This is a genomic window from Hymenobacter aranciens, assembly GCF_030580865.1.
GTDB lineage: Bacteria > Bacteroidota > Bacteroidia > Cytophagales > Hymenobacteraceae > Hymenobacter > Hymenobacter aranciens.
On sequence record NZ_JAUQSY010000003.1, the window covers coordinates 1 to 55,670 of the forward strand.

At 59.4% G+C, this 55,670-nt stretch carries 53 protein-coding genes and 3 tRNA genes (1 of these 56 running past the window's edge); 31 read left to right on the top strand and 25 right to left on the bottom strand.

From position 1 onward, the window contains the following. Window positions 1-130: 130 nt before the first annotated feature. Window positions 131-5,698: an alpha-2-macroglobulin family protein gene (locus Q5H93_RS04535; RefSeq protein ID WP_305005310.1), complete on the bottom strand. Its 5,568-nt coding sequence runs from the start codon at window positions 5,696-5,698 to the stop codon at window positions 131-133. A gap of 137 nt (window positions 5,699-5,835) precedes the next feature. On the opposite strand from Q5H93_RS04535, the gene Q5H93_RS04540 reads away from it, so the two are divergent. Continuing rightward, on the top strand, window positions 5,836-6,702 hold the full coding sequence (locus Q5H93_RS04540) for a M28 family peptidase (protein ID WP_305005311.1): 867 nt from the start codon (window positions 5,836-5,838) through the stop codon (window positions 6,700-6,702). On the opposite strand, the gene Q5H93_RS04545 is transcribed toward Q5H93_RS04540, so the two are convergent. Beyond that, window positions 6,703-6,975, bottom strand: a complete 273-nt coding sequence (locus tag Q5H93_RS04545; protein WP_305005312.1) for a DUF167 domain-containing protein — start codon at window positions 6,973-6,975, stop codon at window positions 6,703-6,705. It lies immediately after the preceding gene. Window positions 6,976-7,037: 62 nt separating this feature from the next. Continuing rightward, window positions 7,038-9,077, bottom strand: a complete 2,040-nt coding sequence (gene metG, locus Q5H93_RS04550) for a methionine--tRNA ligase (RefSeq protein ID WP_305005313.1) — start codon at window positions 9,075-9,077, stop codon at window positions 7,038-7,040. Window positions 9,078-9,304: 227 nt separating this feature from the next. Here metG and Q5H93_RS04555 point away from each other — a divergent pair, with 227 nt between their 5' ends. Further along, complete coding sequence (locus Q5H93_RS04555; RefSeq protein WP_305005314.1) at window positions 9,305-9,916, top strand: hypothetical protein; 612 nt, start codon at window positions 9,305-9,307, stop codon at window positions 9,914-9,916. A 94-nt stretch (window positions 9,917-10,010) separates the two neighbouring features. On the opposite strand, the gene Q5H93_RS04560 is transcribed toward Q5H93_RS04555, so the two are convergent. The 3 genes from Q5H93_RS04560 to msrB form a co-directional block, all read right to left on the bottom strand. Further along, window positions 10,011-10,361 carry a hypothetical protein gene (locus tag Q5H93_RS04560; RefSeq protein ID WP_305005315.1) on the bottom strand — a complete coding sequence of 117 codons (351 nt, stop codon included), beginning with the start codon at window positions 10,359-10,361 and terminating at the stop codon, window positions 10,011-10,013. A gap of 73 nt (window positions 10,362-10,434) precedes the next feature. Then, the gene (locus Q5H93_RS04565) at window positions 10,435-11,229 is read right to left on the bottom strand and encodes a DUF3050 domain-containing protein (RefSeq protein ID WP_305005316.1); all 795 of its coding nucleotides are present in this window, start codon (window positions 11,227-11,229) and stop codon (window positions 10,435-10,437) included. 155 nt (window positions 11,230-11,384) lie between these two features. Beyond that, window positions 11,385-11,936 carry a peptide-methionine (R)-S-oxide reductase MsrB gene (msrB, locus tag Q5H93_RS04570; RefSeq protein WP_305005317.1) on the bottom strand — a complete coding sequence of 184 codons (552 nt, stop codon included), beginning with the start codon at window positions 11,934-11,936 and terminating at the stop codon, window positions 11,385-11,387. A 241-nt stretch (window positions 11,937-12,177) separates the two neighbouring features. On the opposite strand from msrB, the gene typA reads away from it, so the two are divergent. Together typA and Q5H93_RS04580 are read left to right on the top strand one after the other, a co-directional pair. Next, window positions 12,178-13,989: a translational GTPase TypA gene (gene typA / locus Q5H93_RS04575; protein ID WP_305005318.1), complete on the top strand. Its 1,812-nt coding sequence runs from the start codon at window positions 12,178-12,180 to the stop codon at window positions 13,987-13,989. 103 nt (window positions 13,990-14,092) lie between these two features. Continuing rightward, complete coding sequence (locus tag Q5H93_RS04580; RefSeq protein ID WP_305005319.1) at window positions 14,093-14,362, top strand: hypothetical protein; 270 nt, start codon at window positions 14,093-14,095, stop codon at window positions 14,360-14,362. A 118-nt stretch (window positions 14,363-14,480) separates the two neighbouring features. On the opposite strand, the gene Q5H93_RS04585 is transcribed toward Q5H93_RS04580, so the two are convergent. The 3 genes from Q5H93_RS04585 to Q5H93_RS04595 form a co-directional block, all read right to left on the bottom strand. Beyond that, window positions 14,481-14,756, bottom strand: a complete 276-nt coding sequence (locus tag Q5H93_RS04585) for an acylphosphatase (RefSeq protein ID WP_305005320.1) — start codon at window positions 14,754-14,756, stop codon at window positions 14,481-14,483. 21 nt (window positions 14,757-14,777) lie between these two features. Then, the gene (locus Q5H93_RS04590; RefSeq protein ID WP_305005321.1) at window positions 14,778-15,632 is read right to left on the bottom strand and encodes a hypothetical protein; all 855 of its coding nucleotides are present in this window, start codon (window positions 15,630-15,632) and stop codon (window positions 14,778-14,780) included. A gap of 71 nt (window positions 15,633-15,703) precedes the next feature. Further along, window positions 15,704-16,531, bottom strand: coding sequence for a TrmH family RNA methyltransferase (locus Q5H93_RS04595; protein ID WP_305005322.1), 828 nt, complete (start codon window positions 16,529-16,531; stop codon window positions 15,704-15,706). A gap of 82 nt (window positions 16,532-16,613) precedes the next feature. On the opposite strand from Q5H93_RS04595, the gene Q5H93_RS04600 reads away from it, so the two are divergent. The 8 genes from Q5H93_RS04600 (at window position 16,614) to Q5H93_RS04635 (ending at window position 22,538) form a co-directional block, all read left to right on the top strand. Next, entirely contained in the window at window positions 16,614-18,107 is a 1,494-nt protein-coding gene (locus Q5H93_RS04600) for a sensor histidine kinase (protein WP_305005323.1), read from the top strand. A gap of 5 nt (window positions 18,108-18,112) precedes the next feature. Beyond that, window positions 18,113-18,523, top strand: coding sequence for a response regulator (locus tag Q5H93_RS04605; protein WP_305005324.1), 411 nt, complete (start codon window positions 18,113-18,115; stop codon window positions 18,521-18,523). 45 nt (window positions 18,524-18,568) lie between these two features. After that, window positions 18,569-18,691 carry a hypothetical protein gene (locus Q5H93_RS04610; protein ID WP_305005325.1) on the top strand — a complete coding sequence of 41 codons (123 nt, stop codon included), beginning with the start codon at window positions 18,569-18,571 and terminating at the stop codon, window positions 18,689-18,691. A 492-nt stretch (window positions 18,692-19,183) separates the two neighbouring features. Next, window positions 19,184-19,462 (top strand): hypothetical protein, encoded by a 279-nt coding sequence (locus Q5H93_RS04615; protein WP_305005326.1) that lies wholly within the window; start codon window positions 19,184-19,186, stop codon window positions 19,460-19,462. After that, window positions 19,459-19,833, top strand: a complete 375-nt coding sequence (locus Q5H93_RS04620; RefSeq protein WP_305005327.1) for a hypothetical protein — start codon at window positions 19,459-19,461, stop codon at window positions 19,831-19,833. The genes Q5H93_RS04615 and Q5H93_RS04620 overlap by 4 nt, the downstream gene beginning before the upstream one ends. Before the next feature lie 266 nt (window positions 19,834-20,099). Then, window positions 20,100-20,666 carry a hypothetical protein gene (locus tag Q5H93_RS04625; RefSeq protein ID WP_305005328.1) on the top strand — a complete coding sequence of 189 codons (567 nt, stop codon included), beginning with the start codon at window positions 20,100-20,102 and terminating at the stop codon, window positions 20,664-20,666. Window positions 20,667-20,729: 63 nt separating this feature from the next. Further along, complete coding sequence (locus Q5H93_RS04630) at window positions 20,730-21,674, top strand: hypothetical protein (RefSeq protein ID WP_305005329.1); 945 nt, start codon at window positions 20,730-20,732, stop codon at window positions 21,672-21,674. Between the two features lie 135 nt (window positions 21,675-21,809). Continuing rightward, the gene (locus Q5H93_RS04635) at window positions 21,810-22,538 is read left to right on the top strand and encodes an endonuclease III domain-containing protein (protein ID WP_305005330.1); all 729 of its coding nucleotides are present in this window, start codon (window positions 21,810-21,812) and stop codon (window positions 22,536-22,538) included. Between the two features lie 188 nt (window positions 22,539-22,726). Here Q5H93_RS04635 and pth read toward each other — a convergent pair whose 3' ends face one another. The 3 genes from pth to Q5H93_RS04650 all read right to left on the bottom strand — a co-directional run bounded on the left by pth (window position 22,727) and on the right by Q5H93_RS04650 (window position 25,345). After that, window positions 22,727-23,293: an aminoacyl-tRNA hydrolase gene (gene pth / locus Q5H93_RS04640; protein WP_305005331.1), complete on the bottom strand. Its 567-nt coding sequence runs from the start codon at window positions 23,291-23,293 to the stop codon at window positions 22,727-22,729. A gap of 153 nt (window positions 23,294-23,446) precedes the next feature. Then, window positions 23,447-24,025 (bottom strand): 50S ribosomal protein L25/general stress protein Ctc, encoded by a 579-nt coding sequence (locus Q5H93_RS04645; RefSeq protein ID WP_305005332.1) that lies wholly within the window; start codon window positions 24,023-24,025, stop codon window positions 23,447-23,449. A 390-nt stretch (window positions 24,026-24,415) separates the two neighbouring features. After that, a complete protein-coding gene (locus Q5H93_RS04650) occupies window positions 24,416-25,345 on the bottom strand; it encodes a ribose-phosphate pyrophosphokinase (RefSeq protein WP_305005333.1) in 930 nt (309 codons plus the stop codon). Between the two features lie 296 nt (window positions 25,346-25,641). On the opposite strand from Q5H93_RS04650, the gene Q5H93_RS04655 reads away from it, so the two are divergent. Continuing rightward, entirely contained in the window at window positions 25,642-25,803 is a 162-nt protein-coding gene (locus tag Q5H93_RS04655; RefSeq protein ID WP_305005334.1) for a hypothetical protein, read from the top strand. Window positions 25,804-25,873: 70 nt separating this feature from the next. Continuing rightward, window positions 25,874-26,113 carry a hypothetical protein gene (locus Q5H93_RS04660; protein WP_305005335.1) on the top strand — a complete coding sequence of 80 codons (240 nt, stop codon included), beginning with the start codon at window positions 25,874-25,876 and terminating at the stop codon, window positions 26,111-26,113. Between the two features lie 118 nt (window positions 26,114-26,231). Here Q5H93_RS04660 and Q5H93_RS04665 read toward each other — a convergent pair whose 3' ends face one another. Further along, window positions 26,232-26,615, bottom strand: coding sequence for a hypothetical protein (locus tag Q5H93_RS04665; RefSeq protein WP_305005336.1), 384 nt, complete (start codon window positions 26,613-26,615; stop codon window positions 26,232-26,234). A 148-nt stretch (window positions 26,616-26,763) separates the two neighbouring features. Here Q5H93_RS04665 and Q5H93_RS04670 point away from each other — a divergent pair, with 148 nt between their 5' ends. Next, complete coding sequence (locus Q5H93_RS04670; protein WP_305005337.1) at window positions 26,764-27,105, top strand: hypothetical protein; 342 nt, start codon at window positions 26,764-26,766, stop codon at window positions 27,103-27,105. A 178-nt stretch (window positions 27,106-27,283) separates the two neighbouring features. On the opposite strand, the gene Q5H93_RS04675 is transcribed toward Q5H93_RS04670, so the two are convergent. Next, window positions 27,284-27,356 (bottom strand) — tRNA-Gln (locus tag Q5H93_RS04675). A gap of 287 nt (window positions 27,357-27,643) precedes the next feature. On the opposite strand from Q5H93_RS04675, the gene atpD reads away from it, so the two are divergent. From atpD to Q5H93_RS04695, 4 genes are all read left to right on the top strand, one after another. Next, the gene (gene atpD / locus Q5H93_RS04680; protein ID WP_305005338.1) at window positions 27,644-29,149 is read left to right on the top strand and encodes a F0F1 ATP synthase subunit beta; all 1,506 of its coding nucleotides are present in this window, start codon (window positions 27,644-27,646) and stop codon (window positions 29,147-29,149) included. Window positions 29,150-29,225: 76 nt separating this feature from the next. Further along, window positions 29,226-29,471 carry an ATP synthase F1 subunit epsilon gene (gene atpC / locus Q5H93_RS04685; protein ID WP_305005339.1) on the top strand — a complete coding sequence of 82 codons (246 nt, stop codon included), beginning with the start codon at window positions 29,226-29,228 and terminating at the stop codon, window positions 29,469-29,471. Between the two features lie 124 nt (window positions 29,472-29,595). Further along, window positions 29,596-30,711, top strand: a complete 1,116-nt coding sequence (locus tag Q5H93_RS04690) for an AI-2E family transporter (protein ID WP_305005340.1) — start codon at window positions 29,596-29,598, stop codon at window positions 30,709-30,711. 27 nt (window positions 30,712-30,738) lie between these two features. Then, entirely contained in the window at window positions 30,739-31,887 is a 1,149-nt protein-coding gene (locus Q5H93_RS04695; RefSeq protein ID WP_305005341.1) for a trans-sulfuration enzyme family protein, read from the top strand. A 36-nt stretch (window positions 31,888-31,923) separates the two neighbouring features. On the opposite strand, the gene Q5H93_RS04700 is transcribed toward Q5H93_RS04695, so the two are convergent. The 6 genes from Q5H93_RS04700 to mltG all read right to left on the bottom strand — a co-directional run bounded on the left by Q5H93_RS04700 (window position 31,924) and on the right by mltG (window position 35,991). Next, window positions 31,924-32,787, bottom strand: a complete 864-nt coding sequence (locus Q5H93_RS04700) for a mechanosensitive ion channel family protein (protein ID WP_305005342.1) — start codon at window positions 32,785-32,787, stop codon at window positions 31,924-31,926. A gap of 107 nt (window positions 32,788-32,894) precedes the next feature. Then, window positions 32,895-32,979 (bottom strand) — tRNA-Ser (locus tag Q5H93_RS04705). 76 nt (window positions 32,980-33,055) lie between these two features. Next, window positions 33,056-33,142 (bottom strand) — tRNA-Ser (locus Q5H93_RS04710). Window positions 33,143-33,266: 124 nt separating this feature from the next. Further along, on the bottom strand, window positions 33,267-34,217 hold the full coding sequence (locus Q5H93_RS04715) for a YihY/virulence factor BrkB family protein (protein ID WP_305005343.1): 951 nt from the start codon (window positions 34,215-34,217) through the stop codon (window positions 33,267-33,269). A gap of 109 nt (window positions 34,218-34,326) precedes the next feature. Next, a complete protein-coding gene (locus Q5H93_RS04720) occupies window positions 34,327-34,818 on the bottom strand; it encodes an acyl-CoA thioesterase (RefSeq protein ID WP_305005344.1) in 492 nt (163 codons plus the stop codon). A gap of 93 nt (window positions 34,819-34,911) precedes the next feature. Then, on the bottom strand, window positions 34,912-35,991 hold the full coding sequence (gene mltG / locus Q5H93_RS04725; protein ID WP_305005345.1) for an endolytic transglycosylase MltG: 1,080 nt from the start codon (window positions 35,989-35,991) through the stop codon (window positions 34,912-34,914). 278 nt (window positions 35,992-36,269) lie between these two features. Between mltG and Q5H93_RS04730 the strand changes: the two genes are divergently transcribed. Next, complete coding sequence (locus Q5H93_RS04730; RefSeq protein ID WP_305005346.1) at window positions 36,270-36,902, top strand: L-threonylcarbamoyladenylate synthase; 633 nt, start codon at window positions 36,270-36,272, stop codon at window positions 36,900-36,902. Between the two features lie 84 nt (window positions 36,903-36,986). On the opposite strand, the gene Q5H93_RS04735 is transcribed toward Q5H93_RS04730, so the two are convergent. Together Q5H93_RS04735 and Q5H93_RS04740 are read right to left on the bottom strand one after the other, a co-directional pair. Further along, a complete protein-coding gene (locus Q5H93_RS04735) occupies window positions 36,987-37,844 on the bottom strand; it encodes a lysophospholipid acyltransferase family protein (RefSeq protein ID WP_305005347.1) in 858 nt (285 codons plus the stop codon). 74 nt (window positions 37,845-37,918) lie between these two features. After that, window positions 37,919-38,779, bottom strand: a complete 861-nt coding sequence (locus tag Q5H93_RS04740; RefSeq protein ID WP_305005348.1) for a hypothetical protein — start codon at window positions 38,777-38,779, stop codon at window positions 37,919-37,921. A 259-nt stretch (window positions 38,780-39,038) separates the two neighbouring features. Here Q5H93_RS04740 and Q5H93_RS04745 point away from each other — a divergent pair, with 259 nt between their 5' ends. The 6 genes from Q5H93_RS04745 to Q5H93_RS04770 all read left to right on the top strand — a co-directional run bounded on the left by Q5H93_RS04745 (window position 39,039) and on the right by Q5H93_RS04770 (window position 46,449). Continuing rightward, window positions 39,039-39,701, top strand: a complete 663-nt coding sequence (locus tag Q5H93_RS04745) for a WbqC family protein (protein ID WP_305005349.1) — start codon at window positions 39,039-39,041, stop codon at window positions 39,699-39,701. A gap of 166 nt (window positions 39,702-39,867) precedes the next feature. Then, window positions 39,868-42,480, top strand: coding sequence for an ATP-dependent Clp protease ATP-binding subunit (locus Q5H93_RS04750; protein ID WP_305005351.1), 2,613 nt, complete (start codon window positions 39,868-39,870; stop codon window positions 42,478-42,480). A 172-nt stretch (window positions 42,481-42,652) separates the two neighbouring features. Next, window positions 42,653-44,221, top strand: coding sequence for an acyl-CoA carboxylase subunit beta (locus Q5H93_RS04755; RefSeq protein WP_305005352.1), 1,569 nt, complete (start codon window positions 42,653-42,655; stop codon window positions 44,219-44,221). 6 nt (window positions 44,222-44,227) lie between these two features. After that, entirely contained in the window at window positions 44,228-44,500 is a 273-nt protein-coding gene (locus Q5H93_RS04760; protein ID WP_305005353.1) for a hypothetical protein, read from the top strand. A gap of 15 nt (window positions 44,501-44,515) precedes the next feature. Beyond that, window positions 44,516-45,586: a M42 family metallopeptidase gene (locus Q5H93_RS04765; RefSeq protein ID WP_305005354.1), complete on the top strand. Its 1,071-nt coding sequence runs from the start codon at window positions 44,516-44,518 to the stop codon at window positions 45,584-45,586. Window positions 45,587-45,642: 56 nt separating this feature from the next. Continuing rightward, entirely contained in the window at window positions 45,643-46,449 is an 807-nt protein-coding gene (locus tag Q5H93_RS04770; protein WP_305005355.1) for a helical backbone metal receptor, read from the top strand. On the opposite strand, the gene Q5H93_RS04775 is transcribed toward Q5H93_RS04770, so the two are convergent. Both Q5H93_RS04775 and aroB read right to left on the bottom strand, forming a co-directional pair. Further along, window positions 46,428-47,702 (bottom strand): 3-phosphoshikimate 1-carboxyvinyltransferase, encoded by a 1,275-nt coding sequence (locus Q5H93_RS04775; RefSeq protein WP_305005356.1) that lies wholly within the window; start codon window positions 47,700-47,702, stop codon window positions 46,428-46,430. The genes Q5H93_RS04770 and Q5H93_RS04775 overlap by 22 nt on opposite strands. Before the next feature lie 5 nt (window positions 47,703-47,707). Further along, window positions 47,708-48,754 carry a 3-dehydroquinate synthase gene (aroB, locus tag Q5H93_RS04780; RefSeq protein WP_305005357.1) on the bottom strand — a complete coding sequence of 349 codons (1,047 nt, stop codon included), beginning with the start codon at window positions 48,752-48,754 and terminating at the stop codon, window positions 47,708-47,710. Between the two features lie 130 nt (window positions 48,755-48,884). On the opposite strand from aroB, the gene Q5H93_RS04785 reads away from it, so the two are divergent. Beyond that, window positions 48,885-49,307, top strand: a complete 423-nt coding sequence (locus tag Q5H93_RS04785; protein ID WP_305005358.1) for a hypothetical protein — start codon at window positions 48,885-48,887, stop codon at window positions 49,305-49,307. Here the strand turns inward: Q5H93_RS04785 and Q5H93_RS04790 are convergent. After that, window positions 49,304-50,401: a chorismate mutase gene (locus Q5H93_RS04790; RefSeq protein WP_305005359.1), complete on the bottom strand. Its 1,098-nt coding sequence runs from the start codon at window positions 50,399-50,401 to the stop codon at window positions 49,304-49,306. The two genes, Q5H93_RS04785 and Q5H93_RS04790, sit on opposite strands and share 4 nt — an antisense overlap. A 151-nt stretch (window positions 50,402-50,552) precedes the next feature. Here Q5H93_RS04790 and Q5H93_RS04795 point away from each other — a divergent pair, with 151 nt between their 5' ends. The 4 genes from Q5H93_RS04795 to Q5H93_RS04810 form a co-directional block, all read left to right on the top strand. After that, the gene (locus Q5H93_RS04795; protein ID WP_305005360.1) at window positions 50,553-51,755 is read left to right on the top strand and encodes a proline dehydrogenase family protein; all 1,203 of its coding nucleotides are present in this window, start codon (window positions 50,553-50,555) and stop codon (window positions 51,753-51,755) included. Window positions 51,756-51,841: 86 nt separating this feature from the next. Beyond that, a complete protein-coding gene (locus Q5H93_RS04800; RefSeq protein WP_305005361.1) occupies window positions 51,842-52,228 on the top strand; it encodes a hypothetical protein in 387 nt (128 codons plus the stop codon). Between the two features lie 177 nt (window positions 52,229-52,405). Further along, window positions 52,406-53,209 carry a hypothetical protein gene (locus tag Q5H93_RS24135; protein WP_369810983.1) on the top strand — a complete coding sequence of 268 codons (804 nt, stop codon included), beginning with the start codon at window positions 52,406-52,408 and terminating at the stop codon, window positions 53,207-53,209. Between the two features lie 284 nt (window positions 53,210-53,493). Further along, window positions 53,494-55,670, top strand: the 5' portion of a protein-coding gene (locus Q5H93_RS04810; protein ID WP_305005362.1) for a carboxy terminal-processing peptidase. It continues 22 nt past the right edge of the window; the window shows 2,177 of its 2,199 coding nt (coding positions 1-2,177); it begins with the start codon at window positions 53,494-53,496; its stop codon lies beyond the right edge, outside the window.

Below are 55,670 nucleotides of genomic sequence, written 5' to 3' on the forward strand. Positions count from 1 at the left end.
CCGCCCCCCCTCACCCTCAACAGGCCCCCTTCCCCCCCCCTCCAGACCCCCCCCCCCCCCCCCCCCCCGGACCCCCCCCCCCCCCCCCCGCCCCCCAAAAAAAATATTCCGGCCCGGGCCAAAATACTTACTACCGCACCCGCACCACGCCCGCCCCATTGTAGGAGTGGTACTCGGCGTTGTACATGGCATCGGCGCTCACCGGGCCCAGCTTGAAGGTGCCCTTGCTCACGGCCCGCGCCAGGTAGTAGAACGACTTGGGCGAGGTGGTGGCAGTAGTGAAAAGGTTGATGCGGTCGTCGCGCACGTCCAGGTAGTCGGGCTGGGCGGCGTCCTTGGCCCAGTCGAGCTCGCGCAGGGCGCCGAGGCGCGGGTTTTCGATTTCGAGGCCCGCCGGCAGCAGGTCGGTGATGGCGACGTTTTTCACGGTGCCCGCCGCGTCGCCGGCTTCGAGGGTGATTTTAACCACCACAAGGTCATTCTGGCTGAAGGTGGGCACGTCCACCGGCTGGCCGGTGCGGGTGAGGAAGCTGCGGCGCACCTTGAGGTAGCTGTCTTCCTCGCGTACTTGGCCGCCGGCCGAAATGCCCTCCACTTCCCAGAAGTAGTAGAGGCTGCCCTTGCCCTTGGTGCTGAGGGTGAGGTTGCGGTTTTGCACGTTCGGCACCTTGAGGTCTTTACCGGAGAAGGTGCCGAGGGGCTTGCCGTCGGCCAGCACGGTGGCGGTGGCGGTGCTGCCGGCGTTGCGGCGGGCCACCTTGCCCAGGGCCAGCAGGGCGAAGGCGCGCTCCTGGGTGTTGAGCCAGCGGGCGTCCTTCATCTGGCGGCTGAGCTGGCGGGCCAGCACCGGGATTTGCGGGTTGTTGGGGTCGGTTTCGAGCAGGGCATTCAGCACGAGGCCCTCGTCGCGGATGGGCGAGTAGAACGAGCCGTCGAGGGCGCGGTCGGCGGCGCGCTCGCCGCCGAAGCGGCCCGGCAGCAGGGCCCGGAACTGGCGCTGGTTGCCGAGCAGGCCCTGGGTGCAGGCCAGCAGGAATTTCGAGTCTTCGGCCAGCAGCTGGCGGTTGGCCTTGTAGTAGTTCATGGCCACGGCATCCTGGCGGCCGGCCAGGGCCAGCACGTAGAGCGAGTAGGCAATTTCCTTGCTGGCGATGGTGCGCTCGCGGGCAATTCCGCCCGTGTCGAAGTAGCGGTAGGGTTCGGTTTCGCGCTTCTTGAGGCGGAATTGCAGGTAGCGCAGCACCTTGTCGAGCGTCGCGGTATTGACGGCGAAACCGGCGCGCTGGGCCTCCTGCAGGAAGTGGGCGGCGTAGGCCGTGGCCCACCAGTTGTCGTAGTCGCCGCCCGGCCAGTAGCTCAGGCTGCCGTTGTAGAGCTGCATACTCTCAATCTTGCGGATGGCCTCCTGCACGTGGTAGTTGGGGTTGTAGCGCTGGGCCTTGGCGGCCTTGCCGGTTTGCTGCTGCAGGGTGCCGGCCAAATCGCCGTAGTACAGCTGCGGGAAGGCGGCCGAAGTGGTTTGCTCCAGGCAGCCGTAGGGGTATTGCAGCAGGTAGCGCAAATCCTTGCTGAACTCGGCCAGCGGCGAGCGGCTCACCACCAGCCAGCTGGTCAGCGAGCCCGGCAGGAAGTCGGTTTTTAGGTCGAGCGGGGCCCTCCCCGACCACGAATACCAGCTATCCCCGCCGACCACTACGCCGCTGCCGGTGCGCTTTTCGAGCGGCGCGGCCGGGCGGATGGGCAGATTAATTTCCTCAGAGAAGGTTTCTGAGGCAGCCGCCCCTGCACTTTTAGCCGTTGCTATAACTGCCAAGCTGGCTTCTCCAATACCATCACCTACCTTCAAATGGAAGGTAAAACGGCCTTCTGACTTAGGAGCCACTGATAAGGTGAAGACCCTTGGCGTGACTACCCGGGAGCTGAGGGTATCTCTGACTGGTGCTGCCGCCAGTTTGAGAAGCTTGCTAAGCTCCAGGTTGGTTGTTATAACCATTTTCTTACTGGTGGTATTCGTGAAAGTCACCGGCACGGTAAGACTGTCGCCCGGGCTAGCAAACCGTGGCAGCGCCGTACTGATAACCACCGGGTCGGCCACCTTCATCTCGTGCTCGGCCGAGCCGAAGGCATCGTCCTTATATGCCACGGCCATGAGGCGCAGCGCCCCCGAAAACTGCGGCACCCGCAGCTTGTAGCGCACTTTGCCGTCGGCATCGGCGGTGAGCACGCCGCTCCACTTGGCCACCAGCTTCACCCGGCGGTTGGGCACGGGCGTGGTGCGGCGGCCGTACTCGGAGGCGTCGCCTCCCGTGCTACTGCTGCCCAGCTCCGGCAGCAGGAAGGGGTACACATCGTAGGCCGATACTTCCAGGGCGCGCTTCTGGTAGAAGTAGCCGTAGGGGTCGGGCGTGCGGTAGTTCTTGATTTGCAGGATGCCCTCGTCCACGATGGCCAGCGTCACCTGGGCGCGGGGGGCGGTGCTCACCTCCACCGTCTGCCACACCTGCGAGCGGCTGGCGGCCGGCGCCTTGATGGCCACGGCCAGCCTGGCCTCCGGCTTGGCCACCGTCAGCGGCACGAAACCGCGGGCCACGGTCAGCGGCAGGCGGTTGTCGGTAATGGCCCGGATGGCGGTGGCCGTCACGTACACGTTGGGCACGTGCTCGGCCTTGATGTCGATTTTGACCTCGGCCGATTTCTGGTCGGTGTTCACGTAGAAGTGTTGCAGCAATTTGCCGCGCTCCACCGTCACCAGGATGCGCCCGGCAAACGGCGATTTCAGCAGCAGCTTGGCCGTTTCGCCCGGCTCGTAGCTGGCCTTGTCGGGCTCGATGCTCACCTCGCCCTCGTTGTTCACCTCAAACGAATTCGCCTGCGTGTCGCCGTAGCCGTAGGCGTAGAAACTCTGCGCCACGTAGCTGGCCGCGCCCGGCCGGCTCACCCGCACCTCGTACTCGCCCGAATACATCGGCGTGAAGCTGAAGCTCGAATTGGCGCCCACGTTCATCGGCTTATTCAGAATGACTTGCTCGCGCTGCTGCGAATTGTACACGTAGCGCCCGCCCTGGCGCTCCAGCACCGTTTCCCACAGCAGCCGCACCACCCGCACCTGCGCCGGGGCCGCCGTGGGCGCGCCCTTGGGCGTGAGGGCCACCAGCCGCACCGGCACCGCCTGCCGCGTGCTCACCAGGTCGCTCACCCGCCCGATGCCGAACATCGTGCTCTGCGTCTGCACCTCGAAGGTCGCCAGCCGGTTCACCGGCCGCCCGGTTTCGTCAAACACCGTGGCGAAGGCCGTGCCCTCCAGCGTGCCGAGGTCGGGGTAGTCGGGTACCGTATAAGTGGCCATGCCCTGGCCGTTGGCGTCGGTTTCGCCCTCGCGCACGGTCTTCTCGAAGCGCGACACCGGCGAGGGGATTTCCTCGTAGCGGTTGCGCCGCCGCTCGCCGGTGTTGATGGCGAAGTCGAAGTTCTCGTATTTCTTGGGGGCAAAAACTTTCTCTTTCAGCGAAAACTCTACCTCGTATTTCCGGTCCGAAGCCGGCGGGCCGAAGAGGTTGGTGGCCGTCAGGCGGGCCGTCACGTCCTGCCCGGGCTTGAGCACGGTGGGGGAAGCCGTCACCACCAGCTTCAGCCGGTCGGGGATGAATTCCTCCACGCTGATTTGCCGCGAGGTCAGCAGCACGTCGTTGCCGGTCAGCACTTCCAGGGTGTAGAGGCCGGTCATGATGCTCGGCGGCAGGATGAAGCGGCTCTCGAACGAGCCCGCCGCCGTGAGCTTGGGCCGCAGGGCGGCGTATTCCTTGCCGGTGGGCAGCAGCAGGCGGATTTTCATGGGCAGCCCGGCGGGGGGCGTCTGCCAGTCCTCGGTCCGCACGATGGTGTTGGTGCGCACCGTGTCGCCGGGCCGGTACAAGTCCCGGTCGCCGTACAAGAAAGCCTGGTAGCGCGCCGCGTTCGATTGCAGCCCGCCCACCTCGAAGCGCGAGGTTTCCACCCGGCTGCGGCTCATGTCCAGAAAGGTAAAGTCGGCGTCCTTCACCGCCGTAATCATGCCCAGCTTGAAGCGGTGCTGCAAGGTCACGGAGTCAAATTCGGCCACGCCGGCCGCGCTGGTCGTGGTCGTGCCTACAATCTGGTTGTTGGTACTCACCAGGTTCACGGTCAGCCCGCTCAGCGGCTCGGCCGCCCGCAGCGAGTTGGCAAATACGGTGATGCCGCTGGCACTCTCCTTCACGATGAGGCCCACGTCGGTCACGGCCACCAGCTTGCTCACCTGCAGCCATTGCCGCTCGGTGTCCTGCACCCGCACCACGTACAGCCCCTTCATCGGCCCTTGAAACTCCAGGTCTTTCAAGCTCAGGTTCAGCAGCCGCAGCCCCGCCTGCTTCGGCAACGCATCCACCGACACGGTGCGCTCGGACAGGATGTCGCCGAGGTTTTCGGTTTCGTAGTAGCGGTAGCTGTGGTCCACGTAGCCGCCCTCGCCGTCTTCCTCATCACCGCCTTCGTACTCGCTGCCGCCTTCCTCGTCGTAATTGTAGCCGTACTGCTCGCCGCTCCGCAGCAGCGCCTGAATGTTGTTGGCGTACACCTTGGCGATGGTCACCTTTACCTTGGCCACCTCGTTGATGCGCAAGCCCAGGTTGCGGTTGCCATTCGCCCCCAGGTACATGGCCTTCTCGCCATTGGTAAAGCTGATGCTCGGCCGCTCCGCGCCAAACGAAACCGCCTGGCTGTAGGCACTAGTCAGCACGCCGCCCAGCAGGCCGCGCGTGCCCGCCGCCAGTCCAATCTGATAAGTCTTGCCCACCTCGAAGCCGCCCTTGAGCGTGAAGCCGCTCTCCAGCGCCTCCACCGCAAAAGCCACCGCCGGCGTCACCGTCAATTGATTCTGAATGTCGGCCACCGCCACCGGCTGGCTGGTGAGCACCGTCACCACCGGCTCGGCGTTGAGCAGCGCGCCCGTCAGCTCGCGCACTTCCAGCGCCGACTGGTCGGGCACCTGCACCTGGGCCGTGAGCGGCTTCTCGGTAGCCGTGGAGCCGGCCGCCGGCTTCAGCCCCGGCGCCACCTCCACTTCTACCGGCGAGCCGGTGCGCACCTCCTGCATAAACGTTACCGCCACCATCTTATCCGGCTCCGCCGAGCTGATTTCTACTGCTACCGGCTTGCCGTCCTGGGTCACTTTCAGGCGCGAGCGCAGGTCGGCCGGCCGCACGGGGTAGTTGAATACCAAGTTGGCCCGCAGCTCGGCCGTACCCGTGGCGCGAGCCGAGCGGCCGTAAAACGCCTGCGGGTCGCCCATCTGCAGGTAGGGCGTGTGGAATTTCGCGCGGTTGAGCGCCAGCTTCTGCTTGCCGCTGGGCATGGCCTGTGGGCGCAGCGCGGCGTTAAAAACCGTGCTGGGCCGGAAGGGTTCCAGCGGCGAAAACGTCAGCTCCCGGTCGCCGGTCCACTTGAATTTGCCGCGCACGTTGGGCGAAAACGTGACGTAGCGCGTGGTGTCCCAGCGGTTCAATTGCGCGTCGTCGACCACCTTTTCATCGAAGGTGAACACGAGATTGGAGTATGGGTCGATTTCCTCGCCGTCGCCCTTAGCGGTTTCGGCGGCCTGCTCCTCGGCCGTCTTTTTGGAGCACGAAAAGGTGGCCGTCAGCAACATCAGCAGCAACGGCAAAAAGCGGTAACGCACCAGCATAGGGGAAGGGGGTGAGAATTTGGCCGGAAGGTAAGGCACCAGCCGCGGTTTAGCATTAAGCCCGCGTTAAATTAGGATTTGCCAAGCTCAATTCCGGCCGTAGAGTAGTAGATTGGCGGCTCACTTACGAGAATACCATGCCTGCCGACCATAACCGCCTCTACGCCGATGTTGCTTTTCTTACCGCCTTGCAGCCGGCCCGCAACTGCTACAACCTGGAGTCGCTCAACCGCGCCGCCGATTACCTGAAAGCCGCGTTCGAAGAGCTGCGATGTAACGTCACGGAGCAGCAGTTTGAGGCTGACGGCCGGCAGTACCGTAATATCATCGCCTCCTTTGGGCCGCCCGCTGCCGACCGCATTGTGGTGGGCGCGCACTACGATGTGTGCGGCGACCAACCAGGCGCCGACGACAACGCCAGCGCCGTGGCGGGCCTGCTCGAAACGGCGCGTCTGCTGAATGAGCATCAGCCTGCGTTGGGATACCGGGTTGATTTTGTGGCTTATCCCAACGAGGAGCCACCTTATTTCGCTACCGATTACATGGGTAGTGCCGTGCACGCGGCAGCCCTGCACCAAGCCGGGGTGGCGGTGCGCGCCATGCTCTGCTATGAGATGATTGGCTATTTCAGCAACGAGCCAAACTCCCAGCTTTTCCCGAATGAAGCCCTCGCCAGCCAGTTTCCCAGCATTGGTAATTTTATCATCGTGGTGGGCAAAACCGGTCAGGAAAGCTTCACCCAGCGCGTGCAGCAACTGATGCAGGCTCAGGCAGCCATCGACGTACAGCACGTCAATCTGCCGGAAGAACTGGCACTGTCTAAACTATCCGACCACCGCAATTACTGGCGCTACGGCTACGATGCCGTCATGATTAACGACACTTCCTTTCTACGCAATCCACACTATCACCAGCCCACCGACACCATCGATACATTGGATTTTAATCGAATGGCCGAAGTAGTGAACGGCACCTACGGTGCCCTGCTGGGCCTGATGGAATAGCTAGTGAGCGTGGGCCAATACCTGCTGCAGACGTGCCTGACCCTCCGCTTCATCTAGGTCGATGCCCACTTTCTTGAACGGCGCCGTGTGCCCGCTCAGCAATTCCACTTGGCTTTTACTCACCCCAAACACCTGCGCCAGATACGCCAGCAGGCAGGCGTTGGCCTTGCCATCCTGCGCGGGCGCTTTCAGGCGCACTACCAGCGAGCCGTCGGCCGCCCGCAGCAGCACATTGGCCGAGGCATTGGGTTTGGCGCGGAGGTGGATGTGCATGGGATGAGGTTTGGTTAAAAAGAACTGTCATGCTGAACGCAGTGAAGCATGACAGCCGAGACTTAATTAATTCCGCTGCCATTGCGCACCGGCTGCCCCGGCTGCATCAGCGCCAGCGAGCCATCAGCATTCTCCGCCAGCAGCAGCATGCCCTGACTCTGAATGCCTTTAATCTCACGCGGGGCTAGGTTCAGCAGCACCTGCACCTGTTGCCCAATCAGCGCTTCGGGAATAAAATATTCCGCGATGCCGCTCACAATGGTGCGCTGGTCGAGGCCGGTGTCCACGGTCAGCTTCAGCAGCTTCTTGGTTTTGGCTACTTTCTCGGCGGCGATAATCGTCCCCACGCGCAAATCAATGTGCTGAAACTGCTCGAAGGAAATATTTTCCTTGGCCGCTACCACCGGCGCATTGGCCAGTTGGTTGGCCTTTTTGGTATCGAGCAGTTTCTGCACCTGCGCTTCCACTGTGGCATCTTCAATTTTGCCAAATAGCAGTGCGGGCTCCTGCAGTTGCAGCCCGGCCGTCAGCGCATTTAGCTGCGCCGCGCTGTCCCACTTGCCCAGCGGAATATTCAGCATGTTGCTCAGCTTGTGGGCTGATTCGGGCAGGAAGGGCTCCAGCAGCGGCGCCAGCGCGGCCGCAATTTGCAGCGCTACGTGCAGCACCGTGCCCGTGCGCCCGGCATCGGTTTTAATTAAATGCCAGGGCTGCGTATCGGCCAGATATTTATTTCCCAGGCGCGCCAAATTCAGTACTTCCGCCAGCGCATCGCGGAAACGGTAATTCTCAATCAGCTCACCGATTTTCGCCGGAAATTCTGCCGCTTGTTTCAGCGTCTCCTGGTCCGAATCAGTTAATTCGCCCTGCGCCGGCACTTTGCCTTCGAAAAACTTGTGCGTCAGCACGGCGGCGCGGTTCACAAAATTGCCCAGCGTAGCGACCAGTTCGTTATTATTCCGCGCCTGAAAATCCTTCCAGGTGAAGTCGTTGTCTTTCGTCTCGGGCGCGTTGGCGCACAATACGTAACGTAGTACGTCGGCCTGCCCAGGGAAATCGGCCAAGTACTCGTGTAGCCACACAGCCCAGTTGCGCGAGGTACTGATTTTGTCGCCCTCCAGGTTCAGGAATTCATTCGCCGGCACATTGTCCGGCAAAATGTAGTCGCCGTACGCCTTCAGCATCGTGGGGAAAATGATGCAGTGAAATACAATATTGTCCTTGCCGATGAAATGCACCAATTTGCTTTCCGGGTCCTTCCAGTAAGTTTCCCATTCTTCGGGGAAGGCTTCCTTGGTGGCCGAGATGTAGCCGATGGGCGCATCAAACCACACGTACAGGACTTTGCCCTCGCCGCCGGGCACCGGCACGGGCACACCCCAGTCGAGGTCGCGCGTCACGGCGCGAGGGTGCAGGCCCTGGTCAATCCACGATTTGCACTGGCCGTACACGTTGGTTTTCCAATCACTTTTGTGGCCTTCCACAATCCATTCGCGCAGCCAGGGCTCGTACTGGTCGAGGGGCAAAAACCAGTGCTTGGTATCGCGCAGCACGGGCGGCGCGCCGCTCAGCATCGAGCGCGGGCTAATTAATTCCGTGGGGCTGAGAGAGGTGCCGCAACGCTCACACTGGTCACCGTAGGCGTTTTCATTGCCGCAATTCGGACAAGTACCCACGATGTAGCGGTCGGCCAGAAATTGCTGAGCCTTTTCGTCGTAGTACTGCTGTGTGGTTTGCTCGATGAATTTGCCTTCCTCGTACAGCTTTTTGAAAAAGCCGCTCGAAACTTCGGCGTGCGTTTTCGACGAAGTGCGCGAATACACATCAAAGGAAACGTGGAAATCCTGGAACGAGTCGCGAATCAGGGCGTGATATTTATCAACCACTTGCTGCGGCGTCACGCCTTCTTTCTGGGCCCGGATGGTAATGGGCACGCCGTGCTCATCGGAGCCGCAAATAAATTTTACGTCGCGGCCCACCGAGCGCAGGTAGCGGGTATAAATATCGGCTGGTAAATACACACCGGCCAGGTGGCCAATATGCACGGGACCATTAGCATACGGCAGGGCAGCGGTGACAGTGTAACGTTTGGGTAAAGCCATTTTTAGGGAAGAAACAGGTTTGCTTTTGGCTGCAATTGCCAGTTGGAAGCGTCTGTTTTTAATTAAATCAGAATTAATTTCTTGAGCTGCTGAAAAATAAATTAACAAAAAACGCTATTCAGTCGTTTGATGCCTGTTCAGCGGCTTGTTATTCGGTTATTTGCAGTCGAATGTGAGTCAGCCGAAATATTACCCCCGTCTTAACCCTTATCAACCATTCTTTACGCATGAAAAAACCTGCTCAAGCGGCTCCGGAAAAGGAGAAGCGCGCCAAGCGCACACCGGAAGAAAAAGCGGCCCGCAAATCGGAACGCAAATCGGATAAAGTAGCCCGCCGCGCTTCGGCCGACCTCGCGGATGACCGCGCCGCAAACAAAGCCAGCCAGAAAAAATCGCTCAAGTCGGCAGCCAAGCAGCTCCAGAAGGAACTTGACAAGCGCATGAGCGAAGTTGTGACTCGCATCCGCAAAGAAACGAAAGCGAAGCTGAAGGATGTCGTGAAGGAGGCCACCCGCCGCCTCGACCTCGATACCGAACGCATGTTCGAGCAGGCCCTGCACACCATCGTGCAGCACTACGATTCGGTGAGCACCACGCCCACCGCGGCCGAAACCAGCGCCCCCGCCGCCGAAGCCCCGACGAAGCAGCGCCGCCCCCGCCGCACTACTGCTGAGGTGAAAGAAGCCGCCGCTGCCGCTCCCAAACGGCGCGGCCCCAAGCCCGGCACCCCCGCCACCGGCGCCAAGCGCGGCCCCAAGCCCCGCGTGCAACTGGCCCCGGAGGCCAATGACGTAACCAACTCGGCCGACAGCCCGGGCACCGGTGAAGTAAGCGCATAATTGCGTCATGAGTTAAAAATCAGGAGTTATGAGTTGGGAGACAAAAGCGGTGCTCTCAACTCATAACTCCTGATTTTTAACTCATAACCCAACTCTAGCGTCGCATCGTGTCTGGTAGCGGCGAGCTGTAATCGAGGCGCCGGAGACGGGTTTCGGGCGTGGTATTGTTGGCGTCGTTGGTGTTCACATTTTCGACGCGCTTACGGCGGTTGATATCGGCGGCCTGCTCGCCGAGGCGCATGCGGTTGGGCGTAGCGTCGGGTACGGCGGGGGCCACGCCGTTGTTGTTATAGATGGCGCGGCGGTCGGCGTCGGTGCGCACTTCGGTAGGGATGCCGGTGCTGGGCGCGGCCGTTTCGCCCGATTGCTCGGTGGCGGTGCAGGCGGCCAGCAGCGCCAGCGCGGCTACTGGAATAAGACGAGAAAAAACGGGCAGGAAAGTCATAATTAGGAAAAAGGCCGCCCGAATACCGGGCAACCCTCCTGAAACGTATGCCGGGCCGGGCAAGTTCGGGGGACTAGGCCGCCAATGCCGGCTGGGTGTGAGTGGGTTTGATGCCGTCCCAGAGTATCATGCGGGCCTCCATGCAGCGGATGGCTACCTGCTGGCAATCCTGCCAGCACTGCGGGTCGTCGCCGCATAGCTCGCGTACCATCTGCTGCGCCAGGGGAGCATGTACTTCCTCATCCAGCTCAATATGACGGTCAAGGTAGTAAGTAAACGTGTCGAGCCGGCCCGGAAACTTATCGCGCAATTCGCCAACCAGCTGCCGGAACATGGCCGGAATTACATCTTCCCGCCCAAAGGTGAAGGCTGCAGCTACCAGACAACTGCGCCCGGTATTGATGATGGAAAACGTAGTTTCGACGAATTGCCGCACCGAGTTGGGCACTTGCGCCGCCGCCAGCGCCTCGCTCACAGAACGGCCGGCAGCCAGCGCCGCCAGCAGACGGCGGATAGGGCCGGTATCGGCGCCGCACTCGTCCATGGCCCGCAGATATAGTTCGAAGTGGCTGGCTGGCTGGCCGTGCTGGTCCACGTCACTTTCTTCTTCCAGTACAATTTCGTTAATCAGGCGGCGCGTCGCCGGGTTTTTGCTGGGCACCCAGGGTACTTCCACGCAGGTCAGGCCGCGCTGCAACGATTTCAGCAGCGACATAAAATCCCAGACGGCGAACACATGATGCTCCATGAAGCGCTGCAAATCGGGTAAGGTTTGCAGGCGGTAGTACAATCCATTATTCAACAGCACGCGTCGGGTCTGGGCTATTTCTTGTTGCAGAAAATGAATTGGGTCGTGAGAGTTACTCATCGGTAGTAGTAGAGAGAAGTATGATAGTAAGAAGCAAGAGCGCTAAGCAGCCATAAAGGTTGCTGCGCGAAGCGCAAGACTAACGCAGAAGCCCCCCGGCTTGGTTTGCCGGAGGGCCTCGATTTATACATTACCCCCGAAAAGTATCGTCGAGCTTACTTGGGCTCGAATTTCAGCGCGTCGCCGTCCATACAGTAGCGCTGGCCGGTGGGCTCGGGTCCGTCGTTGAATACGTGGCCGAGGTGGCCGCCGCACTTGGCACACACAATTGCGTCGCGGCTCATGCCGTAGCTTTCGTCCGATTTTACTTTCAGGCTGTTATCCGTAGCCGGCGCCCAGAAGCTGGGCCAGCCGGTGCCGGAATCGAATTTGGTGGCCGAGGTGAAGAGCAGGTTGTGGTCGGCGGCACAGTAGAAGTTGCCGGCGCGGTGCTCTTTGTGTAATGGATTGGAAAAAGCGCGCTCCGTACCTTCTTGCCGCAGAATGTAGTACTGTTTGGGAGAGAGCTGGGCTTTCCATTCCGCGTCGGTTTTGCGCACCGGGTATTCATCGGGTTTGCCAGTAACGGGCTTGGGCTGGAAGTATTTTTTTTCCTGCACCGTGGCACCGTGAGGGCCGGTAGCCACTTTGGTGGATTTGGAATTCTGGGAGCAGGCCGAGTTGAGCGTCAGCAGCGACACGAGGGCCAGCAGAAACGGGAATCGCATGGGAAAAGAGGCTTAAGGAATACCGGCACAACGTACGGCGCGGCAGTGCGGTTCGGTCTTGCGCGGCGCGGAAAAAAATGGCGGGGAACCTTCGCTAAGGCTCACGGCTTTAGGGCCAAGCTCTTGTATAATCAGAGCCTTGCCGTTGCGGGTGGCGGCAAAGCCTGGTTGTTAATCCTTGATTACCATAAGGATTTGCGCTAATTTCTCCGTACCTTTGCACCCGCAAAAACAGACCCTCATGGCTCAAAACATTCGTAATATTGCCATCATCGCTCACGTTGACCACGGCAAAACCACTCTCGTAGATAAAATTATCCACGCCTCCAAAATCTTCGACGCTCACCAGCAGTTCGATGACCTCATCCTCGACAACAACGACCTGGAGCGGGAGCGCGGCATTACCATCGTATCCAAAAACGTATCGGTTCGCTACAAAGACGTTAAAATCAACATCATCGACACCCCTGGTCACGCCGACTTCGGCGGCGAGGTGGAGCGGGTGCTGAAAATGGCCGACGGCGTGCTACTGCTGGTCGATGCCTTCGAAGGCGCCATGCCGCAGACGCGCTTCGTACTCGGCAAAGCCATCGATTTGGGCCTGAAACCCATCGTAGTAGTCAACAAAGTTGACAAAGAGAACTGCCGCCCCGACGAGGTGCACGAGCAGGTATTCGACCTCATGTTCAACCTCGGCGCCACCGAGGACCAGCTCGATTTCGTGACCCTCTACGGCTCGTCGAAGCAAGGCTGGATGAGCACCGACTGGAAAGAGAAAACCGACAGCATCGTGCCCCTGCTCGACGCCGTTATTGCCTCCATCCCGCCGGCGCCTTCCAACGAAGGCACGCCGCAAATGCAGGTGACCTCGCTCGACTACTCGTCGTTTGTGGGCCGTATTGCCATCGGCCGCGTGCAACGCGGTACGCTGAAAGAAGGCGCCCAAATGAGCCTCTGCAAAGCTGATGGCAGCATTAAAAAGGTTCGCATCAAGGAGCTGCAGATTTTCGAAGGTCTGGGCCGCGTGAAGGTAGGTGAAGTAGGCAGCGGCGAAATCTGCGCCGTGACCGGCATCGAAGGCTTCGACATCGGCGATACGCTAGCCGATGCCGAAAACCCCGAGCCGCTGGAGCGCATCAGCATCGACGAGCCGACGATGAACATGCTCTTCACCATCAACAACTCGCCGTTCTTCGGCAAGGAAGGTAAGTTCGTGACTTCGCGCCACCTGCGCGACCGTCTGTTCAAGGAAACCGAGAAAAACCTGGCCCTGCGCGTGCACGAAACCGACCGCGAGGACACCTTCCTGGTGTATGGCCGCGGCATTCTACACTTGTCGGTACTCATCGAAACGATGCGCCGCGAGGGCTACGAGCTGCAGCTCGGCCAGCCGCAGGTGCTCTATAAAGAGGACGACAACGGCAACCGCCTGGAGCCCGTGGAGCACTTGGTAGTGGACGTGCCCGAGGAAACCGCTGGTAAGGTTATCGAATTGGTGACCATGCGCAAAGGCGAGCTGACAATCATGGAGCCAAAGGGCGACCTGCAGCACCTGGAGTTCAATATTCCGAGCCGCGGCCTCATCGGCCTGCGCAACAACGTGCTGACCGCCACCGCTGGTGAGGCCATCATGAACCACCGCTTCGCCAGCTACGAGCCCTTCAAGGGCCAGATTCCGGGCCGCATCTCGGGCTCGCTGATTTCGCTGGAAAGCGGCCCCGGCACCGCCTACACCATCGACAAGATGCAGGACCGCGGCGTGTTCTTCATCGACCCGGGTGAGGAAGTGTACGGCGGCCAGGTAATCGGCGAGCACACCCGCCCGAACGACCTGACCATCAACATTCAAAAAGGTAAGAAGCTGACCAACATGCGCGCCAGCGGCACCGACGACAACGTGAAAATCGCGCCCAAGCGCCAGTTCTCGCTCGAAGATGCTATGGAGTACATTCAGAAGGATGAGTACCTGGAAGTGACGCCGAAATCGGTGCGCATGCGCAAGATTTTCCTCGATGAAAACGAGCGTCTGCGCTACGCTAAGTCTTCGGACTAAATAGCCTTAGGCAATTAAACAAAAAAAGGTGCGGCCGTTGGTCGCACCTTTTTTTGTCTAGCTTTCGTTACTACCTTGCGGGTATATTTTACTTTTTAATCTCATGGATGCCAACGGACGCAGCAAACGCGACTTACCCGAAGTAGTAGCTGAGATTCTCATTGAGCAGCATGCTATGCGCGAAGAAATAGGTGGTATGCGTCAAGAGATGCGTGAAGGGCAGGCAAGGATGGAACAGTTGTTCAACAACATGACCACGGCCATTCTGGAAGCTATGGACCGGCAAACTGCCCACTGTGGTGAGGTCAAAACTGACGTTGACGACCTGAAAACCCGCGTCACGAAATTGGAAAACCCCGGTGCGGCTGCCTAAGTGGTCGTGCGTTGCCACACGGCCTCAGCCATGCTCATATTGAGCGACTCGATGCGGTCTATCATTGGGATGATAATATTTTTGTAGCCAGCCTATTAGCAATAGGTTCATTGCTCGTTCAGCTGCGCCGCACTTCAAATGCTGTGTACTGCTGCATTTCGCCGCGCTGCACCTCTATTTTATCGACTCGCGCGACGGGTGGCCCATGCCGGCACCATTGCTCCAAGTGGTCGAGGGCCTCGGGCGAGCCTTCGGCCTCGATGGTGACGGTGCCATCCGCGTTGTTGCGGGCAAAGCCACAAAGGCCGAGCTTTTCGGCCAGCTTCCGGGTCGACTCGCGGAAGAAAACGCCCTGCACGCGGCCGTGGACGCGGATAGTTCGGTGTTCGCTCATGCTATGTTCTTACGCAAAGAGTTACGGCCGGGGTTTCCGCAGGCGCAGCGTCCAAGGGCTACCGGCGGGACGGGTCCACTCTACGAAGTTCAGCAATTCAACTTCATGCACGTAGATGCCGTCCAGCGTCAGGTTCTGCGGACTATGCGTATCGATATTGTATTCGCTGATAATTAATTGCGGTGCTGTCTTCGACTGGCGCCTCTGCCAGGCGCCGTCAACGTAAACACGCGGGTAACGCGTAGTGGTATCGGGGCTGTACAGGCGGGCTATTACGCGCCGGTCGGGCGAGAGCGAGTAAACAGGGGCATTGTTACCACCGATTGGCAAAGCCGGCAGCCACGTTGGTGAGGCTTGCATAGTGTTGAAATCGAGCAGTGTGCCGGTCTCGTCGTGGCCCGCCAGCCACAGCGCCGTGCCGTCGGCCAGCCAGCGGATAGAATAGCGCAGCAACATTCTGGGCGCCGGCCCCATACGTAGCCACACGGGCCCCGTAGTTGGCACACGCAGCAAAAACACTGAATCGGTGTTTGGGCATTGCGCCCGGACCAACCAGCGCGGCTCCGGGCCGGGCAGTCGCAGGCTTTGGGAAAAATACACCTGCTTACTGTCAGGCAAACAGGTGCCGGATGGCACCTGCAAGGCTTTATTATACAAAAACTCGGTGCGCAAGGTGTCGCGGTTCACCTCTATGAAAAACAGTAGGTTCGTTCTTCTAATTGTGTAACGCACGACCAGCGGCGCGGCCCGACGGTCATTGCGGATAATTTTGGCCGAGCCGCAGGCACCCAGCACTAAACCCGTAACCAGCCCCGCCAGCAATAAACGCGGCCATAGCGAGGCCGGCACGCAAAATCGAAGAAAAGAAGGCAGCATGGCCAAACGAACTGGTTAACGCTGGGCAAAATACGCCACATTCCTTAAGCTGCCAGCGTACTGCCGGCCACTCAGGCCAGCTTGCGCTGCCGCACGGCCTCGAAGGCCAGCACCGCCCCCGCCACGCTCACGTTGAGCGAGTCGATGCGGCCCATCATGGGAATGATAATGGTTTCGTCGCAAGCCTGTTGAGTGGCTGTGGTGAGGCCGTCGGCCTCGGTGCCCAGCACCAGGGCAGTAGGCGTGGTGAAGTCGTAGTTGGTGTAGGGCCGGGCCGTGGGCGTGAGCGCAGCAGCGTAGCTGCGAATCCCCTTCGCCCGCAGAAATTCCAGAATGGCCGACATCGGCGCCGCCACCGTGGGCACCGTGAACACGCAACCGATGCTGGCCCGGATGGCGTTGGGATTATACAAGTCGGTGCGCGGGTCGCCGATGAGCACGGCATCGACGGGCGCAGCGTCGGCGGTGCGCAGGATGGCGCCGAGGTTGCCGGGTTTTTCGACGGCTTCGAGCACCAGCAGAAGCGGGTTGGCGGGCAGGCGCAGGTCGGCGAGGGTGCTGTGCGGGGTGCGCAGCACGGCCAGGATGCCGTCGGAGCTTTCGCGGTAGGCTACTTTTTCGAAAACCGGGCGCGTGACCTCGAACCACTCCGGGGCGGGGCGCTGGGGCGCCAGCAGGCTTTGGATGGCGCGCTGGCCCGTTTCGCCGCCCAGCTCGGGGCAGGTGTAGAGGGCCGCCACGGTCACGCCCGCTTCTACCGCAATGGTCAGCTCGCGCAGGCCTTCCACCAGCGTGAGGCCCAATTCGCGGCGCTCGGCGGCTTTCTGCTGCAGGCGCAGGAGCTGCTTGATGCGCGGGTTTTGGGGGCTGCTGAGGCGGTCGGTGGGGGCGGGGAGCATGGGGCGAAGATACGGCCGCCGCCCGTGCAGCCCCAACCTTGCGGGCCGCCGGTGCGTTGAGCCCGCGCGTACCTTTAGCCCCATGCGAACCCAAACCGACCTGAAAATCCAACTTGGCTTTGCCATTGCCGTGGGGGTGCTGCTGCTCACCTCGGCGGCTTCGTTCTGGAGCATTCGCGGGCTGAGCCGGCAAACCACCCGCGTCGAGCATACTTACCAGGTACTGCAAGAGGTAGAGGCCATTACGGCCGTGCTGAAAGATGCCCAGGCCGGCATGCGCGGCTATCTGCTGACCGGCGATACGGCCTATTTGCGGCCGTACAGTCTGGCCTCGGGGCAGCTGCCGACCAGCCTGAAACGCGTGGATGAGCTAACCATCGACAACAGCCAGCAGCAGCTGCGGCTTGATTCGCTGCGCAGCCTGGTGGAGCAGGAGTTTCGCATCCTGCGGCCCCTTGTGGACCAGCAAGCCTCGATGGACCGGGCGGCGATGCGGACGCTGCTCGATACCGACCGGCAGACCATGAAGCAGGTGCGCATGGTGTACGGCCGCATCAGAATCAACGAGCTGGAGCTACTGGCCCAGCGCAGTGCCACGCAGGAGATTTTCGAGAAAGCCACGCCCATTGTGGTGCTGCTATCGGCCGTGCTGGCGGTGGTTATCGTGGTAGGGCTGGTGCGCAAAGTGGTGCGCGAGCTGGCCGACAACCGCCGCCTGCAGGCCGAGCTGGCCGCCGTGAACGCGGGCACGGAGCAGCGCATTGCCTCCATCCGCGAGCTGGCCGAGCAGGTGGTGCGCGGCGACTACACGGTAAAAATCTCAGATGCCGAGAAGGATAACCTCGGTAGCCTGGCTACGCTGCTCAACCGCATGACGCAGACGCTGCACGACAGCTTCGGCGCCCTCGAAAAGCGCAATAAGGAGCTCGACCAGTTTGCCTACGTGGCCTCGCACGACCTCAAAGCCCCGCTACGGGGCGTGAGCACTATTGTGAAATGGATTGAGGACGAGCTGGCCACCGAGCTGTCGCCCCAGATGCGCACGTACCTGGACCAGATGAAGGGCCGCCTGAACCGCCTCGACGACCTCATCAACGGCCTGCTGGCCTACGCCCGCGCTGGCCGCACCAACCAGCAGCACGAGCAGGTGGACGTGGCCCAATTGCTGCAGGATGTGCGCGAACTCGTGGTGCCGCCCGATTTTGAGCTGCGCATCGGCCCCAACATGCCTACCTTTGTGACGGACCGGCTAAGCTTGCAGCAAGTATTCACCAACCTGCTCAGCAACGCCGTGAAATACCACCACACCGGCCGCGGCCACCTGGCCGTGACGTGTGCCGATGCCGGCAATTATTACCAGTTCCGGGTGCAGGACGACGGCCCGGGCATTGCTCCCGAATACCACCAGAAGATATTTCTGCTCTTCCAGACCCTGCGCGACCGGCACACGGCGGAAAGCACCGGCATCGGGCTAAGCATCGTAAAGAAAATTATTGACGAACAAAAAGGCACTATTCAGGTAGAGTCGGCCGTGGGGCAGGGCGCCGCCTTCCTCTTTACCTGGCCGAAAAATTAAGCGCCATGCGTTCCGTACTGTTAGTAGAAGACGATATTTTTGACACGATGACGGCGGAGAAATCCTTCGCCAAGTTCAACGTGCCCCACCGGCTCTACACCGCTTTCAACGGTGAGGAAGCCCTTGATTTGCTGCTCGGCCGCAACGGCGTCGAGGCCATCCGGCCGCTGCCGGAGGTGATTCTGCTCGACCTCAACATGCCCCGCATGAACGGCGAGGAGTTTCTGACCGAGCTGCGCGCCAATGCGGAATTTCAGGCCATTCCGGTGTTCATCACCACTACGTCGGATATGGAAACCGACCGTAGCGCGGTCGAGGCCTTGGGCATCAGCGGCTACATTGTGAAGCCTCTGGACTTCGAAACCAGTTCCGACCTGGCCGACAGCCTGAGCTTGCTGGAGCAGCTGCTGAAATAAGCTCGCGGCCGCACAAATTGCCCGAATTTATGCTATTTGCGCCACATGGAATATCTACTGGTGTTGCCGGCCGGCGTAGCTGCGTACATTTACAGCGGTTTGCAGAAGCGCTTGGGGGAGCTGGAAGAACAGCTGCGGCAGCAAAACCAGCAGGCCGCCGAGCTGTAGCGGCTCCGGCAGCAGCTGGCGAAGCGCCTGGCTGCGGCCGCCGCGTCGCCGGAAGTAACGTCTGCGCCGGTCGTGTAGCCCGCGCCAGTATATAGCACCGCCAATAGTGGCTGCGGCACTAGTTGTTGAGTGCGAGCCTGCTGTTGTGGTACCATCACTGCCCGTACTGCTGTCGGCAGCAGAGCCAGCTAAAGTGTCCACTCCAGCGCTTACCGAGCTATTGTCCGAGCCGGTTTCAGGCACGCCGCCAGCCGCGCCGCCCGCATTGCTCAAGCCGCCGGCCCCCGTGGCCCCGCCCGAACCGACGTTCTGGGAACGCGCTTCGGCGCTGCTACTGGAGGACTGAACGGGCATTCTCGAGGCTGTTATTCTGGTGACGGGGGCTGGGTATTTATGCGGCCCTGCGAGTGACGCCTTTTGCGCGGTTCTGGTTTATTTCGGGCAGCGCGGCGGCGTTGCTGGGCGCGCGCTGGGCTTTGCGCAATCAGGCGTTTGCCGTGCAGTTACGCGGCTGGCTGCAGAGTAGCGCGGCGGCCATTTTCCTGTTTTGCCTGCGCGGGCGCGTCCAGCATCCCGGGACTGAAATGGGCCAGCGAGCCGCTGGCCTATGGCCTGCTACTCACGGATATCAGCGTCAATCTGTGGCTGGCTTACAATGCCGGGCGCGAAGCGGTGGCTTCGTTGCACGTCGTGCTGAGTTTGGTGGTGCTGCCGCCCCCGCTGGTCACGCTGAGCGCGGTGGCCAGCGTCACGGCTTTCAGCGTTTTGTGACTTATCGGCAGCTATGGCGTTGGCAATTGGTGCTGAGCATCGTCAGATTTTTCGTCTTTCACCTCTACTGGCACCAGCAGCGGCCGGTGCTTGAATGGTTCGACAATACCCTGGCGCTGGTGCTGTTGTTCCTGGCTATGCTGCCACACTTTGGTCGCGTGCTGCCCACCGAAAGGCTATTTATTGGATTACTAATGCGCTACTTCAGCTCCGCCGCACTTCTGCTATTCACCGGCGGCCTGGGCTTGGTGCTGCCCTCCACCGCCGAGCCACGCTACAATTCCTGGCACCACCTGAACCCTGGGCTGCTGGAAGCTAAGCTGGCGCTGGCCACCGTGACGGTGGTGCACGAGGTGCGCACGGCTCGGTAGCCCGTAGTGGGCCATTACCGCCGCTCTAATGCTGGAAACAATTGGTCGCCAGCTACCAACCGCGCCAAGCCCGCCTGCGCGCCTATGGCCGGCTGCTCTATGGGCTGCTCTGGGCGCGGCTGGTGTCAGCCTGATGCGCTTGGCGCCCGAGCGCATGTTATCTGCCGACTGGTGGGCCGTGGCGGTGGTCGTGCTGGCCTTGTTATGCCTACGCCGCTCTGGCGTTGCGCTCCTCAGCCACTGCGAACAATGGTTATTCCGCTACGATGGAATGGCCCAGCGGCCTAACTGGCCTGGAAAATTTGCTGATGCCTTCGTACCAGCCCCTGGTAGCCAGCTTGCTCTATCCCGCGTTCACGGTGCTGGGCCTGCTCTTGATTCAAAGCTTCGACAAACCTCTGCTCACCGGCCTGCTGATGGTGGAGGTATTCGCCGTATTCTCGGCCAGCCTGCTGCTGCGGCGGGCTGATTTTCGCTACACCGTGCTGGCCGGCATGGCAGCCTACCTAGTGCGCCTGGTGTTCTTCGACCGCCGCCAAAGCCACACCCTGGTGCGGGCCGCCGTATTCATTTTCATGGTTTTACTGCTGCTGGGGATGAATGCGCTCTATGTCCGCTTCCGCAACCGGACCGACCCAGCCGCGCCCGACCCGGAGCCGCCGTTTTCCAAAAACTCCGCCGAGCCGCCGGTTAGGTTACCATTTGCGGGCAGACCGGAGAGCTTGCTTCGTCGTTTCCCGCAAGCGTTATCTGACTACTCAGCACCGCAAAGTGTGGAATTTCTACCTGCCCCCCGTAGTTCTACAAGTGCGCCTCCGGCTGGTTTCCGGTAACTTGCCCGCAGCTTTATCTGCCATTAATCAGCCGCGCTGTTTTTTTGCCGCTTTCTTGTATTCATGAAACTCGCTCCAGCCTTCGCTACGGTCCTGCTCGCTACTGCTACCACGGTTGTCCAGGCTCAAGATGACGGCCCCCGGCAGCTCGGGGCGCCGCCCTCGGTGCCTACCGCCCCGGCGCGCCCGGCGCCCGCCCCGCGCCAGCTGGGCAACGCCCCCGCCACTACGCCCGATACCGTCCGCCGGGCCGCCGCGCCCGTGCCCCCCGCCGCTACCGAACCCGTGTATGCCCCCACGCCGCCCGGCCAGATACCCGGCGGCACCAGCGCCCCCACCCGCTACCAGGTCGGCCTGAAGGGTGGCATGGTGTACAATGTGCGCGATGTGGAAACCCGCAATCCACTTTTCGGGCATTCTTATCTACTGCTTGACGGCCAGCGCAAAATCGACTTCAAAGATGTTGGTTTCTACGAAGACGAAACCGGCCACTACGTCCGCACCACGCTGCCCAATTCCAGCCGCGAGGCCACTTTCCGCCGCGACAAAACCGGCCGTATCAGCCTCTACTCCATCACCACTACGCAGTACAATCCCGGTGGCTACCCCGGCCGCATGGGGTACGGCTACGGCGGCTTTGGCTACGGTGGCATGGGCGGCTATCCTTACGGCGGCTATCGCACGGTCAAAACCGAATACTTCTCTAAAGACAACGGTCCCATTCAGGACATGAACATGCGCAACCTGATGCTGGCCACCCGCGACCACGCCGGGGCCCAGCAGCTGTTGGTCGATGCCCGGCGCTACCAGCGGGGCATCGTGGCCAGCTATGTGGTCGGCGGTGGCCTGCTGGTAGGGGGCCTGATACAAACCCTGCAACCTAACACGGCTGGGGTTTCGCCGCTGGTATTTGCGGCCCTACCGGTGCTGATTATCCCCATCGTGCTGCAGAGCAAGCAGGTGAATAATCAGAAGCAGGCCATTGCGCTGTACAATAATGGCAATTAGTAAGGGGTTTTCAAGTTAAAAATTGAGGTGGTAAAAGTTGCAATCGGCTCCGGACAGGCGGCTGGGTTTAACTTTTACCCTCCAACTTTTATCTGATTTTCAAGCCCGCCATCCCCCTCCCGCGTAAGCCGGCCCATGAAGCCCGCCACGCTCCCCGCCGATTTTACTGCCACCTTCGCCGAGCGCCAGCACAAGGCCCTGCTCGTGCACGACCGCCTCTGCGCCGAGTATGGCGCCCCTTTCCGTTTTTTCAGCACCAAAGACCCGCTCAGCGAGATAATAAGCTCGCTGCTCTCGCACCGCACCAAAAACGCCGATTCGCACCGCGCCTACCAGCAGCTGCGCGCCGCTTTCCCCACTTGGGCCGAGGTGCGCGACGCTCCTACTGCCGAAATCGAAGCCGCCATCAGCCCCGCCACCTGGCCTGAGCAGAAAGCTCCGCGCATTCAAGCCATCCTGCGGGCCGTCAGCCAGCGTTGCGGCGGCCCTTGCGACCTCGAAATGCTGGCCGATATGCCCATCCCCGAGGCCCGCGCCTGGCTGGAAGAACTTCCCGGCGTCGGCCCGAAAACTAGTGCCGCCGTGCTGCTTTTCAGTTCGCTACGCCGCCCCGCCATGCCCGTCGACAGCCACCACCATCGCGTGGCCCAGCGCCTGGGCCTCATCGGCCCTAAGGTAGGGGAGGCTGCTGCCCACCCGCAGCTAGCCGCCCTACTACCGCCCGACTGGACCGCCCAGCAGGTTTACGACCACCATGAGGCCCTCATGTTTCACGGCCAGAAGTGCTGTTACTTCCACACGCCCGCCTGCGGCCGCTGCGTGGTGCTCGACCAGTGCCCGTTTGGCCAGGCGAGAGTGAAGTAAGAACAACAAACTCCCCTCCTCAGAAGAGGAGGGGATGTTTCAGCGCAGCTGAAACGGGGGGGGAGTGAAGTCGTCAGGGCTTTCGCGCCGGTAGAAAATAGCATTGCAACCGGCGCGACCGGGCCAACCACCCCCGTTTCACCTGCGCCGCAAGCTCCCCTCCTTTCTAAGGAGGGGAGCTTGTCGTTCTATTTCACATTCACCACGTTCATTGCCCGCTCCAGCCCCATCGAGCCAAAGGCCAGCACTGCCTCGGCCGCCTTCTCAATGCGTGCCGACAAGTCAATCAGCTCATCGGCCGAAAACGGATTCAGCACGTAATCCACCTGCCGCCCCTTCGGGAAATTCGCATCCACTCCAAAGCGCAGCCGGGCATATACGTCAGTCCCTAGCGTAGCCTGAATGTCTTTCAGCCCGTTGTGCCCGCCCGCCGAGCCCTGGCCCTTCAGTCGCAGCTTCCCGAAGGGCAGCGCCAGGTCGTCCGTCACCACCATCATTTGCTCCACCGGGATTTTCAGGGCGCTCAGCCAGTGCGCCGCCGCCTTGCCGCTCAGGTTCATGTAGGTAGTCGGCTTCACCAGCACGTAGGTGTGGCCTTTGCTCTTAATTTCGGTCACAAAAGCGTGGCGACCAATCTCAAAGCGCGGCGCATCGAATTTCTGCGCCAGATAGTCGGCTACCATAAATCCAATATTGTGGCGCGTATCCGCGTATTCAGGACCAATATTGCCGAGGGCCAAAACCAGAAACTTCATAAAATCACAGACTTTAAACAGACTTAGCTGATTGCGCTGATACAAACGCACCAACCAGCCAACAAAAAACGGCGCCTCAAAAGAAGCGCCGTTTCCTGCAATAAAACATTAAACAATCAGTGTAATCAGCTAAATGAGCCGAAAATCAGTGATTTATTTTTTGCCAGCCTGGGCCATTTCGCCTTTCAGCGCGCGCGGGATGGTGATGGTGGCGATGGGAGCCGCCGCGTTGGTCAGGATGGTGTAGTTTTTGGCTTCTACGGCACCCACTTTGATGGATTTGCCGAGCTCCATGCCGCTGATGTTCACCTCCACGAAGTCGGGCAGGTTTTCAGCCGAGGCACGCACTTTCACCTTGCGGATTTTGCTTACCAGCTTGCCGCCGGCCAGCACACCCGGCGATACGCCTACGTACTTAATCGGAATGTCCATCTTCACTTCTTTGCCTTCCTCCAGTTCGAGGAAGTCAACGTGCAGCAGCATTTCGTTCACGGGGTGGAACTGCGCGTCCTGCACGATGGCGCGGTACAGCGTACCCTCCACGTTAAGGTCCACGATGTGCGCCTCCGGCGTGTACAACAGCTCGCGGAACAGGATAGCGGGCACCGAGAAGTGCACCGTGTCTTTGCCGCCATACAATACGCACGGTACCTGGGCGTCAAGGCGCAGGGCCTTGGCATCCGTCTTACCGAGATTCGCTCTTTTAAACCCTACAATCTCGAGGCTTTTCATAAGAAGAAGTGGTTGGAAGTTGATTTCCGCTCGCGGCACCTTTGCCGAAACGGGCCGCAAAGGTAGTCAAAATGAAAGACAAAGGCAAGCTCACGTCGTATTCATTTCATGGATTCCCTCGCCCATGCCACCAAGGAAAGCTCTAAAGAGCATCACCAGTAGCAGTAAGCAGCATACCGCAATGACTCCCCATACCAGCAGTGCTATCATAGATGCCCTTTTTGTGCGGGCATCAGAAGTGGTCCTGACTTTTCTAATGAGAAAAACAGGCAGAATCACAAAGAAAGCAACTGCTGCTACGGCATAAAACATAAAGCCTGAAGGACAGGGAATCTAAATGCTGATGCTACAAAGCGGATTGCGTCCGGCGCGAGTTGGCTAACGACCAATCTATACAAACAACGAGCTAATGCTCTCGTGCGAAACCACATTCCGAATGGCACTCGCAAACAGCGGCGCCAGCGAAATCACGCGAATCTTCTCGTTTTGCTCCCGCAGCGGAATCGTATCAGTAGTAATGAGCTCGGTCAAAACCGAGTTGCGAATCCGCTCGTGGGCCGGGCCGCTCAGCAGCGGGTGCGTCACCACGGCGCGCACCGATTTGGCCCCGCGCTCCATCACCAGCTCGGCGGCTTTGCAGATGGTGCCGGCCGTGTCCACCATGTCGTCCACGAACACCACATCCATGCCCGCCACGTCGCCGATTACCTGCATCGAGGCTATTTCGTTGGCCCGCAGGCGCATCTTGTCGCAGACCACGATTTCGGCCCCAAACTTCTTGGCGAAGGCCCGGGTGCGCACCACGCCGCCCACGTCGGGCGAGGCGAAAATCAGGTTTTCGAGGTTCAGCGACTTGATGTAGGGCGCCGTCACGGTGGCCCCGTCGAGGTGGTCCACCGGGATGTCGAAGAAGCCCTGAATCTGGCCCGCGTGCAGGTCGCAGGTCATCATGCGGTCGGTGCCCACGCTTTGCACGATGTTGGCCACCACTTTAGCCCCGATGCTCACGCGGGGCTTGTCCTTGCGGTCTTGCCGGGCGTAGCCCATGTAGGGCATCACGATGTTCACCTTGTAGGCTGAGGCGCGCTTGCAGGCGTCCACCATCAGCATCAGTTCCATGAGGTGCTCGGAGGGCGGGAACGTGCTCTGAATGAGAAATACGGCGCAGCCCCGCACGCTCTCATTGAAGCTGGGCCCCAGTTCCGAGTCGGCAAAGCGCTGGAGGGTGAGGTCGCCCAGCTCGGTGCCGTAGGCGTCGGCAATTTTCTCGGCGAGCTCGCGGGAGGCACTCCCAGCGAAAATTTTAACCTGCGAATCCATAAGAACTGGGGCAATAACGAAGTGAGAAGGTGAGAAGAGGGAGCAACAACCCGGTGGGCGCCGGGGCAAAGGGTGGGAGCAAGGCAAAAAGCGAAAGGCGCCGACCTCTCCAGGGGGAGAAGCCAGCGCCTTTCAGCAAAACAAGGATAAAAGCATGGCGGCCAAAACGAAGGACCGACTATGTCGAAAAACCAAACCGGGAAAAGTAGCACTACGCATCACGCCCGTTCCGTTGAGTGAAGCCCGGCGGGCCGTTTTCGGCGGTCAGGCTTTCCGGCCGTCCGCAGACGGCTACAATGCCCATCTTCAACGGGCATTCGGTGGAAAAGCAGGCACAATCCGAGGGGCACGGCAGCGGCGTAATGTTGCCCCAAAATTACGCCGAATTTGGCGAAGGTCGGTTGCCGCCGAGCCAGAAATCCGCCCGCTTCACCCGGCAAATCCACCCAATCGGCTAATTGGGAACCCACCGCCGTCCCACATTCCTTAGTATTGCAGCCATCCGCCGCTAACTACCTCCCCCAAGCTATGAACAACTACCGCCCCCGCCTCGACGATTACCCCGCCCTGACGCAACGCCTGAGCCAAACCGGCTACGAAGTGGCCCTGCACTACCTGGAGGCTGGCGCGTCGCGCCCCGTCATCACGGCCAAACACAAAGTTTCCGGCGAAAACAAGCTGTATTATGGGCAGTCCTTTATGGTTGGGGCCCCTATCTTGTTCGTGCAGTGGCTGGAGGGGATTACGTATGAGCTGGCGGCCGGGTAACTAACAACCTGTGCCTATGTAAATAGCTGACGACTGGATTGAGTAGAGTCGCCCTCTGGGCAGCATTCACCATCTACCGGCCTGTCATTCTTATAGCTGCGTTCTTGATGCCAAGCTATTAAACGACTTCTTGAGCGCTACTCAATAGCTTACCAGATTCATCTACGACATTTCCACACCAGCCACAGCGAAAAATGATGCTACCATCATCCATTGTGTCACTATTAGTGTGTGCTTGGGAGCTTAAGTTGCCACCTTTCAATAGTAATATACTTCCTAAAGGAACGGCATGCTCTACCGCTTCGTCAACTAATATACCCAGCAGGTGATATGGCTCTGAGATGGGCTTGTCATAAGTTGCTCTGAATTCTAAAACTAAATCATCAAAATTGTAGGAGTTCAAGAGAATGGTGTCCTCCTCAGTAATTTCATTATCTAGAATCCAGTTGCGGATAGAGGTAATAGTTATTTTCTCAATGCGGTAGGGACCATATTTGTGCATATGACGAAGCGAGCCAAGTGTTCCGCTAAGTTAAGCGTAGATTAGGGCAAATTCTGTTCTTTCGCACTCCACTCAGTTAAGAGGTTTGGAACCCTTATAAACTAATAGCTAACCAGGGATTTTACTTAGAATTTTAATAATAAGCACTATGCAGCAAATGTTAAAGCTAGAATTAAAAATCAAAGAATTTCAGGATGCAGTTCAGAACGATAAGTATGACAGCGTAATCGAAAAGTTGTTAAGAAAAATTGATGTGCTCAAAATAGGGATATCATTCTGGCAAAGAGAATTTTCAAAAGCTGACGATACCAACGGGATATACTATCTATGGATAAAAAGTAAGACAGAAAATAAGAAGGAAATAATTTTTGATATTATGCACGAATTGGGGCATTGCCTTGACCCAATTAAGATTCCGCTAGATGATAGGTATAATGAAGAATTGAGAAAAGGTAGGGAGGTGCGTGCATGGCGTATTGCAGACCAGTAATTTAATTCTTACCCTGAGCTTAGTGAAGATTGGGGTGAGTACACAGAATACAAAAAGAGACTACTCCTGACATATGGAGTATTAATTACCTGACTCAGCCACCATCTCAAGGTCGTAAATTCCGCAAAACGCAAAAACGGCCCCTCGCATCGCTGCAAGGGGCCGTTTTGTTAGGTTGTTGTCCGACCAGGGCTCGAACCTGGACTTTCTTGAATCAAAATCAAGCGTGTTGCCGGTTACACCATCGGACAAGGTCCCAGCGGGCCGATAGCCGTTTGGGACTGCAAAGGTACGAGGCGAAACATTCGGGGCAAGGGCTAGGCGAAAAAAAACTTGTAAAAAATGAGCGGCGCGCTGGGGCCGGAAAGTTGCTTTAGTCATTGCCAGTTGATATTCAGCGGCAAAAATGGTTGGCGGGACGCCCGAATTTTTTGGGCTGCCGAGGCAGAGTAGGGGCCGGAAAGGATAGGAAAAGCGGCGGCTTTGCCGTAATTTTGCGGCCTGAAAAATCGCATCTAATTCATTTTAAGAAAACGCAATGGCGAATACCGGCAAAATCACCCAGGTTATCGGCCCCGTCGTGGACGTGAGCTTCGCGGGTGAAGGCTCGAAGCTCCCGAACATCCTCGACGCCCTCGAAGTAACGAAAGACAACGGCCAGGTGGTGGTGCTGGAGTGCCAGCAGCACCTCGGCGAAGACCGGGTGCGCACCATCGCCATGGACTCGACCGAAGGCCTGACCCGCGGCGCCGAAGTGCGCAACCTGGGTCAGCCGATTTCGATGCCCACCGGCGACGGCGTGAAAGGCCGCCTCTTCAACGTAATCGGCCACGCCATCGACGGCATTCCGCAGCCCAAGTCGAACGGCGGCCTGCCGATTCACCGCCACGCGCCGGCCTTCGAAGAGCTGGCGACCTCATCGGAGGTATTCTTCACCGGCATCAAGGTAATCGACCTGCTGGCCCCCTACGTGAAGGGTGGTAAGATTGGTCTGTTCGGTGGTGCTGGTGTGGGCAAAACCGTACTTATCCAGGAGCTTATCAACAACGTGGCCAAGGCCTACGAAGGTCTGTCGGTGTTTGCCGGCGTGGGCGAGCGTACCCGCGAGGGCAACGACTTGCTGCGCGAATTCATCGAAGCCAACATCATCCGCTACGGCGACGCCTTCAAGCACTCGATGGAAGAAGGCGGCTGGGATTTGAGCAAGGTGGACATGGTGGAGATGGAGAAATCGCAGGCCACGCTGGTGTTCGGCCAGATGAACGAGCCCCCCGGAGCCCGCGCCCGCGTGGCCCTGTCGGGTCTGACCATCGCCGAGAGCTTCCGCGACGGCGACGGCACCGGTGCCGGCCGCGACATCCTGTTTTTCATCGACAACATCTTCCGCTTCACGCAGGCGGGTTCGGAAGTGTCGGCTCTGCTGGGCCGCATGCCGTCGGCAGTAGGCTACCAGCCCACGCTGGCCACCGAAATGGGGGCCATGCAGGAGCGCATCACCTCGACCAAGCGCGGCTCGATTACCTCGGTGCAAGCCGTGTACGTGCCGGCCGATGACTTGACCGACCCGGCCCCGGCTAACACCTTCGCTCACTTGGACGCCACCACGGTACTGAGCCGCAAAATCGCCGAGCTGGGCATCTACCCCGCCGTTGACCCGCTGGACTCGACCTCGCGCATCCTGTCGGCCGACGTACTCGGCGCCGAGCACTACAACACCGCCCAGCGCGTGAAAGAAATTCTGCAGCGCTACAAAGAGCTGCAGGACATCATCGCCATTCTCGGTATGGACGAGCTTTCGGAAGAAGACAAGCAGACCGTGAACCGCGCCCGTCGCGTGCAGCGCTTCCTGTCGCAGCCCTTCTTCGTGGCCGAGCAGTTCACCGGCCTCAAAGGCGTGCTCGTAGACATCAAGGACACCATCCGCGGCTTCAACGAAATCATCGACGGTAAGCACGACCACCTGCCCGAATCGGCTTTCAACCTCGTGGGTAACATCGAGGATGCCGTGGCGAAAGGTGAGAAGCTGATGGCCGAGGCCCGCTAATTGTTTAATTATGAGTTAAGAGTTATGAGTTCGTAGAACGATAACTCATAACTCTTAACTCATAACTCAAAACCCCATGCATCTCGAAATTATCACCCCCGACCGCAAGGTATTTGAAGGCGAAGTGACCGCCGCCCGTTTTCCGGGTGCCGATGGCTCGTTTGAAGTGCTGAACAACCACGCGCCAATGATTGCCGCCCTCAAGGCCGGCGAGGTGACGCTGACCAGCGCTGCCGGCCGCGAGGCCATCCGCATCGAAGGCGGCGTGGTGGAAGTGCTGCGCAACAACGTTATCGTATTGGCCGAAGGCGCGGTGGCGTAAGGCCGGCCGAGTTTTTTTGCCTGGAAAAGCCGTTTCTGCGTTGCAGAAACGGCTTTTTGCGTATAGGGCCAGAACGATGTAGAAACGCGAGCCTTCGCGTCGCCGTCCCCCGAGCCCACCCGCCATGAACCCAATCCCTACCGACCTTTTTTCCGCCGTCGAGAATATCTACACGCAGCGGCAGCGCTACCTGCTGCTGGTAGCGTCGCTGATTGGGCTGGCGGCCTTGATGATTTTCGGCCTCGCCAAATACCTGACGGCTTTTCTGGCGGCGGGTATCCTGTTCGTGGTCTTCCGCCCGTGGTGGATTGCGCTGGTGCACAAGCGCGGCTGGAACCGGCAGGCGGTGACCATCGGCATCTTGGTGGTGACGGTGGTGGTGCTGGTGATTCCGTTTTATGCGCTGAGTTCGCTACTGATTGATAGAATAATTGGCTTTGCCAAGGAGCCGCAGCAGATTATGGATTTGCTGCACAAGCTGGAAAATGCGGTTGGCTTCAAGTTCACCGATAAGGCGAATACGCAGGAGCTGTTGCAGCAGGGCGCGGGCAAGGTAAGCGGCTGGCTGCCGAAAATTGCAACGAGTGCGCTGAATTTCCTGGTTATCGTGGGTATGATGCTGTTCACGATGTACTACATGTTTATGCAGGAAACCTATTTCCTGCTGGGGCTGCACCGCTACCTACCCTTCCGGGGCGAGACAATTGCCGAGCTGGGCGATTCGCTGAAAAACAACGTGAATGCGAACGTACTGGGGCAGGTGCTGGTGGCGCTGGTACAGGGGATATTGACAGGGCTGCTGCTGCTGGCCTGCCAGGTGCCCGACCCGCTGTTCTGGGGCGTGGTGGCATTTTTTATGGCGTTTCTGCCGGTGCTGGGTACGCCGCTGGTGTGGGGGCCGGCGGGGCTTTATCAACTATCGCAGGGGCATACCTGGCAGGGGGCAACTATTTTGATAGTGGGCTTTGTGGTGATTATCAACGTGGATAATGTGCTGCGCATCATGCTGGCCAAGCGCATGGGCGACATTCACCCGCTGATAACGCTGGTGGGGCTGATTCTGGGCGTAGAGGTGTTTGGCATCATCGGGCTGGTGATTGGGCCGCTGCTGCTGTCGTATTTTATTGTGCTGATGGAGGTGTTTCGGAAGGAAAATAAGCTGCACATGGTGGCGAAAAAAGAAGGCAAGACCAAACTTAGCCAGGTGGGCGGGGCGTCGCTGCCCGACGCCAAGGTGTAACTTACGGGCCTCATTCCCTCCCGCGCCATGGACATCACCAATATCCACCCCAAAGTCACCCCGATTTACCAGACTTCGGTCTTCAAATTTGCCTCGCTGGCCGAGCTGGAGGAGTACTACACCACCCCCGACCGCGGCGGCCGTTTCGGCTACTCGCGCTCCGAAAACCCGAATACCACCGAGCTGGTGGCTGAGGTGGCCCGGCTGGAAGGCGCGGCCAGCGGCGGCGTAGCCACCGGCTCGGGGCTGGGCGGGCTGCTGGCCGCCGTGCTGGCCACCTGCAAAGCCGGCGACCACGTGCTGTGCCCCGAGGAGCTCTACGGCGGCTCGGTGGTATTGCTGAGCCACGAAATGACCCGCCTGGGTATTGAAACCAGCTACGTGCCGCTGGCCGAGCTCTACGACCTGGAGCGCTGGATAAAGCCCAACACCAGGCTAGTGCTGGCCGAGGTGCTTAGCAACCCGCTGCTGACGGTGCTCGATGGGCCGCGCCTGGCCAGCGCTTGCCAGGCCCACGGCATCAAGCTGCTTATCGATAGTAGCTTCACCACGCCCATGCTGAGCAAGCCGCTAAGCTGGGGCGCCGACATGGTGTGGCACTCGGCCACGAAATACCTCGGCGGGCATTCCGACGTGATGGCTGGCGTGGTGGTGGCCGCTACGCCCAGCCTGGGCCGCCGCCTGCACGCGGTGGGCACCAACATCGGCACCACCCTGGCTCCAATGGAAGCCTGGTTGACGGTGCGCGGCCTGAAAACCCTGCGCCTACGCATGCGCCAGCATTCCGAGAATGCGCTGGCAGTGGCGCAGTTTCTGGCGAAGCACCCGGCGGTGGCGCAGGTGTATTATCCTGGATTAACGAGCCACGGGGGGCACGAGCTGGCTCGCGAGCAGTTGCTCAATGGCTGGTTTGGGGGCATGCTGTCGTTTCGGCTGCAGGACGACTCGGCGGAGGCAGCCGACCGGTTTATTCAGCGGACGCGTCTGTTTCCGTTTGCGCCCTCGCTGGCAGGGGTAGCGTCATCGGTATCGTATCCGCTGGGGACCTCGCACCGGGGCGTGCCTGATGAGCGGCGGCAGGCGCTGGGCATCACGCCCGGGCTGCTGCGGCTGAGCGTGGGCGTGGAAGAAGTAGAGGAATTGCTGGAAGACTTAGGCCAGGCGTTGGTAAATTAAAACCTGTCCTGCTTCACTGCGTCCAGCAGGACAGGTTTAGTTATTCTGCGTCCGCAACGGCGCCGAATCGGCTAGCAGTCTTACTTCGACGGGAGCGGCCACCGCGCCCGGTACGCTGGCCAGAAGTTGCCGCGCCTGGCTGAGCAGGCGAGTACGGGCATCGCGGGCGGCGGCGCCCTGGTCGGCGGGCGTCCAGAAGAATACGCGCACGGTCAGCTTGTCGTCGTTCAATTCCTCAAGGGCGGCGACGGGCTGATGGCCGGGTGTGTCGAGCACGATTTTCTCCTGCCGCACCTGGGCCAGCAGTTGCTGCATGATGGCCTCAGGGTCGGCGGTGGGGCCGAGGGTGAGGGCATAGTCCTGGCGTACCTGGCCGTCGCGGGTGTAATTTACCACCGGTTCTTTCAGCACCAGGGAGTTGGGGATGTATATGTCTTTGCCATCCACAGTTTTGATGCGGGTGGTGCGCAGGTTTAGCTCCTGCACTTTGCCCTTGAGGCCTTTCACCTCAATATTATCCTGCACGTGGAAGGGGCGGTTGAAGGCCAGAATAACGCCGGCTAGGAAGTTCTCCGCAATATCCTTGAAAGCAAAGCCGACTAGGAAAGCCGATAAGCCCAGCCCGCCCAGCAGGCCGCCCACCACGCCCGAAAAGCCTACAATTTGCAGAGCCAGCAGCACGCCGCCCAGCATCAGCAGCCAGCGGCCTATTTCGGTGAGGAAGTTGGTGAGCAGCGGGTCGGCCGAGTGGGCCGTGAGCTTGGTAGCGAGATAAGTGCGTAGCCGGCCAGCCGCCAGCCATACCGCCGTGAGCACTACCGCCGCCACCAGCAGTTTGGGCAGCAAGTAGATGAACTGGGTGAGGTAGGTGTGAGCAACGGCAGAGAATTCTTGCAGCATAGCAGAGGGGGAGAAGAAAGCGCCAAATTAGAGCCTGCGCCGCAAAATGCCAGTGAGCGGCTGAAAAAAGAAAGCCCCATTTCCGGGCCGGAAATGGGGCTTCTCAGCAGAGGAGGAGGGATTCGAACCCCCGGAGGTTTAACCCTCAACGGTTTTCAAGACCGCCGCAATCGACCACTCTGCCACTCCTCTGGGTCAATTATGCGTGTTGCGCTGGTTGATTCAGTCAATAAAAAAGGCTTTTCCCAGCGCAGAAAAGCCTTTTTAGCAGAGAGGAAGGGATTCGAACCCCCGATACGGTTGCCCGTATAGCGGATTTCGAATCCGCCGCATTCGACCACTCTGCCACCTCTCTGTAGGTCCCCGAGTGGTTTCGGGACTGCAAAAGTACGGGGCAATTTCAAATTGGCAAGCGGCCGCCGGTATTTTTTTGCAGAAAATCGGGCACAAGAGCCGCTTCTGCACCGGCTCACGCACGCTCAGGCGGCAGTCGTTTTCCGCAGCCGGCCGGTCATGGCGTCCATACTCACGTTCACCTCGAAGCCGATGATGAGGGTCATGCACACGAATTCCAGCCACACCATGAAGCCCACCAGCGCCCCGATGGAGCCGTAGAAGTGGTTGTAAGAGTCGAAGATGCGCACGTAGAGCGTGAACAGAAACGACACCAGGAAGATGAGCAGCGTGGCCACCACCGCGCCGGTTGATATCAGCGGCCATTTGTCGTGCACCGGGGGCACGAAGTAATAAATGACGCAGGTGGTGGATAAAAACAGCCCCAGTAGCGAGCCATAGCGCACCAGCGAAATCACCAGGTCGGTAAATTTCTCGGGGACTATTTCGTAAAATACCAGCGCGTCAATAATATACGTGCCAAAGAAGATGCCCACAATGGCCAGTACGAGTATCAGGGACAGTACAAAAGTGAGAGCGGTAGCAATAAGACGCTTACGCAAATAGCTGCGGTGCTTGAACCACGGATATTTCTTCTCAAACGCATCGAGCAGCGCCATGATACCGTTGGAGCTGAGAAATAAGGCCGTACCAAACCCGAACGACAGCAGGCCGCCGTGCGGAATGTTCACAATATCCTCAATCGTGGAGGCCGTAGCGGCGTATAGCTCCTTGGGCATGAAGTCGGCCAGAAACTGCAGGATGTCCACGTTCAGGTTCGGAACCGGGATGTAGGGAATGAGCGTGAACAGGAAAATGATGGTCGGAAACAGCGCCACCGTGAGGTTAAACGCCATGTAGGCCGCCCGCTTTTCCAGCGAGTCGAGCCGCAGCTCGTGCATCACCCGGTCGAGCACATCGTACAGCGAAGCCTCGCCGCCCGGCAGCCGAAACCGCTTCAGCCCGACGATAACCCGCCGGTACGGGCGCTGCTTGCGCACGTCGGGGAAGCGGGAACGGCGGGTGGGGGTGTGCATTTTTTTGAATTAAAAATTTGAGTTAAAAATTAAAAATCGTTTTCCGGCTAAGTCTGCTTATCAGGTGAAGCTGGGCTTGGGAGCCAATTTTTAATTCATCGTTTTTAATTCACTTCCCAAACGCCGCCGGCGCCGGCGCATCGGGGGCTACGGAGCCGGGGGCGGGCGCTACGGGGCTGTCCAACTCATCGTCGCTGAAATACGGAGCTAGCTTTTGCTGCACGCTGGGCGGCATCGGCACGGGCCGGCCGGTGCTGGCGTTTACGAACACCATCAGCGTGTGGCCTTCGGTCAGCAGCTCCCGGGCTTCGTTATAAATCTCGTATTCAAAGAGTACCCGCGAACCTTCGGCCGGCTGTCGCAGCAGTAGGCGCACGGTCAACAGGTCGTCGTAGCGAGCCGGGCGGCGGAACTTGGTGCGCAACTCGCCCACCGGCATTCCTACACCCTCGGCCTCCATGTCTTTGTAGCGAATGCCAAGCTGCCGAAACGCCTCAGTACGGGCTACTTCGAAATAGGCCGCGTAGTTGCCATGATAGACGTAGCCCATCTGGTCAGTTTCGGCGTAGCGCACACGGATTTGAATGTCGGCCTGGTACATTTTTATTTAGGTGCTAGCTGAAAGCTATTAGCCGTTAGATTTTTACTGCTAGAATCAGGCTAACAGCTAGTGGCTTTCAGCTAACAGCTAAAATTAAATTCCTGCCCGGTTCAGCGCCGCCTGGTAGCGCCGCGCATTTACCAGGTGCCCGGCCTCGTTGGTAGCAAAGGCGTGGTAGCCGCTGAAATCCTCTTTAGCGCAGAAATATAGGTAGTTGTTTTCCTCCGGGTTCAGCACCGCGTCGATGCTGCTGATGCTGGGCAGGTTGATGGGGCCGGGCGGCAGGCCGGCGTACTTATAGGTGTTGTAAGGCGAATCTTTCTGCAGATGTACGTTAAGTACGCGCTTGATGCTGAAATCGCCGTTGGCATACACCACGGTGGGGTCGGCCTGTAGCTTCATGCCGCGCCGGATGCGGTTGAGGTACACGGCGGCGATGCGCGGCCGCTCGTCGGCGTGCTGCTGCTGCTCGGCCTCCACGATGCTGGCCAGGGTGCTTACCTCGGCGCGGGTCAGCTTGAGCTTCTCGCGTTTAGCGTCGCGGGCGGGCGTCCAGAATTTCTCGTACTCCTTCTTCATGCGCTGCATGAGGTTCTGGGCCGAGGTGTTCCAGTACAGCTCATAGGTATTGGGAATGAACATCGTCATCACCGTAGCCGTGTCGAAACCCAGGCTGCGGACGTAGCTGGGGCTGCGTAGCAGCGAGTCGATTTCGCGGGGGCGGGCGTCAATCTGGTTCGAGAGCTTTTCGGCCAGCTCGCGGCGCAGGCGCACATTGGTGAACGTCAGCTTCAGCGGCGACTGAATACCGGCCTTCAGCACGTTGATAAGCTGACGGTTGGTGTAGCCATCCTGGAGTTGGTAGCGGCCCGGCTTCACGTGCCCGGGGTATTTCATGAGCTTGGCCACGAAGCGCAGCGAGAGCTTGTCCACCACCACGCCGGTTTTCTCCACGTTGTTCAGGGCTTGCTGCCAGTCCTGCCCACGCCGGATGAGCACATAGGTCGGCCGGCCGTTGGTTTCGATATTGGAGGTGAAGAAAATCTGATAGAAATAGTACGAGAAGCAGATGAGGCCAAGCCCGAACGTCGCGAAGAAGACGGCGTAGCGGTTGCGGCGGCTCTGGGCTTTGGCTTTGTAGTCGGGGCGCGACTTTTTGGCAGATGATGACATAAAAAGATTGGGGCGACTGTAGCGCGGCCTCAAAAATACGAACGTCAGCAGCCCGCGCGCCGAACCGTTCACCCCGTCCAACTGTTGAGGGCGAGCTAACCGCGTGATTCTACTGATTTTTACCCCGACTTTTCGCCCGCCGTCCGCAAGTTTTTCGCGTAGTTTTCGCCGGGCGTAGTACCTTGCCCGCCGTTTTGAGGTGCAGCGCAGGCAACTTTCCCCGCGCCGGCCCGTCAATCAGCGCACTTTCACGTTTCTAACTTCCCCCCTTTTAGTATATGCCCGCCACGCTCCTTCGCATCCACCCCGACAACCCGCCGCAAAACCGCATTCTCCAAGCCGTCGAAGTGCTGCGCAAAGGCGGTATCATTATCTACCCCACTGATACCGTGTATGGTATCGGCTGCGATATTCACAATACGAAAGCCGTGGAGCGCCTCTGCCGCATCAAAAACCTGAAGCCCGAGAAAGCCAACCTCAGCTTTATCTGCGCCGACCTCTCGCACATCAGCGACTACGCGCACGGCATCACCACGCCCACCTACAAAGTCATCCGGAAGGCACTGCCCGGCCCCTTCACCTTCATCTTCGAGGCCAACCCCAACGCTCCCCGCTACGGCGGCGTGAAGCGTAAAACGGTCGGCATTCGGGTGCCCGACAACCAGATTGTCACCCAGATTGTCAAAGAGTTTGGTAATCCTATCGTCAGCACCTCGGTGCGCGAAGATGAAAATACGCTGGAAGAATACGTGACCGACCCCGACCTGATTTTCGAGAAATACCGCCTCATGGTGGACCTCGTAATTGACGGCGGTTTCGGCGGCAACGTGCCCAGCACCATCATCGACTGCACCAACGACGACTTCGAGCTCATCCGCGAAGGCGCGGGCGACATCGAGCAGTACCTGTAATCTTTTTAATGGTTAATGATTAATGGTGAGTGGTTAATGAGTTCTGATAAACACCAGAACTCATTAACCACTCACCATTAGTCATTAACCATTATTCCGCTTGTGCTTCCAGCGCCGATGCGTCCAGAGGTATTGCTCGGGCGCATTGCGAATATCCTGCTCCAGCAGCCGCACAAATTGCTCGGTGATAGGGCAATCCTTGACCGGTAGGGGTGCAATGCCATCGTAAAGCTCGGTAAGCACGATTTCGTAGTATCCGCGCCGTAAGCGGCGGATGCTCACGTACACCACCGGCGCCTGAAATTTGGCCGCCAGCCGGTCGGCGCTGGTGTAAAAGCCAGCCTCCTGGTTCATGAAGCTGGTCCAGTAGGGCCGGTCTTCCGGGCCCGCCGCTTGGTCGGAAAGCAGGCTTACCACGCGGGGCTGGCCACGGCGCTCCACCATATCGCGCAGCGTATCGCGCATGGGAATGACGCCGGCGCCAGTGCGGGTGCGCAGCTCGCACATAAAGCTCTCGAAGAACGGGTTACTGAGCGGTTTGTACACGCCATCGACTTCGGCCGACAGCCAGATGGCCCCCGAAGTGAGCACCCATTCCCAATTGCCCGCGTGCGAGGCCAGGCCAATGGCCATGCGGCCCTCCGCAAAGAAACGCTCCAGCACCTCGGGATTGCGGAAAATCACGCGGCGCTTTAGCTCAGCGTCCGACATTGCGGCCAGCTTCAGAATCTCGACGATTACATCGGCAAAATGCCGGTAGAAGCCCTTGGCAATGCGCTCGATTTCCGCTGCGCTTTTCTCGGGGAAAGAATTGCGAAGGTTTTCGACTACCACTTTTTTACGGTAGGGCACCACATACACCAGCAGCACATAAAAAAAATCGGCCAGTAGGTAAAGGACTGAGTAGGGCAGATAAGCCAGGCCCATCAGTAGCCAGTGCAAGGGTCTATAATACCAGGAATAAGGTTTGATAGGCGCCGCTCGCTGCTGCGTATTGGCTGATATGGTGCGGTTTCTCATCGGGCGCTGGCCCCGGCCGGGACGTATTCTAGTTGCTTACGCTGGCCTTTGATGCGCTTGCCCGCCAGCAGCTTCTTGCCGCTGTAAGCTTCAATCAACAGCGTGTATTCGCCGTCGGGCAGGGTACCCATTGGCAACTGGCCTACTACTGGCGTGGGCTTGCCAGCGGCGGCCGTCACCGTGGCTTCAGAAGTCGTTGAGAAATTGTTCGGGCCAGTAAGAATGTAGCGCATTGTCAAGGCTTCACCTGCCGTAGCCTGATGCACTTCGGTGTAGAAGAACAGATTGTCAGCCCCGCGACCGTAGAAGCCGATGGGTGTGCGCGTCAGCGAGTAGCCGCCGCGGCTGAAGTTGTCGCTGCCGCCGTTTTTGGCGGCGGGCTTGCTCAGCAGCACGATATCCGACATGAACACGCCCGCCGGGGCTTCCAGCACCAGCGGCTGCTCCACGGTGGTTTCGCCGTTGGCCGTGCGGTATTGGTCGCGCACGGTGCCGCGCAGGGTGTATTTGCCGTCGGGCAGCAGCACGCGCTTCAGGAAGCTCTGCGGGTTCTTGATTTCCATCGTGGTGTCGTTTATCACCGGTGGCTTTAGCGTTATCACCTCGCGGTAGGCGGGTTTGCCGTCGGCTTTCAGCACCTCCAGCGTGACCGTGGCGGCCGACTGAAACTGCTTCGGGGCGCGCTGCCGGTAGGTGAGCGACTGCGTGGGCACGGTGATGTAGATATCAACCTCGGCCCCCTTTTCCACCAGATTCAGGTTGCGGAAACGGGCTACGTCCAGAAAAATCTGGGGCGGCCGGGCCTGGGCCAAACTGCCCATCGCCACTAGAAAAACCATCAGTAAGTAACGGACCACAGATTGAACAGATTTTAACGGATGAAACGGATTTTTTGTGGTTTGGCACCAGCCACGAAGTTACGTGGTACTAGGGCGGAAATTAGCTGGCAAGAACGGCTGCATCAACCCGCAGCTCCTGGCGATTTATCGACCATCATCGAAATTTCGTGCCAGCGGTTCTACTTTGCTGCTCCAACTCCAAGCTCTTTCGCAAGCAATTCGCTAGAACTGCGGACCCACAAAAAATCCGTTTCATCCGTTAAAATCCGTTCAATCTGTGGTCCTGCTATCTGAACTTCACTACCACCCGCCCGTCACCTTTTTCGCCGAACTGCTGCGCGCCGACGGCCTGCTGCTGGAGGCCCAGGAGCACTACCGCAAGCAAACCTACCGCAACCGCTGTCTCATCAAAACGGCGCAGGGCGTGCAACCGCTCACGGTGCCCGTCGTGGATGGCAACCGCTCCGAAAAGGTCAAGACCTCGGCCCTCGAAATCGACTACAGCCAGAACTGGATTCACCGCCACTGGCGCACCTTGCAAACTGCGTACGGCAACAGCCCGTACTTCGAGTATTACGCCGATTATCTGCACGACATCTACCAGCAGAAACCGGTCCTGCTCTTCGACCTCAACCTGCGCTTTCTGCGCCTGTTGTTGCGCTGCTTTCGACTGCCGCTCCCCCTCGCCTTCACCGATGAGTACTTCGCGCATTATCCCGCCACCCTGCTCGCCGAACAGCTTCCGGCTTCATTTTCGCCTCATTTGCTCGCCACACCTTTGCTCGACCGCCGCGACTGGCTGACACCCAAAAATCCTGAACCTGACACTCTGACGCTCCGACCCTACCCGCAGGTATTTGGCCCAGGTTTTGAACCGGGCCTAAGCGTACTGGATTTGCTTTTTTCGCAAGGCCCTGCGGCCAGCCAGTACTTACTGTAGCATTTGCTTCAGCTTACGACTGTTCGAAACCAGTACCCGCGAAAGCCTGTACTGCATTCCGAACCTTCGCCCGAACCAGCTTGTTTTCAAGCTAACCCGGCCCAACCCGCAATTATTTTTCTGTCCGGTTGCGGGGCAATCCTTTTTTCTTACTACGTTTATCCGCATGGAAGCTAAATTCTCAAACCGCGTCAAGGAGGTGATTTCCCTGAGCCGGGAGGAGGCCATCCGGCTTGGCCACGATTACATCGGCACCGAACACCTTCTTCTCGGTATGATTCGGGAGGGCGAGGGAACCGCGCTCGGCTTGCTGCGTAAGCTAGGCGTGGCCATGGACGAGCTGAAATTCTCCCTCGAACAGGCCACCCGCAATACCGCCACCCAGGGCACCAGCATCACCGGCTCCATTCCGCTCACCAAGCAAACGGAGAAGGTGCTGAAAATCACTTATCTGGAAGCCAAAATCTTTAAGTCCGAAATCATCGGCACCGAACACCTGCTCCTCTCGATTCTGCGCGACGAGGACAACATTTCTTCCCAAATCCTGAGCAAATTCAACGTGAACTACGAAACTGTGCGCGATTCGCTCGACTACCACGGCACGGCCGGTAGTCAGCCCCAGGGCCGGACGCCCGACACCGACGACGACGACAACGACCGCCTCTTTGGCGGCGGCCAGGGCGGCCCCAGCCGCGGCCAGGGCCAGGGTGCCCAGGGCGGTGCCCCCCGCAAATCGGGCGAGAAGTCGCGCACCCCGGTGCTCGATAACTTCGGCCGCGACCTCACCAAGCTGGCCGAGGAAGACAAGCTCGACCCCATCGTGGGCCGCGAAAAAGAAATCGAACGCGTGGCTCAAATCCTGAGCCGCCGCAAGAAAAATAACCCCATCCTCATCGGTGAGCCCGGCGTGGGTAAAACCGCCATTGCCGAGGGCCTGGCCCTGCGCATCATCCAGAAAAAGGTGAGCCGCGTGCTGTTCAACAAGCGCGTGGTGACTTTGGACTTAGCCTCGCTGGTGGCGGGTACCAAGTACCGCGGCCAGTTTGAGGAGCGCATGAAGGCCGTGATGAACGAGCTGGAAAAGTCGCCCGACGTGATTCTGTTCATCGATGAGCTGCACACCATCGTGGGCGCCGGCGGCGCTTCGGGCTCGCTCGATGCTTCGAACATGTTCAAGCCGGCCTTGGCCCGGGGCGAGATTCAATGCATCGGCGCCACCACGCTGGATGAGTACCGCCAGTACATCGAGAAAGATGGCGCGCTGGCCCGTCGTTTCCAAATGGTGATGGTGGACCCCACCACGCCGGAGGAGACCATTGAAATCCTGCACAACATCAAGGACAAGTACCAGGACCACCACCATGTGGTGTACACCGATAAGGCCATTGAGCAGTGCGTACTGCTGAGTGACCGGTACATGAGCGACCGGTTCCTGCCCGACAAAGCCATTGACATTCTGGACGAAGCCGGGGCCCGTGTGCACATCAACAACATCGTGGTGCCCGAGGATATCCTGACGCTGGAAGGCCAGATTGAGGACATCAAGACGGAGAAAAACCGCGTGGTGAAATCGCAGAAATACGAGGAAGCCGCCAAGCTCCGCGACACCGAGAAGAAGCTGCTGGAACAACTCGAAACGGCTAAAAAGAGCTGGGAAGAGGAAACCAAGAAGAAGCGCTACACGGTGAAAGAGGAGAATGTGGCCGAGGTTATTGCCATGATGACCGGCATCCCCGTTTCGCGCGTGGCCCAGAACGAAGGCGAAAAGCTACTCAAGATGGGCGAGGAGCTGAAAGGCAAGGTAATCGGCCAGGACAAGGCCATTGCCCAACTCGTGAAAGCCATTCAGCGCACTCGCGTGGGCCTCAAGGACCCCAAGAAGCCGATTGGCTCGTTCGTGTTCCTCGGCCCGACGGGCGTGGGTAAGACGGAGCTGGCTAAAGTGCTGGCTACCTACCTCTTCGACAAGGAAGACTCGCTGGTGCGCGTCGATATGTCGGAGTACATGGAGAAATTCAGCGTGTCGCGCCTCGTGGGCGCGCCTCCCGGCTACGTGGGCTACGAAGAAGGTGGGCAGCTGACGGAGAAAATCCGCCGCAAGCCTTACTCGGTTATCCTGCTCGATGAAATCGAAAAGGCTCACCCCGACGTGTATAACCTGCTGCTGCAGGTGCTGGACGACGGTATTCTGACCGACGGCCTCGGCCGCAAGGTGGACTTCCGCAACACCATCATCATCATGACCTCGAACATCGGGGCGCGTGATTTGGCCGACTTCGGCGCTGGTATCGGCTTTGGCACGAAGGCCCGGCAGGAGAACATGGACGAGCTGACGAAGAGTACCATCACGAATGCGTTGCGCAAAACCTTCTCGCCCGAGTTCCTCAACCGTTTGGACGACGTGATTGTCTTCAACTCGCTGGAGAAAAAAGACATCCACAAAATCATCGACATCAGCCTGCGCAAGCTGTTCAGCCGCGTGCAAGCCCTTGGCTACAAGGTGGAACTCACCGAGAAAGCCAAGGACTTCGTGGCCGACAAGGGCTACGACCCGAAATACGGCGCCCGCCCGCTGAACCGCGCCATCCAGAAGTACATCGAAGACCCGATTGCCGAGGAAATCCTCAAGGCCCAGGTGCTGCACGGCGACGTCATCACCGCCGACTACGAGGAAGGCAAGGAGGAACTCATCTTCTCGGTGAGCAAGAGCGACGAAAAGCCGAACCTGACTAGCGACGAGCGGCCAGCCGAAAAACCGGCCGACGACGAGAAGAAGTAGTCTGACGGAGCACCTGCTTTAGCTTGTGCGTGAAATGAAAAGCCGGTCGCTGCAAAGCGGCCGGCTTTTTTGTGTTCGCAACGCGGCCGTAGTTCTTACCTTTGGTACCTTAATCTTTCCCGACGTTTTCCATTCGGCGCAAGCTGATGCCCGCGTAACTTTCCCACCCGCAATGTCTGACCCCAACGCCCAAGTCGCCACTTCCAAAACCGACCTTTTAGCCCGTAAAAACGCCGAAGCCCTGCTGGGTGGCGGCCAGGCCCGCATCGATGCCCAGCACAAGAAAGGTAAGCTCACCGCTCGCGAACGGATTGACCTGCTGATGGATGAGGGCTCGTTTGAGGAAATCGGCAAGTTTGTGATGCACCGGGCCAAGGACTTTGGACTGGATAAGGAGTATTATCTCGGCGACGGCGTGGTGACGGGCTACGGCACCATCGGCGGCCGGCTGGTGTACGTTTTCTCGCAGGATTTCACGGTGTTTGGCGGCTCGCTGAGCGAGACACACGCCGAGAAAATCGTCAAAATCATGGATTTGGCGATGAAGAACGGGGCGCCGGTGATTGGGCTGAACGACTCGGGCGGGGCGCGCATTCAGGAAGGCGTGGTGAGTTTGGGCGGCTACGCCGACATCTTTTACAAGAATACCCTGGCCAGCGGTGTGGTACCGCAACTGTCGGCCATCATGGGGCCGTGCGCGGGCGGGGCGGTGTATTCGCCGGCCATCACGGACTTTATTCTGATGGTGGAGAATACGAGCTATATGTTCGTGACCGGCCCGAACGTGGTGAAAACCGTGACCCACGAGGAAGTGACCAGCGAGGAATTGGGCGGCGCCAGCACCCACTCGGCCAAGAGCGGCGTGACGCACTTCACCGCTGCTAATGAGGTGGCCTGCATTCAGCAGCTTAAGCAGTTGCTGAGCTATATGCCCCAGAACTGCGAGGAAACCGCTCCCGCTCAGCCCTACGAGGCCAGCGGCGACGAAAGCCGCCCGGTGCTTGACACCCTGATTCCCGACAACGCCAACCAACCCTACGACATCCGCGAAGTCATCGAAGGCATCATCGATACTGATTCATTCATGGAAGTGCATCAGAACTTTGCCGAGAACATCGTGGTGGGCTTTGCGCGGCTGGCGGGCCGCAGCATTGGTATCGTGGGCAACCAGCCGGCCGTGCTGGCCGGCGTGCTCGACATTAATGCCAGCACCAAGGCGGCGCGTTTCGTGCGCTTCTGCGACTCATTCAACATCCCGCTGCTGGTGCTGGAAGACGTGCCCGGCTTCCTGCCCGGCACCGACCAGGAGTGGCGCGGCATCATCACCAACGGCGCCAAGTTGCTCTACGCCTTCTGCGAAGCCACCGTGCCGCGCATCACCGTCATCACCCGCAAGGCCTACGGGGGGGCGTATGACGTGATGAATTCCAAGCACATTGGGGCTGACATGAACTACGCCTGGCCGACGGCCGAAATCGCGGTAATGGGCGCCAAGGGCGCGGCCGAAATCATTTTCAAGCGCGAAATTGCAACGGCGGAAAACCCTGAGGCCAAGCTACAGGAGAAGGTGGACGAGTACCAGGAAAAATTCGCCACGCCCTACCGCGCCGCCCACCGCGGCTTTGTGGATGAGGTAATTCTGCCTTCGCAAACGCGGCAGAAGCTGATTCGCGCCTTCAAGATGCTGGAAAACAAAGTGGACACCTTGCCTCGTAAGAAGCACGGCAACATTCCGCTGTAAGCTTCGATGAACTGGCAGACCACTAGCGATATTCTTTCTGGATTAGGAGTTATTGCTTTGCTGGTGGGGCTGTTGCTGCGCTTCAAAGTTGGGCGCTGGCTGCTGGCAGGTCTGTGGCTGATAGTTACGCTGGGCTCATTGTTCAGTGGCGACTGGCACGGCGCCGCCGACAACCCCGATGTAGACGACCCGCAGAAAGCCAGTCGCTACTGGCTGTGGGGCGGCGGTATTTTGCTGGCGGCGGGAATAATTATCCGCTCGCTGGTTGGTAGTAAGTAAATTTCTTTTTTCGTCATGCGTCCTGAATCCTTCGAGTTTCTTCAAAAATACCTCAACAACCCTTCGCCCACCGGCTTCGAGAAAGAAGGCCAGAAGCTGTGGCTGGATTACATTAAGCCCTACATCGACGAGTATTTCGTGGACACCTACGGTACCGTCGTGGGCGTTATTAATCCCGAGGCGAAATATAAGGTAGTTATTGAGGCTCACGCCGATGAGATTTCCTACTTCGTGAATTACATCACGAAGGAAGGCTACCTTTACCTGCGCCGCAACGGTGGTTCTGACCCGCTGGTGGCGCCTAGCAAACGGGTGAATATTCACACCAGCAAAGGCATCGTGAAGGCGGTGTTCGGCTGGCCCGCCATCCACGTGCGCAAGGTGGAGCAGGACAAGGCGCCGACCATCGAAACCGTGTTTCTGGACTGCGGCGCGAGCAGTGCCGACGAGGTGGCCGAGATGGGCATTCACGTCGGGTCAGTCGTCACGTTTGAGGACGAGTTTACGGTGCTGAACGAGCGGTTTTACGTAGGACGGGCGCTGGATAACCGCGTGGGTGGCTTCATGATAGCCGAGGTGGCCCGCATGTTGAAGGAAAACGGCAAAACCCTGCCCTTTGGCCTCTACGTGGTGAACGCCGTGCAGGAGGAAATCGGCCTACGCGGCGCCGAAATGATTGCGCACCGCATCAATCCCGACGTGGCCATTATTACCGACGTGACGCACGACAGTCAGTCGCCGATGTATGACAAGAAGACGGCCGGCGACATTTCGTGCGGCAAGGGTCCGGTGATTACCTACGGCCCGGCCGTGCAGAACAATCTGCGCGACCTCATCATCAAAACCGCCGAGGACACGGAAATTCCGTTCCAGCGCGCCGCCGCTACCCGCGCCACGGGTACTGATACTGATGCGTTTGCTTATTCTGGTTCGGGCGTGGCTTCGGCCTTGATTTCGTTGCCGTTGAAATACATGCACACGACGGTGGAGACAGTTCATAAGGACGATGTGGAAAACGTGACTAAGCTCATCTACGAGTCGCTGTTGCGGATTGAAGACGGTCACGACTTCCGGTATTTCAGCTAATTGGAATTTTTATTTAGCAAACGAAACGCCGGCAAAACCGGCGTTTCGTTTTTTCTATGAGCTACGATTCACATCAGTGCTTGGTCCGGACTGTAGACCAGATGGGGCGGCACGTAATGGCGCCGGTACTGCCGCAGCGTATCGTGTCGCTGGTGCCCTCGCAGACAGAATTATTATTTGATTTGGGCCTGGGCGAACGGGTGGTGGGGGTGACGAAATTCTGCATTCATCCAGCCGAGGCGCGGCAGCGGGCGACGGTGATTGGTGGCACCAAGCAGTTTGACTTCGAGAAAATTGCTACTCTGCAGCCGGATTTGATTATCGGCAACAAGGAAGAGAATTACCAGCAGGGCATTGTGCGACTGGCAGCTGATTTCCCCGTGTGGATGAGTGACATCAGTACCTTTCCGAAGGCCCTGGAAATGCTGCGTAGCGTGGGACAGCTGACGAAAACAACTGAGCGAGCCCGGCAACTGGCAGAAGACATTGCCACTTCGTTTGCGGCGTTGCCGGTTGATGCTGGGTTGGAGCGCGTGGCTTACTTCATCTGGCGTAAGCCTTACATGGTAGCTGGCGGCGGCACCTTCATCAACGACATGTTGGCGCGAGCGGGCTTCGCAAATGTCTTTGCGCACTTGGGGCGGTATCCTGAAATCACAGCGGACCAGCTGGCCCAGGCAGCGCCCGAGCATATTTTTCTTTCTTCCGAACCCTATCCTTTTGCCAGAAAGCATGTGGCCGAATTTCAGCAAATCTGCCCGGCAGCGACAATTGAAATCGTGGATGGCGAACTGTTCAGCTGGTACGGCAGCCGGCTGCTGAAATCGGTAGCGTATTTCCGTCAATTGCGTTCCGCAAGCTGAAACCCTAACTGGCTCAATTGCTGCCAGAATTGCGGAAACGACTTGCGCACCACCACCGGGCTTTCGATGGTGAGCGGCCCACGCAAAGCCAAGGGCGCGAAGGCCATGGCCATGCGGTGGTCGTGGTAGGTGGCTACGGTCTGGCCATTGACTTCAAAATCCGATGCACTGACCACGAAGCGGCCTTCTCCGGCATCGGTCAGCTTTCCTCCTAATTTTGCCAGCTCCGTTTGTAGCGCCGCAATGCGGTCGGTTTCTTTGATGCGCAGGCTTTCGAGGCCGGTGAAATTGGCGGGCACCTGCAGGGCGGCGGCCACCACGGCCACGGTTTGGGCCAGGTCGGGACAGTCGGTGAAATCGTGGTTCAGCGCGGTAGCTACGGGGCCTTGCGTGAGTTTTATGCCGTCCTCCCGAAACTCCGTTTGCACGCCCAGTTGCTCCATAATGCCCACAATGGCCTGGTCGCCCTGCCAGGAGTGGCGGCGTAGGCCCGGCAGCCACAGCGTAGAGCCGGGCAGGGCCAGCGCTACCAGCGCGTAGGCGTAGCTGGCGGCCGACCAGTCGGCTTCAATCGTGTAATCGGCCGGGTGGTAGGGCTGCGGGCGCACGTCGAAAATGACGCCCAGGTCGCGGGCCTGCGCGCCGAAGTGCCTCATCAGGGCCAGCGTCATGTGCAGGTAGGGACGCGAGCCGACTTTGCCCGTCAGGCGCAGGCGCAGGCCGTGGGGCAGCAGCGGGCCAATCATCAGCAGGGCAGAGATATACTGGCTGCTTATGTCGCCGCGCACCTGCAGGGTTACGGGCTGGTCGTCGGTATCGGCGGGCTGCGGGGTGCGGCCGCGCAGACGCAGGGGCGGGTAGCCTGCCTGGCCGAGGTAGTCGATGCGAGCGCCGAGCTGGCGCAGGGCCTCTACCAGCACGCCGATAGGCCGCTCCTGCATGCGGGCGGTGCCGGTGAGCACCGTTTGGCGGCCGCTCATGGCCAAGTAAGCCGTGAGGAAGCGCATGACGGTGCCAGCGTCTTCGGCATTTAGTTCGGCGGAATCTTCAGCGGCCAGCAGGCGCTGCATAAGCTGCGTGTCGTTGGCATCCGACAGATTGTCAAGCTGTCCGCTGCCGGCCAGGGCCTGAATGATGAGGGCGCGGTTGCTCTCGCTTTTGGAAGCGGGTAGCTGCATGGTGCCGCTCAGCGGGCCACCCGGCCATTGCAGGTGAAGTGGCGAGTTCGTGAGGTGGTTAGCAGCTGAACCCATTGAAGTTACGACTGAATGCGGTGGTAATAGCGCAGGCTTTCGGCAATTTCGCCCAAGGTCACCGGTTGGTCATACACCCCCTGGCCGATACCCTTTAGCAAGGTGCAGTTTATCGTGGCGCCCTCGTTTTTCTTATCCTGCAACGCAAATTCGGCAATGGCCTCCGTTTCCAGCAAAATGAACGGAATGCGGTCGAAAACCGAGAACACGAAGGTTTCAATTTTATCCAAATCCTCGGCCGGCAGCAGGCCGCGCTGCACCGAGAGCCAGCTTTCGCACACCAGCCCGGCGGCCACGGCCTCGCCGTGCAGCACCTCGCGGCCCGGTTGCGTCAGCAGGTAGCTTTCCAGCGCGTGGCCCACGGTGTGGCCAAAATTGAGCAGCTTGCGCGGCCCGGCTTCCAGCGGGTCCTGGGCCACGATGCGTTGCTTGAGGGCTATTGACTCGCGGATAATGGGTGCCCAGTCATCCGTCAGCCAGCCCAGCCGGCGGTTGCTATCGAACGCAGCAGCGTCGGCAATCAGCCAGTGTTTCAGCACTTCGGCGTAGCCCGATTTAAGCTGGCGCGGGTCGAGCGTTTCCAGGAATTGAGGCTCAATAAATACTGCCAGCGGTTCCTGAAACACGCCGAGCTGGTTTTTGAAGCCCTGAAAATCAATGCCCGTTTTGCCGCCCACGCTGGCATCGACCTGCGCCAGCAGGGTAGTGGGAACCTGCACGAAGCCAATCCCGCGCTTGTAAAGCGCCGCGCAGAAGCCGCCCAAATCCGTCACCACGCCGCCACCCAGGTTCACCAGCACGGCGTGGCGGTCGGCCTGCTGCTCGGTGAGCTGGCACCATACCGTGTCGCACACACTGAGGCGTTTGTACTCCTCGCCGGCCGGAATTTCAATGAGAAAATAATCCGGCGGCAACTGCGGCTCCAGCAGCGGCAGGCACAGGCGGGCCGTGTTGGCATCGGCCAGCACAAACACGCGGCTGATGCCGGGCCGGAACAGATACGCGGCTAATTCGGGCAGCGCCTCGGCGCCGATGGTGACGGGAGAATTCATGGGGCGAAAGTCGGAATAAATAGGCGGGCACGAAGCCGCTGCGCAACCATACGCGCCGGGTGGCGGTCAGGGAGAAGCCGGCACGTATTAATTTGCTCAACTGCCAGCCTGCTCCATTTCTCTTGTTCTGATGAAAGCGCTGCTTCCAATCCTGGCCTCTCTCGCCGTGCTGACTGCCAACTGCAGCAAAAGCAAGTCCGACGACCCGAACCCCACTGTGTACATAAGCGGTAGTGGCCTGCCCGGCAACTGGAAGCTCGTTAACCTGCAATGCTACTGCGCGCCCGCCCCATTAGCCAATGAGCAGCTGGCTATTACCTCGGCCGACTTCGCTGAATACCGAAATGGAACGCAGATTTTTGACGCAACCTATACTATTGGTAGCACCACGCGGTGCGGGCTGCCATCCATAGTACCAGCCCTGATTCTGGTGCCGAAAATGAATTACAGTGCAGTTCGCAGCGTGGGCTACACCCTGCACAACGATACGCTGGTGCTGGATTACGGCTCGGCCTGCGACGCCCCGCGCAAAAGCTACCGGCGCGTGCGCTAGTCGGCCCGCTGCATGATTTCCGTCTGGCGGCGAATGCTTTCGACGTGAATCAGCTTGTACAGCTCGGCCACGAACTTCGGATTAACGCGCAGCTTTTCGGCCCATTCCGGGCGGCTGCTGAAAATCTCCTGCCAGCGGTCGAGCTGCAGGATTTTCACGTTGTTTTCCTTCTTGTACTCGGCTAGCTCTTCCACCAGCGCCATGCGCCGGGCCAGCGCTTCGATGATTTCGCGGTCGGCCACGTCCATTTTATGGCGTAATTCCTCCGCTTTGCTCAGGTAATCAGCATTGTCGGAGGACCGGCGGCGGTATTTCAACTCGCTCAGGATTTCGCCCAGGCGCGCGGGCGTCACCTGCTGGGCTGCGTCGCTCAGCGCATTATCCGGGTCGGGGTGGGTTTCAATCATCAGGCCGTCGTAGTCGAGGTCGAGGGCCTTTTGGGCAATGGGCAGCAGCAAATCGCGCTTGCCGCCGATGTGGCTGGGGTCGCAGATGAGCGGGATGTGCGGGAAGCGCGTTTTTAGCTCGATAGGCAGCATCCAGGTGGGCGCATTGCGGTAGCGACTGGGCGCAAAGGTGCTGAACCCTCGATGAATAGCGGCCAAATCGTGGATGCCGGCGCGCTCCAGGCGCTCCAGCGCCCCGGCCCAAAGGGCCACGTCGGGGTTCACGGGATTTTTCACCATCACGGGCACGCCGGTGCCAGCCAGGGCATCGGCTAAGTCCTGCACAGCGAAGGGATTGACGGTGGTGCGGGCCCCAATCCACAGCACGTCGATGCCGTGGGCCAGCGCTTCCTCCACGTGGCGCGGCGTGGCTACCTCCACGGTGGTGGGGATGCCGGTTTCGGCCTTCACGCGCTGCAGCCAGGGCAGCGCCACCGAGCCCATGCCCTCGAAGCCGCCGGGCTTGGTGCGCGGCTTCCAGATGCCGGCCCGGAACAGGTCGATGTTGCCCAGCGCCTGCAGGCCGCGGGCGGTGGTGAGCACCTGCTCCTCGGTTTCGGCACTGCAAGGGCCGGCAATGAGCAGCGGCTGGCCTTTTTTGGCCAGCAGGCGGGTGAAATACGTATCGGTAAGCGGAGGATTTTGCATGCAAACAGGGGGCAGAAGAACGGCCATCGCGGCCACGCGCCAAACGGCCGGAAAGGTAACGCCGCGACGTTGAACGATGTTTACCGGCTAACTTCGTCCGCTCGTTTTCCGCCCTTCTTTCCCACCCATTTCCCGTTTCCCACTCTCGCCTATGCCTGCCGACCCCAGCCCCCAGGTCCCGCCCATTTCCTTCGATGACACCCGCGTCGCCTTCGCTTCAAAGTCGGACGGCCGGCTGCGCAAGATGTACGGCCTCTTCGCCGCCATGAACAACGGTACGCTGGTAAAAACCGGCAGCAGCCTGATGAAAACGGCGCTGAAATGGCACTTGCCCGGCACCAAGTTCCTCATCAAGCACAGCATCTTCGAGCAGTTCTGCGGCGGCGAAACCATCGAAGAATGCCGCCCCGTGACGGCCGAGTTGGGCAAGTACAACATCGGCACCATCCTCGACTACTCGGTGGAAGGCGAAGGCAGCGACCAGAGCTACGACCGCACCCGCGACGAACTGCTGGCCACCATCGAAGAAGCCCACCGCTCGCAGCATATCCCCTTCTCGGTCTTCAAGGTAACGGGTGTAGCCGACGTGGCTATTCTTGAAAAAATTCAGGCTGGCGAAACGCTCAGCGCCGCCGAACAGGCTGCCCACGACCGCGCCCTGGCCCGCGTCGATGCCTTGTGCGCCCGCACTCATCAGTATGGCATCCGCCTGTTTGTCGATGCCGAGGAAAGTTGGTTTCAGCAAACCATCGACGAGCTGACCTACGATATGATGGCCAAGTACAACCGCGAGAAGGCCATCGTCTGGAACACCTATCAGCTCTACCGCCACGACCGGCTTGACGCCCTGAAAGCCGCCCACGACGCGGCTGAAAAAGCCGGTTACTATATCGGTGCCAAGCTGGTACGAGGGGCATACATGGAAAAGGAAGCCCGCGTGGCGAAGCAACGCAACTACGCCACGCCCATCAATCCCAGCAAGCAGGCCACCGACGACCTCTACGACGAAACCCTGCGCTACTGCGTGGCACACCTCGACCGTATCAGCATCTGCGCCGGCACCCACAACGAGGCCAGCTCGCTGCTGCTCACGCAGCTGATGAAAAAGGCCGGCATCGCGCCGCAGGATGAGCGGGTGTGGTTTGCCCAGCTCTATGGCATGAGCGACAACCTGACTTACAACTTGGCCAACGCCGGCTACAACACGGCTAAGTACCTGCCTTACGGCCCGGTAGAGGCCGTGATGCCTTACCTGCTGCGCCGCGCCGACGAGAATACTGCCATTGCCGGCCAAAGCAGCCGTGAGTTTCTGCTGATTGAAAAGGAGATAAAACGGCGGAAAGGCCGGGCGTAGGTATCGGCCACCGTTGCTAAATTGCGCTTACGCCTATTTTTTCACTACTTTTCGCTTCTTAAACTGCCCTAGTTTGTTGCCCACCCATGACTAACCGCGTTCGTACCTATCTTATTCGTTTTGCCCGCAACCAAACTGGCACCGTGAGTTACCTCACCCTGGTGCAGGAAGCCGAGCTGGGACTGAACCTGGAAATTTCGCACGAGAAGGCGCGTTTGAACGAGATGTTGGCCGAAATTTCCCAAACCGAGCACGCCGAGGGCCGCCCGCCCCTGAGCAGCCTCGTGAAAGTGCAGGGCTCGAAAGGCCAGGGCGATAACTTCTACAAGCTCTGCGAGAAAATGGGTATGGGCGAGTGGCGCAGCCTCAAGCAGGACGAGAATTTTCTGAAAAATCTCATCAGGGAAAGCCACGCCTACTGGCGCGACGACGCGAACTATCAGGAGTTTGCCCACATGGAAGAAAGTGAATAACTGAGCCGTTGGGGTTTTGTGAGAAGCTCAACCATTGGATGGAGCAAAGAGGAAATAGAAAAGTAGAAAGTCGGCTGCATCTGTAACCCCCGTTACAGCGGTCCCGTTAAGGTGCTTGCTTAGCCACTCCGGCGGAGCTTGAGAACTTTCTCCTTTCCACATTTCCACCCAACTCCGATGAACACCAACGATTCGAATAACCCGCAAAACCAAGGCACCGGCGCCGGCGCTAACTACGGCACCACCAACACCGGTACCGGTATGGGCAACCCTACTAGCTCCAGCAACGAAGGCACCAGCTACAACGCTGGCACCGGCGCAGGCGTCGATGGCGACGACTACAGCGCTACCGCTAAAGGTGCCGCCATTGCCGGCACTCCCGGTGCCGTAGTGGGCCGCGCCATCGATGGCGTGCAGAACACTGCCGACCACGCGGCTCACGCCGTAACCGGTCAGCCTTACCGCAGCGGCAGCACCACCACCGGCATCTTCCGCGACCGCAGCAGCGCCGAGAAGGCCTACGAGTCGCTCTCCTCGCGCGGCTACACCAAAGATGATGTGAACCTGCTCATGTCGGACGAAACCCGCAAGACGCACTTCGGTGACGACACGGTTCATTCCGACCTGGGCGACAAAGCCATGGAAGGTGCGGGCGTAGGCTCGGCCATCGGTGGCACGGCTGGCGCTGTGATTGGTGCCATCGCTGCTATCGGTACTTCGGTAGCGCTGCCGGGCCTGGGCCTGATTATCGCTGGTCCGCTGGCGGCTGCGCTGGCCGGTGCCGGCGCCGGTGGCCTCACGGGTGGCTTGGTAGGCGCCCTGGTAGGCTCGGGTATTCCCGAAGACCGTGCTGCTGAGTACGAAACCAGCATTAAAGAAGGCGGCATCGTGATGGGCGTGAAACCCCGCAACGAAGAAGATGCCCGCTACTTCGAAGAAGAATTCCGTCGCAACAACGGCGGCAACGTGCGCAACTACTAAGTAATACGTCGTCGTTTGCCCGCCATTGGTCGTTTATTCGGGCAATAAGCAGCCGGCAAACGGCAAGTAGCACAGCAATAAAAAGCCTTTCCCAACCCGGGGAAGGCTTTTTTGTTGCAACTACCCAGGGCCTTGCGTAGTCAATGGATGCGGCACGATTGTAGATATCGGCCGGGGGCACTTATTTCACCCGCTGGCACGTTTTTGCCGTAGAGAAGCGGGTGGGGCGGCAGTTGCTGCTTTCGCGTACTTTTGATTCTTATCCTCATTTTTTAGTTCTGCTGATGTCTTTTTCCCGCTTGAAAATCGGTCTGTATGCCTTCCTGGTGTCGGCCGTATTTGTTCTGGCTTCCTACCGACTGCTGCGGCGCGCCGACTCAGCCGTACCAGGCAAGGACGAGGTGCTGATTGGCACTATGTTGCAAGGCCTCTCGGCCGCCCACTACCAACCCGAAAAGGTGGACGACGCTTTCTCGAAGCGCGTGTTCGACCTCTACCTGAAGCGCCTCGATTTCCGCAAGAAATTCCTGCTAGCTTCCGATGTGGAGCAACTGCGCAAATTCCAGACGCAGATTGACGACGAGGTGAAGCGCGGCTCCCACGAGTTCCTCGACCTCAGCACCAAGCTGATGGCCGAGCGCACCAAGGAAATGCAGTTGCTCTACCGCGAGCTGCTGGCCAAGCCCTTCGATTTCACTACCGAAGAAACCTTCCAGACCGATTTTGAGAAAGCCGCTTTCCCGGCTGATAAAGCCGCCCAGCGCGAACAGTGGCGCAAGCTGCTGAAATACGAAACCCTGTCGCGCATCTCGGAAATGATGGACGCGCAGGAAAAGGCCAAGGATAAGAAGGCCTTAGCCTCCACAACCACTCCCGCGCCCGGCAGCGCTGCCGATGTAGCCACGCCCGCCGCCGCTAACCCCGAAGCACCCACCGCGCCCGAGCCGCCCCGCACCCCCGCTCAAATGGAGGCCGAGGCCCGCAAGCGCGTGCTGAAAGTGTATGACGACCAGTTTGCCGACCTGCTCGATACCGATGCCAACGAGCGGCTGAGCATCTACGCCAACACCATTGCCAACACCTACGACCCGCACACGGAGTATTTTGCGCCGCGTGAGAAGCAGGATTTCGACATTGCCATGACTGGTCGTTTCGAGGGCATCGGCGCGACGCTGCGCGAGAAAGACGGCCTGATTTACGTGGAGGATATTATCCCGGGCTCGGCGTCGTCGCGTCAGGGCCAACTGAAAAAGGGCGATGCGCTGCTGCGCGTGGCCCAGGGTGCCGCCGAGCCGGTGAGCATTGAGGGCTGGCGCACGCAGAAAGCCATTACCCTGATTCGGGGTAAGAAGGGCTCGGAAGTGCGACTGACGGTGAAAAAGCCCGATGGCAGCACCCAGATTATTCCCATCATCCGCGATGTGGTGGTGATTGAGGAAACCTACGCGCAGTCGGCCACTATCGATATGAACGGCCAGAAAATCGGCTACCTGCGCCTGCCCACGTTCTATGCCGACTTCAATGACAACGGCGGCCGCAGCTCGGCCGAAGACGTGAAGAAAGAGCTGGCCAAGCTGAACGCCGAAGGCGTGAAGGGCGTGGTGTTCGACCTGCGCTACAACGGCGGCGGCTCGCTCACCGATGCCGTGGAAATGGCCGGCCTCTTCATGGAAAGCGGCCCGATGGTGCAGGTGCGCGACGGCCAGGGCCGCACCAGCGTGCTCAACGACAAGGACCCTCGCGTGCAGTACAGCGGCCCGCTGGTGGTGCTGGTGAACAAGTACAGCGCCTCGGCCTCCGAGATTCTGGCGGCTGCCATCCAGGACTACAAGCGCGGCGTGATTATGGGCTCGGCCAGCACGTATGGCAAGGGCACTGTGCAGCGCATCTTCGACCTCGATGAGGCCCTGCCGGCCGAGTTGAACAGCGTGAAACCTATTGGCTCACTGAAGCTGACGACCCAGAAATTCTACCGTGTGAACGGTGGTTCGACCCAGTTTAAAGGCGTGATGTCGGACATCGTGCTGCCCGATGCCTGGGCCTACCTCGACCAGGGTGAAAAGGAAACTGACTACCCGCTGAAGTGGGACGAAATTCAGCCGGCCCGTTACCGCCCTTGGGATGCTGCCCCGGCTATCGACAAGCTGCGTGCCAACAGCAAGGTTCGCGTGGCCGCCAGCCCCAGCTTCAAAGTGCTGGATGAAATTGCTCAACGCATGAAAAAGCGTAAGGACGAAACCACCGTTTCGCTGAAACTGACGGCTTATCGCACCGAGCAGGCGCAGGCCAAGGCCGAATCGGACAAGTACGAGGAGGCCCAGAAAGCCTCTACGGGGCTGACATTTACGCCGCTTTCGGCCGACGTGAAAGCCCTGGCTGGCGACACGATTAAAATCAACCGCGCCGCCCGCTTTACCAAGAATTTGAAAAAGGATATCACCATCGGCGAAGCCGTGGCGGT

What these genes read in the sequence shown, in the direction of transcription:
- Q5H93_RS04555 (WP_305005314.1), top strand. Translation starts at nt 9,305, where the DNA reads ATGAAAAAACCTGCTCAAGCGGCTCCGGAAAAGGAGAAGCGCGCCAAG.
- atpC (WP_305005339.1), top strand. Translation starts at nt 29,226, where the DNA reads ATGCATCTCGAAATTATCACCCCCGACCGCAAGGTATTTGAAGGCGAA.
- Q5H93_RS04755 (WP_305005352.1), top strand. Translation starts at nt 42,653, where the DNA reads ATGTCTGACCCCAACGCCCAAGTCGCCACTTCCAAAACCGACCTTTTA.
- Q5H93_RS04750 (WP_305005351.1), top strand. Translation starts at nt 39,868, where the DNA reads ATGGAAGCTAAATTCTCAAACCGCGTCAAGGAGGTGATTTCCCTGAGC.
- Q5H93_RS04670 (WP_305005337.1), top strand. Translation starts at nt 26,764, where the DNA reads ATGCAGCAAATGTTAAAGCTAGAATTAAAAATCAAAGAATTTCAGGAT.
- Q5H93_RS04635 (WP_305005330.1), top strand. Translation starts at nt 21,810, where the DNA reads ATGAAGCCCGCCACGCTCCCCGCCGATTTTACTGCCACCTTCGCCGAG.
- Q5H93_RS04580 (WP_305005319.1), top strand. Translation starts at nt 14,093, where the DNA reads ATGGATGCCAACGGACGCAGCAAACGCGACTTACCCGAAGTAGTAGCT.
- Q5H93_RS04785 (WP_305005358.1), top strand. Translation starts at nt 48,885, where the DNA reads ATGAAAGCGCTGCTTCCAATCCTGGCCTCTCTCGCCGTGCTGACTGCC.
- Q5H93_RS04690 (WP_305005340.1), top strand. Translation starts at nt 29,596, where the DNA reads ATGAACCCAATCCCTACCGACCTTTTTTCCGCCGTCGAGAATATCTAC.
- Q5H93_RS04715 (WP_305005343.1), bottom strand. Translation starts at nt 34,217, where the DNA reads ATGCACACCCCCACCCGCCGTTCCCGCTTCCCCGACGTGCGCAAGCAG.
- Q5H93_RS04720 (WP_305005344.1), bottom strand. Translation starts at nt 34,818, where the DNA reads ATGTACCAGGCCGACATTCAAATCCGTGTGCGCTACGCCGAAACTGAC.
- Q5H93_RS04770 (WP_305005355.1), top strand. Translation starts at nt 45,643, where the DNA reads ATGAGCTACGATTCACATCAGTGCTTGGTCCGGACTGTAGACCAGATG.
- Q5H93_RS24135 (WP_369810983.1), top strand. Translation starts at nt 52,406, where the DNA reads ATGAACACCAACGATTCGAATAACCCGCAAAACCAAGGCACCGGCGCC.
- typA (WP_305005318.1), top strand. Translation starts at nt 12,178, where the DNA reads ATGGCTCAAAACATTCGTAATATTGCCATCATCGCTCACGTTGACCAC.
- Q5H93_RS04600 (WP_305005323.1), top strand. Translation starts at nt 16,614, where the DNA reads ATGCGAACCCAAACCGACCTGAAAATCCAACTTGGCTTTGCCATTGCC.
- Q5H93_RS04660 (WP_305005335.1), top strand. Translation starts at nt 25,874, where the DNA reads ATGAACAACTACCGCCCCCGCCTCGACGATTACCCCGCCCTGACGCAA.
- mltG (WP_305005345.1), bottom strand. Translation starts at nt 35,991, where the DNA reads ATGTCATCATCTGCCAAAAAGTCGCGCCCCGACTACAAAGCCAAAGCC.
- aroB (WP_305005357.1), bottom strand. Translation starts at nt 48,754, where the DNA reads ATGAATTCTCCCGTCACCATCGGCGCCGAGGCGCTGCCCGAATTAGCC.
- atpD (WP_305005338.1), top strand. Translation starts at nt 27,644, where the DNA reads ATGGCGAATACCGGCAAAATCACCCAGGTTATCGGCCCCGTCGTGGAC.
- msrB (WP_305005317.1), bottom strand. Translation starts at nt 11,936, where the DNA reads ATGCGATTCCCGTTTCTGCTGGCCCTCGTGTCGCTGCTGACGCTCAAC.
- metG (WP_305005313.1), bottom strand. Translation starts at nt 9,077, where the DNA reads ATGGCTTTACCCAAACGTTACACTGTCACCGCTGCCCTGCCGTATGCT.
- Q5H93_RS04655 (WP_305005334.1), top strand. Translation starts at nt 25,642, where the DNA reads ATGCCCATCTTCAACGGGCATTCGGTGGAAAAGCAGGCACAATCCGAG.
- Q5H93_RS04700 (WP_305005342.1), bottom strand. Translation starts at nt 32,787, where the DNA reads ATGCTGCAAGAATTCTCTGCCGTTGCTCACACCTACCTCACCCAGTTC.
- Q5H93_RS04625 (WP_305005328.1), top strand. Translation starts at nt 20,100, where the DNA reads ATGGAATGGCCCAGCGGCCTAACTGGCCTGGAAAATTTGCTGATGCCT.
- Q5H93_RS04605 (WP_305005324.1), top strand. Translation starts at nt 18,113, where the DNA reads ATGCGTTCCGTACTGTTAGTAGAAGACGATATTTTTGACACGATGACG.
- Q5H93_RS04800 (WP_305005361.1), top strand. Translation starts at nt 51,842, where the DNA reads ATGACTAACCGCGTTCGTACCTATCTTATTCGTTTTGCCCGCAACCAA.
- Q5H93_RS04650 (WP_305005333.1), bottom strand. Translation starts at nt 25,345, where the DNA reads ATGGATTCGCAGGTTAAAATTTTCGCTGGGAGTGCCTCCCGCGAGCTC.
- Q5H93_RS04645 (WP_305005332.1), bottom strand. Translation starts at nt 24,025, where the DNA reads ATGAAAAGCCTCGAGATTGTAGGGTTTAAAAGAGCGAATCTCGGTAAG.
- Q5H93_RS04535 (WP_305005310.1), bottom strand. Translation starts at nt 5,698, where the DNA reads ATGCTGGTGCGTTACCGCTTTTTGCCGTTGCTGCTGATGTTGCTGACG.
- Q5H93_RS04590 (WP_305005321.1), bottom strand. Translation starts at nt 15,632, where the DNA reads ATGCTGCCTTCTTTTCTTCGATTTTGCGTGCCGGCCTCGCTATGGCCG.
- Q5H93_RS04760 (WP_305005353.1), top strand. Translation starts at nt 44,228, where the DNA reads ATGAACTGGCAGACCACTAGCGATATTCTTTCTGGATTAGGAGTTATT.
- pth (WP_305005331.1), bottom strand. Translation starts at nt 23,293, where the DNA reads ATGAAGTTTCTGGTTTTGGCCCTCGGCAATATTGGTCCTGAATACGCG.
- Q5H93_RS04730 (WP_305005346.1), top strand. Translation starts at nt 36,270, where the DNA reads ATGCCCGCCACGCTCCTTCGCATCCACCCCGACAACCCGCCGCAAAAC.
- Q5H93_RS04665 (WP_305005336.1), bottom strand. Translation starts at nt 26,615, where the DNA reads ATGCACAAATATGGTCCCTACCGCATTGAGAAAATAACTATTACCTCT.
- Q5H93_RS04795 (WP_305005360.1), top strand. Translation starts at nt 50,553, where the DNA reads ATGCCTGCCGACCCCAGCCCCCAGGTCCCGCCCATTTCCTTCGATGAC.
- Q5H93_RS04595 (WP_305005322.1), bottom strand. Translation starts at nt 16,531, where the DNA reads ATGCTCCCCGCCCCCACCGACCGCCTCAGCAGCCCCCAAAACCCGCGC.
- Q5H93_RS04540 (WP_305005311.1), top strand. Translation starts at nt 5,836, where the DNA reads ATGCCTGCCGACCATAACCGCCTCTACGCCGATGTTGCTTTTCTTACC.
- Q5H93_RS04545 (WP_305005312.1), bottom strand. Translation starts at nt 6,975, where the DNA reads ATGCACATCCACCTCCGCGCCAAACCCAATGCCTCGGCCAATGTGCTG.
- Q5H93_RS04775 (WP_305005356.1), bottom strand. Translation starts at nt 47,702, where the DNA reads ATGGGTTCAGCTGCTAACCACCTCACGAACTCGCCACTTCACCTGCAA.
- Q5H93_RS04560 (WP_305005315.1), bottom strand. Translation starts at nt 10,361, where the DNA reads ATGACTTTCCTGCCCGTTTTTTCTCGTCTTATTCCAGTAGCCGCGCTG.
- Q5H93_RS04695 (WP_305005341.1), top strand. Translation starts at nt 30,739, where the DNA reads ATGGACATCACCAATATCCACCCCAAAGTCACCCCGATTTACCAGACT.
- Q5H93_RS04765 (WP_305005354.1), top strand. Translation starts at nt 44,516, where the DNA reads ATGCGTCCTGAATCCTTCGAGTTTCTTCAAAAATACCTCAACAACCCT.
- Q5H93_RS04585 (WP_305005320.1), bottom strand. Translation starts at nt 14,756, where the DNA reads ATGAGCGAACACCGAACTATCCGCGTCCACGGCCGCGTGCAGGGCGTT.
- Q5H93_RS04790 (WP_305005359.1), bottom strand. Translation starts at nt 50,401, where the DNA reads ATGCAAAATCCTCCGCTTACCGATACGTATTTCACCCGCCTGCTGGCC.
- Q5H93_RS04565 (WP_305005316.1), bottom strand. Translation starts at nt 11,229, where the DNA reads ATGAGTAACTCTCACGACCCAATTCATTTTCTGCAACAAGAAATAGCC.
- Q5H93_RS04630 (WP_305005329.1), top strand. Translation starts at nt 20,730, where the DNA reads ATGAAACTCGCTCCAGCCTTCGCTACGGTCCTGCTCGCTACTGCTACC.
- Q5H93_RS04610 (WP_305005325.1), top strand. Translation starts at nt 18,569, where the DNA reads ATGGAATATCTACTGGTGTTGCCGGCCGGCGTAGCTGCGTACATTTAC.